This window comes from Micavibrio sp. TMED2 (assembly GCA_002168225.1).
Classification (GTDB): domain Bacteria; phylum Pseudomonadota; class Alphaproteobacteria; order TMED2; family TMED2; genus TMED2.
The window spans coordinates 2011622-2069292 of sequence record NHBH01000001.1 but is presented as its reverse complement, the minus strand read 5'-3'; the positions used below and the strand labels follow the sequence as shown (position 1 = coordinate 2069292).

50 protein-coding genes and 2 pseudogenes (2 of these 52 running past the window's edge) are annotated in these 57671 nt (G+C 58.6%); 27 read left to right on the top strand and 25 right to left on the bottom strand.

Annotated features, from left to right (window positions below):
• Positions 1-597, bottom strand: partial view of a LysR family transcriptional regulator gene (locus tag CBB62_09845; GenBank protein ID OUT42539.1) — the 5' portion only. The gene continues 312 nt to the left of window position 1, outside the view; only the first 597 of its 909 coding nucleotides appear in the window; the start codon lies at positions 595-597; its stop codon lies beyond the left edge, outside the window.
• Positions 598-749: 152 nt separating this feature from the next.
• Here CBB62_09845 and CBB62_09840 point away from each other — a divergent pair, with 152 nt between their 5' ends.
• The 3 genes from CBB62_09840 to CBB62_09830 all read left to right on the top strand — a co-directional run bounded on the left by CBB62_09840 (position 750) and on the right by CBB62_09830 (position 3704).
• Complete coding sequence (locus tag CBB62_09840) at positions 750-1805, top strand: hydroxyacid dehydrogenase (GenBank protein OUT42538.1); 1056 nt, start codon at positions 750-752, stop codon at positions 1803-1805.
• Between the two features lie 47 nt (positions 1806-1852).
• Positions 1853-2248 (top strand): cupin, encoded by a 396-nt coding sequence (locus CBB62_09835; GenBank protein ID OUT42537.1) that lies wholly within the window; start codon positions 1853-1855, stop codon positions 2246-2248.
• A gap of 229 nt (positions 2249-2477) precedes the next feature.
• Positions 2478-3704 (top strand): hypothetical protein, encoded by a 1227-nt coding sequence (locus CBB62_09830; protein OUT42536.1) that lies wholly within the window; start codon positions 2478-2480, stop codon positions 3702-3704.
• Between the two features lie 70 nt (positions 3705-3774).
• Here CBB62_09830 and CBB62_09825 read toward each other — a convergent pair whose 3' ends face one another.
• The 4 genes from CBB62_09825 to CBB62_09810 all read right to left on the bottom strand — a co-directional run bounded on the left by CBB62_09825 (position 3775) and on the right by CBB62_09810 (position 10300).
• Complete coding sequence (locus CBB62_09825) at positions 3775-6963, bottom strand: hydrophobe/amphiphile efflux-1 family RND transporter (protein ID OUT42535.1); 3189 nt, start codon at positions 6961-6963, stop codon at positions 3775-3777.
• Positions 6964-7071: 108 nt separating this feature from the next.
• Positions 7072-8304: a hypothetical protein gene (locus CBB62_09820; protein ID OUT42534.1), complete on the bottom strand. Its 1233-nt coding sequence runs from the start codon at positions 8302-8304 to the stop codon at positions 7072-7074.
• A 212-nt stretch (positions 8305-8516) separates the two neighbouring features.
• On the bottom strand, positions 8517-9395 hold the full coding sequence (locus tag CBB62_09815; protein ID OUT42533.1) for a hypothetical protein: 879 nt from the start codon (positions 9393-9395) through the stop codon (positions 8517-8519).
• Between the two features lie 143 nt (positions 9396-9538).
• Positions 9539-10300, bottom strand: a complete 762-nt coding sequence (locus CBB62_09810; GenBank protein ID OUT42532.1) for a hypothetical protein — start codon at positions 10298-10300, stop codon at positions 9539-9541.
• Between the two features lie 276 nt (positions 10301-10576).
• Here CBB62_09810 and CBB62_09805 point away from each other — a divergent pair, with 276 nt between their 5' ends.
• The 5 genes from CBB62_09805 to CBB62_09785 all read left to right on the top strand — a co-directional run bounded on the left by CBB62_09805 (position 10577) and on the right by CBB62_09785 (position 14903).
• On the top strand, positions 10577-10870 hold the full coding sequence (locus CBB62_09805; protein ID OUT42531.1) for a hypothetical protein: 294 nt from the start codon (positions 10577-10579) through the stop codon (positions 10868-10870).
• A 77-nt stretch (positions 10871-10947) separates the two neighbouring features.
• On the top strand, positions 10948-11523 hold the full coding sequence (locus tag CBB62_09800; protein ID OUT42530.1) for a hypothetical protein: 576 nt from the start codon (positions 10948-10950) through the stop codon (positions 11521-11523).
• Positions 11524-11528: 5 nt separating this feature from the next.
• The gene (locus CBB62_09795; protein OUT42529.1) at positions 11529-12560 is read left to right on the top strand and encodes a cation transporter; all 1032 of its coding nucleotides are present in this window, start codon (positions 11529-11531) and stop codon (positions 12558-12560) included.
• A 140-nt stretch (positions 12561-12700) separates the two neighbouring features.
• Positions 12701-13189 (top strand): hypothetical protein, encoded by a 489-nt coding sequence (locus CBB62_09790; protein OUT42528.1) that lies wholly within the window; start codon positions 12701-12703, stop codon positions 13187-13189.
• Positions 13190-13232: 43 nt separating this feature from the next.
• Entirely contained in the window at positions 13233-14903 is a 1671-nt protein-coding gene (locus CBB62_09785) for a hypothetical protein (GenBank protein OUT42527.1), read from the top strand.
• 10 nt (positions 14904-14913) lie between these two features.
• Here CBB62_09785 and CBB62_09780 read toward each other — a convergent pair whose 3' ends face one another.
• A complete protein-coding gene (locus CBB62_09780) occupies positions 14914-15846 on the bottom strand; it encodes an L-lactate dehydrogenase (protein OUT42526.1) in 933 nt (310 codons plus the stop codon).
• A 157-nt stretch (positions 15847-16003) separates the two neighbouring features.
• Between CBB62_09780 and CBB62_09775 the strand changes: the two genes are divergently transcribed.
• From CBB62_09775 to CBB62_09765, 3 genes are all read left to right on the top strand, one after another.
• Positions 16004-16594 (top strand): hypothetical protein, encoded by a 591-nt coding sequence (locus CBB62_09775; protein OUT42525.1) that lies wholly within the window; start codon positions 16004-16006, stop codon positions 16592-16594.
• A gap of 41 nt (positions 16595-16635) precedes the next feature.
• On the top strand, positions 16636-17796 hold the full coding sequence (locus CBB62_09770) for a hypothetical protein (GenBank protein ID OUT42524.1): 1161 nt from the start codon (positions 16636-16638) through the stop codon (positions 17794-17796).
• Positions 17797-17909: 113 nt separating this feature from the next.
• Entirely contained in the window at positions 17910-19838 is a 1929-nt protein-coding gene (locus tag CBB62_09765; protein OUT42523.1) for an acyl CoA:acetate/3-ketoacid CoA transferase, read from the top strand.
• Between the two features lie 70 nt (positions 19839-19908).
• Here the strand turns inward: CBB62_09765 and CBB62_09760 are convergent, their stop codons facing one another.
• On the bottom strand, positions 19909-21342 hold the full coding sequence (locus CBB62_09760; GenBank protein ID OUT42522.1) for a hypothetical protein: 1434 nt from the start codon (positions 21340-21342) through the stop codon (positions 19909-19911).
• 284 nt (positions 21343-21626) lie between these two features.
• Between CBB62_09760 and CBB62_09755 the strand changes: the two genes are divergently transcribed.
• Positions 21627-22043, top strand: a complete 417-nt coding sequence (locus CBB62_09755; protein ID OUT42521.1) for a peptide-methionine (R)-S-oxide reductase — start codon at positions 21627-21629, stop codon at positions 22041-22043.
• A 20-nt stretch (positions 22044-22063) separates the two neighbouring features.
• On the opposite strand, the gene CBB62_09750 is transcribed toward CBB62_09755, so the two are convergent.
• The 6 genes from CBB62_09750 to CBB62_09725 form a co-directional block, all read right to left on the bottom strand.
• Positions 22064-23011: a hypothetical protein gene (locus CBB62_09750; GenBank protein ID OUT42520.1), complete on the bottom strand. Its 948-nt coding sequence runs from the start codon at positions 23009-23011 to the stop codon at positions 22064-22066.
• Complete coding sequence (locus CBB62_09745) at positions 23008-24048, bottom strand: hypothetical protein (protein ID OUT42519.1); 1041 nt, start codon at positions 24046-24048, stop codon at positions 23008-23010. Before CBB62_09745 ends, CBB62_09750 begins: the two co-directional genes overlap by 4 nt.
• A 21-nt stretch (positions 24049-24069) precedes the next feature.
• The gene (locus CBB62_09740; protein OUT42518.1) at positions 24070-25146 is read right to left on the bottom strand and encodes a hypothetical protein; all 1077 of its coding nucleotides are present in this window, start codon (positions 25144-25146) and stop codon (positions 24070-24072) included.
• 74 nt (positions 25147-25220) lie between these two features.
• Positions 25221-26147, bottom strand: coding sequence for a hypothetical protein (locus CBB62_09735; GenBank protein OUT42517.1), 927 nt, complete (start codon positions 26145-26147; stop codon positions 25221-25223).
• On the bottom strand, positions 26110-26808 hold the full coding sequence (locus tag CBB62_09730; protein OUT42516.1) for a haloacid dehalogenase, type II: 699 nt from the start codon (positions 26806-26808) through the stop codon (positions 26110-26112). Before CBB62_09730 ends, CBB62_09735 begins: the two co-directional genes overlap by 38 nt.
• Positions 26809-26814: 6 nt before the next feature.
• Positions 26815-29097, bottom strand: a complete 2283-nt coding sequence (locus tag CBB62_09725; protein ID OUT42515.1) for a hypothetical protein — start codon at positions 29095-29097, stop codon at positions 26815-26817.
• Here CBB62_09725 and CBB62_09720 point away from each other — a divergent pair.
• The 4 genes and pseudogenes from CBB62_09720 (at position 29081) to CBB62_09705 (ending at position 31959) form a co-directional block, all read left to right on the top strand.
• A pseudogene (locus CBB62_09720) lies at positions 29081-30463 on the top strand (hypothetical protein). The gene CBB62_09725 and the pseudogene CBB62_09720 overlap by 17 nt on opposite strands.
• A gap of 124 nt (positions 30464-30587) precedes the next feature.
• On the top strand, positions 30588-30977 hold the full coding sequence (locus tag CBB62_09715; GenBank protein ID OUT42514.1) for an NADH:ubiquinone oxidoreductase subunit NDUFA12: 390 nt from the start codon (positions 30588-30590) through the stop codon (positions 30975-30977).
• A gap of 62 nt (positions 30978-31039) precedes the next feature.
• Positions 31040-31483, top strand: coding sequence for an outer membrane lipid asymmetry maintenance protein MlaD (locus tag CBB62_09710; GenBank protein ID OUT42513.1), 444 nt, complete (start codon positions 31040-31042; stop codon positions 31481-31483).
• Between the two features lie 77 nt (positions 31484-31560).
• Positions 31561-31959 (top strand): hypothetical protein, encoded by a 399-nt coding sequence (locus tag CBB62_09705; GenBank protein ID OUT42739.1) that lies wholly within the window; start codon positions 31561-31563, stop codon positions 31957-31959.
• On the opposite strand, the gene CBB62_09700 is transcribed toward CBB62_09705, so the two are convergent.
• The 7 genes and pseudogenes from CBB62_09700 to CBB62_09670 form a co-directional block, all read right to left on the bottom strand.
• Positions 31896-32546, bottom strand: a complete 651-nt coding sequence (locus tag CBB62_09700; GenBank protein OUT42512.1) for a leucyl/phenylalanyl-tRNA--protein transferase — start codon at positions 32544-32546, stop codon at positions 31896-31898. The genes CBB62_09705 and CBB62_09700 overlap by 64 nt on opposite strands.
• A gap of 67 nt (positions 32547-32613) precedes the next feature.
• Positions 32614-33948, bottom strand: coding sequence for an acetyl-CoA carboxylase biotin carboxylase subunit (locus CBB62_09695; GenBank protein ID OUT42511.1), 1335 nt, complete (start codon positions 33946-33948; stop codon positions 32614-32616).
• 42 nt (positions 33949-33990) lie between these two features.
• Positions 33991-34455 carry an acetyl-CoA carboxylase, biotin carboxyl carrier protein gene (locus CBB62_09690; protein ID OUT42510.1) on the bottom strand — a complete coding sequence of 155 codons (465 nt, stop codon included), beginning with the start codon at positions 34453-34455 and terminating at the stop codon, positions 33991-33993.
• Entirely contained in the window at positions 34452-34985 is a 534-nt protein-coding gene (locus tag CBB62_09685) for a type II 3-dehydroquinate dehydratase (protein ID OUT42509.1), read from the bottom strand. Before CBB62_09685 ends, CBB62_09690 begins: the two co-directional genes overlap by 4 nt.
• Before the next feature lie 75 nt (positions 34986-35060).
• Positions 35061-35564 (bottom strand): hypothetical protein, encoded by a 504-nt coding sequence (locus CBB62_09680; protein ID OUT42508.1) that lies wholly within the window; start codon positions 35562-35564, stop codon positions 35061-35063.
• A gap of 214 nt (positions 35565-35778) precedes the next feature.
• Entirely contained in the window at positions 35779-36630 is an 852-nt protein-coding gene (locus tag CBB62_09675) for a hypothetical protein (protein OUT42507.1), read from the bottom strand.
• Positions 36631-37261: 631 nt separating this feature from the next.
• Positions 37262-38302 (bottom strand): annotated as a pseudogene (locus tag CBB62_09670) (hypothetical protein).
• Between CBB62_09670 and CBB62_09665 the strand changes: the two are divergent.
• On the top strand, positions 38031-39404 hold the full coding sequence (locus CBB62_09665; GenBank protein ID OUT42506.1) for a hypothetical protein: 1374 nt from the start codon (positions 38031-38033) through the stop codon (positions 39402-39404). The pseudogene CBB62_09670 and the gene CBB62_09665 sit on opposite strands and share 272 nt — an antisense overlap.
• 77 nt (positions 39405-39481) lie before the next feature.
• On the top strand, positions 39482-40633 hold the full coding sequence (locus CBB62_09660) for a 1-aminocyclopropane-1-carboxylate deaminase (GenBank protein OUT42505.1): 1152 nt from the start codon (positions 39482-39484) through the stop codon (positions 40631-40633).
• A 70-nt stretch (positions 40634-40703) separates the two neighbouring features.
• On the opposite strand, the gene CBB62_09655 is transcribed toward CBB62_09660, so the two are convergent.
• On the bottom strand, positions 40704-43484 hold the full coding sequence (locus CBB62_09655; GenBank protein OUT42504.1) for a hypothetical protein: 2781 nt from the start codon (positions 43482-43484) through the stop codon (positions 40704-40706).
• 41 nt (positions 43485-43525) lie between these two features.
• Between CBB62_09655 and CBB62_09650 the strand changes: the two genes are divergently transcribed.
• The 4 genes from CBB62_09650 (at position 43526) to CBB62_09635 (ending at position 49217) form a co-directional block, all read left to right on the top strand.
• Positions 43526-43795, top strand: a complete 270-nt coding sequence (locus tag CBB62_09650; GenBank protein ID OUT42503.1) for a hypothetical protein — start codon at positions 43526-43528, stop codon at positions 43793-43795.
• Between the two features lie 257 nt (positions 43796-44052).
• Entirely contained in the window at positions 44053-45378 is a 1326-nt protein-coding gene (locus CBB62_09645; GenBank protein OUT42502.1) for a hypothetical protein, read from the top strand.
• A 157-nt stretch (positions 45379-45535) separates the two neighbouring features.
• Positions 45536-48013, top strand: a complete 2478-nt coding sequence (locus CBB62_09640) for a penicillin-binding protein (GenBank protein OUT42501.1) — start codon at positions 45536-45538, stop codon at positions 48011-48013.
• 175 nt (positions 48014-48188) lie between these two features.
• Positions 48189-49217: a peptide chain release factor 2 gene (locus CBB62_09635; protein OUT42500.1), complete on the top strand. Its 1029-nt coding sequence runs from the start codon at positions 48189-48191 to the stop codon at positions 49215-49217.
• Between the two features lie 19 nt (positions 49218-49236).
• Here CBB62_09635 and CBB62_09630 read toward each other — a convergent pair whose 3' ends face one another.
• Positions 49237-50025 (bottom strand): hypothetical protein, encoded by a 789-nt coding sequence (locus CBB62_09630; protein OUT42499.1) that lies wholly within the window; start codon positions 50023-50025, stop codon positions 49237-49239.
• A gap of 376 nt (positions 50026-50401) precedes the next feature.
• Here CBB62_09630 and CBB62_09625 point away from each other — a divergent pair, with 376 nt between their 5' ends.
• Positions 50402-51247 carry a hypothetical protein gene (locus CBB62_09625; GenBank protein ID OUT42498.1) on the top strand — a complete coding sequence of 282 codons (846 nt, stop codon included), beginning with the start codon at positions 50402-50404 and terminating at the stop codon, positions 51245-51247.
• On the opposite strand, the gene CBB62_09620 is transcribed toward CBB62_09625, so the two are convergent.
• Both CBB62_09620 and CBB62_09615 read right to left on the bottom strand, forming a co-directional pair.
• A complete protein-coding gene (locus CBB62_09620) occupies positions 51244-52104 on the bottom strand; it encodes a rhamnosyltransferase (protein ID OUT42497.1) in 861 nt (286 codons plus the stop codon). The two genes, CBB62_09625 and CBB62_09620, sit on opposite strands and share 4 nt — an antisense overlap.
• Positions 52101-52931, bottom strand: a complete 831-nt coding sequence (locus CBB62_09615; GenBank protein ID OUT42496.1) for a 3'(2'),5'-bisphosphate nucleotidase — start codon at positions 52929-52931, stop codon at positions 52101-52103. Before CBB62_09615 ends, CBB62_09620 begins: the two co-directional genes overlap by 4 nt.
• A 382-nt stretch (positions 52932-53313) precedes the next feature.
• Here CBB62_09615 and CBB62_09610 point away from each other — a divergent pair, with 382 nt between their 5' ends.
• From CBB62_09610 to CBB62_09595, 4 genes are all read left to right on the top strand, one after another.
• A complete protein-coding gene (locus tag CBB62_09610) occupies positions 53314-53526 on the top strand; it encodes a hypothetical protein (GenBank protein OUT42495.1) in 213 nt (70 codons plus the stop codon).
• Positions 53527-53717: 191 nt separating this feature from the next.
• Positions 53718-54935 carry an ABC transporter substrate-binding protein gene (locus tag CBB62_09605; protein OUT42494.1) on the top strand — a complete coding sequence of 406 codons (1218 nt, stop codon included), beginning with the start codon at positions 53718-53720 and terminating at the stop codon, positions 54933-54935.
• Between the two features lie 20 nt (positions 54936-54955).
• Positions 54956-56677 carry an ABC transporter permease gene (locus CBB62_09600; protein ID OUT42493.1) on the top strand — a complete coding sequence of 574 codons (1722 nt, stop codon included), beginning with the start codon at positions 54956-54958 and terminating at the stop codon, positions 56675-56677.
• A gap of 17 nt (positions 56678-56694) precedes the next feature.
• The gene (locus CBB62_09595) at positions 56695-57336 is read left to right on the top strand and encodes an ABC transporter ATP-binding protein (protein ID OUT42738.1); all 642 of its coding nucleotides are present in this window, start codon (positions 56695-56697) and stop codon (positions 57334-57336) included.
• Here the strand turns inward: CBB62_09595 and CBB62_09590 are convergent.
• Positions 57333-57671 carry the 3' portion of a hypothetical protein gene (locus tag CBB62_09590; GenBank protein ID OUT42492.1) on the bottom strand. The gene runs 2244 nt beyond the window's last position, so the window shows 339 of its 2583 coding nt (coding positions 2245-2583); its start codon lies off the right edge, out of view — the gene reads right to left on this strand; its stop codon occupies positions 57333-57335. The genes CBB62_09595 and CBB62_09590 overlap by 4 nt on opposite strands.

The window sequence follows — 57671 nt, the reverse complement described above, 5'->3', positions numbered from 1 at the left end:
TGTTGGCAGCCAGAGATTGATACAGTTGTGATCGGTCAGATCATGGGGCGATACCGGTGGTTTGCGCCCAGAGAAATACGCCGGTGATCCGACCACGGCCATGCGCAATTCCGGACCGATCGGGACCGCTATCATGTCCTGCGCTACCTGTTCGCCCAGCCGGACACCGGCATCAAAGCGTTCGCTGACAATATCGACCAGGCGCTGATCGGTCATGAGTTCAACCCGGAGATCGGGATATTGCGGTAGCAGCTTTCGCAGCGCTGGCAAGAGCACGGTTTCACTCGCGTGCCAGCCGCTGGTGATGCGTATTGTGCCAGCCGGTTTTTCCCGCAATTCGCTCAGGGATGTAAGGTTGTTTTCGATCTCATCAAAGGCGGGGCGGAGTGTTTTCAGCAAGCGCTCGCCCGCTTCCGTCGGCGCAACACTGCGTGTGGTTCGGGATAACAGACGCACGCCGAGGCGGCTCTCCAGTCTGCGAATGGTATGGCTCAGTGTGGATTGGGACGTCTCAAGTCTGGCGGCGGCGCGGGTAAAGCTGCATTCCTCCGCTACCACCATAAATGCCATGAGATCGCCAAGTTGGTCGCGCCGCATTTATGAATCTCCGATATAGGAATAATCGGATTTTGCCAGATAAAATGAATAAGTCACTTCCTATATATTCAAAGCAATCAAGGTCATTGATTGTCGGCGGTTCAGACCGGACCCCGGTGTCTTCCATAATTGAAAATCGAAAGAACCCTGCCATGAAAACCATCGGTTATGCGGCCCGGAGTGCCGAAGCAGCACTTGCTCCATTCTCCTTTGAGCGGCGGGAGCCACGCGGCAATGATGTGGTGATGGAAATTCTCTACTGCGGCGTCTGTCATTCCGATCTGCATTCTGCCCGGAACGATTGGGGCTGGACCACTTACCCGAATGTGCCGGGACACGAGATTGTCGGGCGTGTGCTCGAAGTCGGCCCGGATGTGCAGAAATACAAGCCGGGCGACCATGTGGCTGTCGGCTGTATGGTCGATAGCTGTCAGCATTGTGACCAGTGTCATGCGGGTGAGGAGCAATTCTGCCGTGAGGGCATGACCCAGACCTACAACTCTCCCGACCGCATTGATGGCAGCCTGACCTATGGCGGTTATGCCAAGCATCTGGTTGTGCGGGAGGAGTTTGTCCTGAAGGTGCCGGACAGCCTTGATCTGGCGAAGGTGGCACCGCTGCTTTGTGCCGGCATTACCACCTATTCCCCTCTCAGAACATGGAATGTCGGGCCGGGCAGCCGGGTCGGGGTGATCGGTATGGGTGGTCTCGGCCATATGGCGATCAAGCTGGCCGCAGCGATGGGCGCCCATGTCACCGTCATCTCGCGCTCACTGGCTAAACAGCCGGATGCGATTGAGCTCGGTGCCGATGCGTTTCTTGTCTCGGCCGATGAGGAGGCCATGGGCAAGGCTGCTTATGGTTTTGATCTGATCATCGACACCATTCCGGTCAAGCATGATGTCACCCCATATCTGTCGCTGCTCGATGTTGATGGCACACTCTGCCTTGTCGGTCAGGTCGGGCCGATGGAGGAACTGGTGACCGTGCCGATGATCCTCGGGCGCCGTCGGGTTGCCGGGTCGGTCATCGGCGGTATCCGCGAGACGCAGGAGGTACTCGATTTCTGTGGTCGCATGAACATCCTGCCGGAATGCGAGATGATCAGAATGGACGAGATCAACGAGGCATTTGAACGGATGGAACGCTCAGACGTCCGTTATCGCTTTGTCATCGACATGGCTTCACTGCAAGCCGAAGCGGCCTGAAGGTATCGACTTGCCAATAAAAACATCTGACAAGGGAGAAAAGCGGCATGCAGATCAAACGCAATGGAACGGTTCCGTCAACCGTTGGTCCGGCGGAATATTTCACCGGACAGGTACGGATTGACTATCCGTTCAGCACCGAGGCACCTGCGCGTACCGGTGGTGCCACGGTAACATTTGAACCGGGTGCGAGAACCGCCTGGCATACCCATCCGTTTGGCCAGACATTGCTGGTCACCTCGGGTGAGGGATGGGTGCAACGTGACGGCGAGCCGAAACAAACCATCCGGCCCGGCGACATCGTCTGGTTCGAGCCGGGCGAGCGGCACTGGCATGGCGCAACCCACAAAACGGCCATGACCCATATCGCCATCGCAGAGCTGCAGAACGGCTCACCCGTCGACTGGCTGGAGCATGTCTCGGACGAGGATTACCTCGCCTGATGGTAGGATATGGGAGAGCATCATGAAGTCGTGTTTCTCTCAACCGGTCAAAAGCTTGCTTGCACTGCAAAAAAACAGGAATGGGCAAGCATTTTAGAGAAGCGGATATTGTAAATGTGCATACAATCTGCCTAAACTGCTGATATCTGGAATCCTACACTCGTAGGTTGGCTGTTTCTGTGTTGGAATCAGCCTCTTGGCGTGTGCCCGATAGTCGAAGCAGTGGAGCATGATGCGCAATCCTCATCCTCTCAGCAGCAGCCAGCTTGTCGCCGGTATCGAGACCCTGATCAATGCCGGGCAGTATGATGCCGCGATCCGGCGCCTCAAGCTGCTGCTCCATGACCATACCGATGACGCCCGGCTGCACCATATCGCCGGTGTCGCCCAACTGAGGGCGGGCAGGGCGGCCAAGGCGATTACCTATTTCCGCAAGGCGGTCCGTTTGCAGCCCGGTCGCGGCGAGTATCTGTTCCATCTCGGTGAGGCGGCCCGTGTCGGCGGCCAGTATCGCCTCGCGCTTGATGCCTATGACAAAGCGATCAAGGCGGGGGAGAGTGTCTATGCCGTGAAGATACGTCTCGGGGACACCTGTGAGCGAATGGGGCGGCTCGATCAGGCACTGGATCATTTCGAGCAGGCACTTGCGACCCTGCCATCGGATACCGCACTGGCGGTGCGGATTGCCAATCTGTTGAACCGGCTCGACCGGCGGGATGAGGCGATTGCCCTGTTGTCCCGCATTGTCCGCTGTAATCCCAATGGCGCGGCTTACAACAACCTTGGCATCATGCTGCGGGATGTGGGCGAGATTACCGAGGCGCTCGACGCGCTCGCCAAGGCATGTGAACTCGCCCCGGACGCTGCGGAGTATCTCTGCAATCTGGCAAGGGTACAGCAGGATGCCTTGCTCTATGACGATGCCGCCGCCAGTCTGCATCGCGCGGTTGATCTGGCGCCGACGGAGCCGCGCGCCCTGATCGCGCTCGCCACGCTGGAGGAGCGGCGCAATAACCTCACCATCGCCCTTCGCGATCCGCGCGATGTGGTGCTGAGCTGCTGGATGCAGAATTTCCGCCTGAACGAGGCAATGGTCCAGTTCCTCGATATCGAGCGCACGGCGGCGGCCTATGCCGCGGTCATGTCATTCTGGCGTGACCACCGCGATCTGCTCGACGGGCGCTATATCGAATATCGCTATGAGGATCTGGTGGATGATTTTGATACCACCCTGAAACGGTTGGTGGCGTTTGTCGGTCTGCCCTGGGATGACGGAGTTTTGGGCTTTGGCAAGACCGCTGCCGGGCATGTCATCAGCACGCCCTCGGCCCGCGATGTCAGTGGCGGGCAGATATATCGCCGTGCCCGTGGCCGCTGGCACCGGTATCGCGTGTTGCTGGAGCCGGTCCTGCCGGTTCTGGCCCCGTGCCTTGAGGCATTCGGTTACGACGACTGACAGAATTCATGAGCAACAAAAAAGGCCCGGACTAAGTATCCGGGCCTCTTCTTATGGGACGTTCTCGGGATCAGGCCGGTTCGCCTGTGGCGGCATCGGGGGGTGATGCTGCATCCGTATGCTTTGCTTTCCGGTCGGTGAAGAGCTGCTCGATCGCGCGCAAGATCACATAGAAGACCGGGGTGAAGAGCAGCCCGAACAGGGTCACGCCGAGCATGCCGGAGAATACCGAGACCCCGAGTGCATGGCGCATTTCCGCCCCGGCACCGGTGGCGAGTGCCAGTGGCACAACGCCGAGGATGAAGGCGAGGGAGGTCATGACAATCGGGCGCAATCGGGTTCGGGCCGCATGGACGGCGGCATCCCACCGGTTCATGCCTTCCTGCTCGGCCTGACGGGCGAACTCGACGATCAGAATGGCGTTCTTCGAGGCCAGTGCCACGAGCACGACAAAGCCGATCTGGACCAGAATGTTGTTGTCCAGCCCCTCGATCCGCACACCGGTGATGGCTGACAGCAGGACCATGGGCACGATCAGGATGACCGCTGCCGGCAGGGCCCAGCTCTCATATTGTGCGGCCAGCACGAGGAAGACAAAGAGAACGGCGAAGCCAAAGACAATGGCAGCGGTATCCTCGGTATTCTTCTCCTGATAGCTGAGTTCGGTCCATTCGTAGGAGATGCCTTCGGGCAATACCCGCTCGGCGATTGCCTCCATCTTGGCGAGGCCCTCTGCGGATGAGACGCCGGGCATGGTCAGTCCCTGAACCGCTGCTGCCGGATAGAGATTGTAACGCGGCTGACGCAGCGGTCCGGTGGCATCGTGGAAGGTGGCAACCGCACCGAGCGGCACCATGGCACCGTCATCGGAACGGGTGCGCAGCCGGGCTACGTCCTCTGCTGACTGGCGGAACGGGGCATCTGCCTGGGCAATCACCCGATAGGTGCGACCGAACAGGTTGAAGTCATTGACATAGGCCGAGCCGAGATAGACCTCGAGCGCGTCATTGACCGCCGCCACCGGAACATTGAGCATCTCTGCCCGTTCCCGGTCGATTTCCGCCCAGAGACGTGGGGTGCCGGTCGAGTATTGCGAGAACACGGCAACCAGCCCTGGATCGGCATTGGCCTCGGCTGACAGCGCGCGGGCGGCCTGTTCGAGCACGAGCGGGCCGACATCGCCGGTATCCTGCAGCATGATCTTGAAGCCACCACCGGTACCGATACCGCGGACAGGCGGCGGGGTGATGATGAAGATGGCGGCATCACTGATCATGGCCATGCGTTGACGGGCCTCTGCCAGCACCGCATTCGGATCGACACCCTCTGCCTCACGGTCCTTGAAATCCGTAACCGTGAAGAAGATGACGCCGGTATTGGATTCCGTGGTGAAGGCGGCACCGTTCAGGCCGGTGAAGACTGCCGCATGGGCGACGCCGTGAATATCCAGTATCTCGCTGGTGGCATGACGGATTACCGCATCGGTACGCTCAAGTGACGCGCCTGGTGGCAGTTGCACAACGGTAATGTAATAGCCCTGATCCTGCTCGGGGATGAACCCGCCGGGCACTTTCGAGAACTGGAAGTTGGTTGCAACCAGCAGGGCGGCAAACAGCGCCAGCATGATAAGCGGCATGCGGATGAGTTTTGTTGTTGCCCAGGCATAGCCACCAGAGGCGCGCTCAAATCCACGATTGAACTTGGACAATGCCCAGACAATCGGACGCATCAGCAGACCATGCTTGTGCTCATCCGAATGCGGCTTCAGCAGCATGGCGGCCAGCGATGGTGACAGGGTGAGGGACACCAGCAGCGAGATGGCCGTGGCAGCTGTAATCGTCACCGCAAACTGGCGGTAGAACTGGCCGGAAATGCCGGAGACGGCGGCGGTTGGTATAAACACGGCAGCCAGCACCAGCGAGGTGGCAATCAGGGCGCCGGAAACCTCATTCATCGTTTGCTTGGCCGCATCACGCGGGGCGAGGCCGTCACGGATATGCTTCTCGATCCCCTCCACAACGATGATCGCGTCATCAACCACGATACCGACGGCCAGCACGAGACCGAACATGGACAGGCTGTTGATTGAATAGCCCATCGCCGACATGAGAGCGAACGTGCCGATCAGCGAGACCGGAATGGCCAGAATAGGAGTGATCGCTGCCCGCCATGTACCGAGGAACAACAGCACCACGGCAACCACCAGCAGGACGGCTTCCAGCATGGTGTGCACGACAGCGTCGATTGAGGCCTCGATGAACTCGGTCGGGTTGTAGATCACGTCATAGGCAAGGCCCTGTGGGAAGTCCTGTGACAGCTCTTCCATCAGTGCCAGCACTTCCTCGGCGGTTTGCAGCGCATTGGTGCCGGGCCGCTGGTTGACGGTCATGGCAACGGCGCTGCTCTTGTCGAGATAGGCGCGGGTTGTGTAATTGGCGGCACCCAGTTCAACACGGGCGATGTCGCGCAGACGGACGATACGACCGTCCTCGCCACGCTTGACGATGACACGCTCGAAGGCATCAGGCTCGACAAGGCGGCCCGTGGTCTGGATCGACAACTCGAAGGCAGCGGCTTCCGGGGTTGGCTGCTGGTTGAGCTGACCGGAGGCAACCTGCACGTTCTGTGCCCGCAGCGCGGTCAGAACCTCGCCCGGCGTCATGTCGAGCGCGGCGATCCGTTCAGGGTCGAGCCAGATACGCATGGAGTATTCACGGCCACCGAACAGGCCGACCTGGCCCACGCCATCAAGACGGGTGAGCTGGTCACGCACGCGTTCTGCGGCACTGGTTATATAGAGGTCATCGCGGCTGCCATCGGGGGAGAACATATGCACCACCAGCAACAGGTCGGGCGATGCCTTCTGAGTGACCACACCGAGGCGGCGGACCGGTTCGGGCAGGCGTGGCTCGGCGATCGAGACACGGTTCTGCACCAGCACCTGCGCCGCATCCAGATCGGTGCCGAGGTCAAAGGTAACGGTAATGGTCAGGTTGCCGTCGCCGGTTGCCTGGCTGGAGAGATAGAGCATCCCTTCGACACCATTGATCTGCTGCTCCAGCGGGGTTGCCACTGTTTCAGCAATGGTTTCAGCCGAGGCACCGGGATACTGGGCCGTTACCTGTACGGTTGGCGGCGCCACTTCGGGGTATTGGGCAATCGGCAGGGTGAAATAGGCCAGCGCACCGACAATGGTCAGGAAGGCCGAGATCACGATCGCGAAGATCGGACGATCAATAAAAAACTGGGAGAACTTCATCTGTCATTCCTCACCGTCGGGCCGTCACCCATAAGGGTGATGGCGGATGTCGGGCGTAATTGCTGTTGCCGGGTCGCCAGTCAGCGACCAGTCAGAGACCGTTAGCGGTCACTCAGCGGTTGCCAGCTCAAAGCTGTCGAGAGCGGTTTTGTTGGGGGTGATCGTCATGCCTTCGCCGATCATGTGCAGGGATGAGACGATGACCTGATCGCCTGCCTCGAGCCCTTTTTCGATGATGCGCAGACCATCCTCACGGCCACCGAGGGTTACCCGTCGGCGATGAACCACACCCTCTGCATCTGCTACCCAGACGAATTTCAGCGTCTGGTCGGAACCAACGGCCTGTTCGGGGATCAGGACGGTTGGCGCATTCTCGGCAATGGCGAGACGCAGACGCCCGAACATGCCGGGGGCCAGTACCTCGTCACCATTTATGAAGACCGCCCGACCACGGATCGTGCCGGTGGCCCGATCAATCCGGTTATCAATGAAGTCGATGGTGCCGGGATGGGCAAAACTGTCTTCGTCAATCAGACGCACGGCAACCGGAATCCGGCTGTCCTTGTCCCGCAGGCCGGTGGCAATGGTGCCGCGAACATATTCCAGATACTGCTGTTCGCTGGCATCAAAGACGAAGTGGATCGGGTCCAGTGAGACGATGGTTGTCAGTACTTCCGAATTTGCACCGGCGGCAATCAGGTTGCCGACATTGACGGCATCATCGGAAATCCGGCCGGTTACCGGCGCCTTGATCTCGGTGAATTCAAGATTGAGTCTGGCGCTGTCTACAGCAGCCTTGGCGGCAGCAATGCTCGCGCGGGCGGCCTGTGCTTCCTGTATCGCCTGATCGAGGACGGATTGGCTCACATGACCATTCTCACGCAGCTGACGTTGGCGCTTCAGCTCGGTTTCGGCGAGATAGGCAGCGGCCCGTACTTCCTCCAGCCGCGCTTCGGCACCGGCGAGGGTGGCCTCAAACGGGCGTGGGTCGATGGTGAACAGCAGGTCGCCTTTTTGTACGATCTGGCCGGGGGTGAAATGGACGGCATCAATCTGGCCCTCGACGCGGGCGCGGATGGCAACCTCGTCGACTGCCTCGAACCGGCCGGTAAATTCCTGCCAATGGGTGACGGGACGGCTTTCCGCGACAATCACGTTGACCGTTGGCGGGGCTGCTTCACCCGTTGTCGGGGCAGCGGTGGCGGTTTCGGCAAAGGGCTGTAGACCAAGGAAATCGGTTGCATAAAGCAACCCGGCGGTAAGCACGGCAGCCAGACTGACCCCTGTGAGAAGCTTTTTGCGATTGGTCATGATACTAGTTCCCTTGTTGAGAGCAGCCATGGGGAAGCTGTTCTCTGAATTGAAAAACACAGAGCGACGGCACCGGAATTACTTACCGGCGGTTGCAACGACACATTGTTGTTATTTTTTTGGGAGCGCGATTTCCTCAGCTTTAATATACAGTATTAAGCCGGGATCAATAGAGCACTTCCTACAAAATGATTGCCTGATTCTCTAAACGGCTGACTGCTGGATCGCACCTTCCTGCTGTTTCAGCAGGCTGATATCGCGCCCGGCGGGTTGCCGAACATGCGGGCATACTCACGGCTGAACTGTGAGGGGCTTTCATACCCGACTGTATAGGCGGTACTGGCAGCGTCCATTTCATTGGCGATCATCAGGTTGCGTGCTTTGATCAGTCGCAGTGACTTCTGATATTGCAACGGCGTCATACGCGTGACCGACTTGAAATGGGCATGGAATGACGAGACGCTCATGCCCACGGTTTCTGCTAATTCCTCTACCGGAATTGTCTTGTTTAGGTTGGTCTTGATCCGCTGAATAGCAGAGGCGATCCGTTGAATATGGCTGTCTTGCAGCACTATTTGACTAACGCAACTGCCATATTCACTACGTAGCAGGTAATAAAACAGCTCGCGGATAATACCGGGAGCCAGTGATGGTATGTCTTCCGGTTCATCAAGCAGTTTCAGCAATCGAATTGCAGCATCACCCATTTTCTCGCTGGTATCACCGATGATAACACCACGCCCGGATGATGAATTGCTGTTACTGATCGTCTTGCCGGTTTCTACCAGCAGTTCGGATAGTACCTGACGATCAATATCCAGTTTCATAGCCAGATAGGGATCGTCCTTTGTGGCATTCTCGATCTTGCCGACACAGGGCAGGTCGACTGACAAAAGAATGAATTTCCCGGGACCATATTCATACTTATGGTCATCAACCCATAAGTCCTTTTGCCCGGCAGCAATAATACCGATTGCCGGATCGTACATGGTTGGCACGCCGGTCGTGCACTGGCATGACCGAAACAGCACCAATCCGGGAATTTCTGTCTCATTCACCGCATCATCATCAGAGAACCTGTCCACCAAGGTTCTGAACTCTTTCAATTGCTCATTATTCATCTTGATCCACTACCCCTGGATAAAAGTTGGATAAGATGTAGGGAAATTATCTCCTGATGCATTGCCTGATTGTGCCAATTGTAGGATCAGGCAATCATCTTGGAGGTTTGTACACTCGGATACAAGTGTCTTTCGCTGCCTTGCTATGGCGCGATCAGGCCGCGCATCATGGCTTCGGCAACCGCATGGGTCTTGTTGAAAACCCGGAGCTTGGTCATGGCGGATTTCATGTAGGAATCCGTTGAATGCGTGGTGATGCCGATGATGTTTGCCGTCTCTGCCGCCGATTTCCCGCGAGCGGCCCAGAGCAGGCATTCTTGCTCCCGGTCACTGAGCACTACCGGTTGGACTGTCTCTGCCTGTGGCAGGCTGCGGAAACCGGTCACCTTGCGATGATAGAGTTGGGCACCCAGTTGCAATTCGATCGGCAGATCGGATGCCCGGAACCCCTCTGACGGTTTTCCCGACCAGTACAGGCTGACGAAGCTCGATATCCGGTTGTTGTTGGCATCAATGCTGTGTGCCGGGAGAATGCAGCCATCCTCAAAGCCGTAATCATAGGCAAGCTCGAGGACGCGTCGGGCATGGTTTTTGCGACCACGTTTATAATTGCGGGCTTCCTGAAACTCAAAACAGTCATACCAGGTGAAAGGCTGGGTGCTGGTCAGGGCGCGTCGCACGACCGGATCGAAGCTGAGGAACCGGGCACCGTTATAATCGCTGACAAAATCATCGCGGACCGTTGAGATGAAATAGGGCAGCGGCTCGTCCTGATCGGGAACCCGGCGCAGATCCACATAGGAATGTGCGCCGAAACCATATGATAAAGAGAACTGATCGAATGCCCGGTGTGCCGATGCAATATCTGTTGCCGCTTCAATACGCTCGAGCCACACATGGTGCATGAGTGTATCTCCCCCTTATTGATCCCCGTGTCGTTCAGACGTGGTGTCATTCAGACGGGCAGTATCATTCGCAACATTTTTTCGGCTATCAAGTGCAACGCGATTAAAGAATGCGCCTGTGTGCAAGTTCATGACAGCATTCGTAAAATCAAGACTTATCTCGATCCGGAACTGCTGATTTCTGATGCCTTCTCTATTGGGCTGAATACCCGTTGCATGGAACTTTACCGGACACATCTCCGTTATTAAGACAGGAATAATCAACGGAGAAAAACCATGCGCTTGTTTGCACTTATTGTCGGATTTGTCGTTCTGGCTGTTGTTGCCGCGATGGCTGTTGGTCTGGTTGATTTCAGAGTGACACAAGAGGGTGAGTTGCCAACCGTCCGGGTCTACGGCGGTCAGTTGCCCGAGATTGATGTGGATATCGCCGATATCGAGTTGGGCTCACAGCAGGCCGCTATCGAGGTCCCTGATGTTGACGTCAATTCACGTGAGGTCGAGGTAACCGTACCAACGATTGATGCCGAAGATGCCGATGCATCTGATGAACCAGCCGATCGTCAGTAACGCGATATGACGGCATTGGCGATCCGGTGGGAGATCCGCCGGATCGCTTTTGTTTATCCAACTTTCGGGACAGTACGATGGCAAACGGGGAAATCACGGGTATTATTGAAGAGTTGCAGCAGAAGACCGAGGGCGACAAGGTCACGGTTGAAGCGATTATCGACAGGCTCAGCGGTCGTTCCTACGGCCCGTTCATTCTGGTGCCGGCAACGCTTCAGGCAAGCCCGGTCGGTGGCATTCCCGGCATGCCGGTCATCATGGGCCTGCTGCTTACCCTGTTCAGCATTCAGATGCTGTTCACCAGCGGTAAGCCTTGGATGCCCAAACGGCTGCGCAAACAGACGATTGATCATCAAACTCTGGCAGCTTCACTACGCAAAGCCAATAAGGTTCTGGGTTACGTTGAACCATTCCTTACGGCGAGACTGTCATGGATAATTCATCGGCCGGGCATCTATTTTGTCTCCATACTCGCTATTCTGTTGAGTATTTCAATTATCCCTATGGGGCTTGTTCCGTTTGCAGCATTTCTGCCTGCCTTTGGGCTGGTTCTGCTCGGTCTTGGCCTGACCGCAAATGACGGACTTGTTGTCCTTGTGTCTGCCTGCTTTGCCATCGGCACGGGTTATTGGCTCTATACCAGCTTTGCCTGATTGATATGTTTGGAATTGAAGAGTGGCCGCTTTCCTGGTTGATCGCGGGTGTGATTATTTTGACATTGGTTATCGGGTCTGTCGGTACCCGGATAACGCGAATGGCAGACCGACTGGCCGATCAGACCGGGTTGGGTGAGGCGCTGTTTGGTGGCATTTTTCTGGGGGCCACGACGTCCTTGTCCGGTCTTGTGACGTCAACCACGGCAGCCATGAACGGGCTGCCAGACCTCGCCGTATCAAATGCTATTGGTGGTATTGCTGCGCAGACAGTGTTTCTGGTGGCAGCCGATTTTGCCTATAAACGGGCCAATCTCGAGCACGCCGTTGCCTCGCCGACAATATTGGTGCAGTCGACCTTGCTGCTGTTCTTGCTGGCCTTGCCGCTTACAGCTGCCTTGCTACCTGAGGTTAGCCTGTTCGAAATCCATCCGGTAACGCCGCTGATCCTGTTCGTCTATCTCTGGGGAACCGGCATGGCGAATTCCGTTCGGGAAAATCCGCCATGGGTGCCTCGGGAAACCCGCGAGACGGACCGGGATGAACCGGATAAGGCAGACAGCCGTGCCGGACTGTCATTCCGGCTGGCGGGTTCATTCGCCCTCATGGCCGTGTTGCTGGGTACATCCGGCTGGGGCATGGCCATGCTCGCCGGTGAAATTGCCGATGATACCGGACTGGATCAGGCCATTCTGGGGGTGATGCTGACCTCGGTAATTACCTCGCTGCCCGAGTTGATCACCACGGTCGCTGCCGTGCGGCAGGGGGCGGCAACACTGGCTGTAGGCGGTATCGTTGGTGGCAATACTTTCGATGCGCTGTTTCTGGTCGCCAGCGATATCGGGTATCGGGACGGCTCCATTGTCCATGCCGTCGACCAATCGACGCTGTTTCTCTTCGCCTGGTCGATCCTGATGACTATTGTGCTGTTGCTGGGGTTGATCAAGCGACAGGAATCCGGTCCGGCAGGGCTGGGCTGGGAGACCGTCGCACTCGGTGTGATCTATGTCAGCGGCGTGATTGTTCAGTTCTATTGAATAGTAAGGTTTCAGGGCTGTTTATTGTGCGCTGCAACCGTGCGTAATGAAATGTTCATACACAAACTTCTAACAACTTTCTACGCATACAATTATCCCTGAGTACCGGACATAACGCTATGTCGGCACGTTAGGGAACCATGATGCTTAACATCGATACCAAGGTCGAGTTGCCGCCAGAACTGGTTCTGCCGGGTCTGCGGTCTGTGGCCTTTGTCGAGTATCGCCTGAGTAACCCCGATCGTCATCGTCAGCCGCTGCTGGACAAACGCGGATGGCAATCCATTGCCACCAGCCCGCGCGGCGATGAGCTGATCGGACGGCCGGATATAGCGGAAACAGATATCGATACGGCGGAGCCTGCGGTGCTGCTGTCATCACTGTCCGGTGACGCCAATCCGCATCCGGGCATCCGGTCGGTTGGTATCTGGATCGATGATATTGACGCTGCCACAGAAGCAGCATGGGAAATGGATGCTGCCGATGTGTTTGATGGCGGGCCGGTCGGCCTCCTTGAACTCAGAATTCCGGCGCTGCGCTGGGCGGACAACAGGTTCTATTACTTCATGGCCGTCGGGGACGGCTATCAGCCACTCGTTACAGCACTCGCGACATCAGGGCTCTCATGATGTTTGCGGATGCCACCAGAAATACATCTGAAGGATTTCGAGCATGAAACTCGACACCAGTGACAATCGTCCGGAAACCATCGGCATCGTCGGCTCCGGCTTTTCCGGCGTTTGTACAGCGCTCCACATGCTGCGCAATGCCGTTGAGAACCCGCCGGCCAAGCCGATCAAGATCACCATGTTCGAGAAGGCCGGGCAGCGATTTGCCGGCGGTATCGCTTATGGCATGGCTGGTAATGAGCACTTTACCAACATTCCGGCACGCATGCTCTCCCCCTATGCTGACAAGCCGGGTGATCTGGTTGATTGGCTAAAGGGGCGTGCTGAGAAGAACTGGCGCACCGATAGTGGCGATCGGATTGCTGAAGCGCTCCAGGGAAATTACTCCGAACACACTCTGGTGCCGCGCCGGTTGTATCAGGTGTATTTGCTCGACCGTCTGCGCACGGCGGTAAAAGAGGCGAGACAGGCCGATGTTGCGGATGTGAATGTTATCTACGGCGATGTGCGCCGCATCACCCCGACCCGTGATGGCCGGGCACAGGTTGCCGTCAAGCAGGAGGGCGATCTGTTTTCCAAACGGTACAGCTTTGACCACGCCATCAAGGCTACCGGCCACTTGCAGCCTCGTGAGGCACCTTTCCTAAGGAAAATGGACCAGCGTGCCCGCGCCAATCGGTGCGTTGAGGACCTTTGGGAAGGCAAAGAGAAGATCAATGACTTTATTCGCGATCCACGGGTCAAGACGCTCGGTGTTCTGGGTACAGGTCTGAGTGCCTTTGATGTTGTGCTCAGCGCCAAGAAACAGGGCTACTTCGACCGCCCGGATGCCAAGATGGTGCTGATGTCGCGCAATGGCCTGACCCATGCCCGTATGGACCGGACCGATATTCCGATGCCGAAGATCACCTTCAATGACCTGCCACCAACCCCGACTACGGTCGGTCAGGTGCCCGGCTATGTGCGGGAGGTTTTTGACAAGTACCGGGAGCAGGGTTTTGAGGACTGGACCATTGTTGCCTCAATGCGTCCGCTGGTGCCGCAACTGATCAAGGAAAGCGGTATTCCGACCCAGCAACTCGCGGACCTGTTGCAGAAAAACTCAAGCCTGGTCGGCACCATGTCTATCGGTGTCGGCGCACAGGTGCACAGCCAGGTTCAGGAACTGGTCGATCGCGGGCAGGTGGAGATTGTTCCGGCCAGCATTCACGGTGTGCATCAGAACGCTGATGGCAAGCTGGAGGTCAAACTGACCCGCCGCGGACAGGATGCTGCCGAGCAGATCAAAATTGATGGTCTGGTCGCGGCACTTGGACCGGCCAATGATTATGCCAAGGCCGATGGCAAACTGGCCCGCAACATGCGCCGCAATGGCGTATTGCTGCCTGATCCGGAAACTGGTGTTGGCATTGAGGTTGATGAACAGCGCCGGGTTGTCGACAGCAAGGGACGGACAATCTCCTCGATTTCCGCGATCGGTCCGATGACGGCCGGTGACGCCATGACCGAGGAGGGCAAGTTTGGCCCGGCCGGTCAGAATATCCCCGGTATCCGCGACCATGCCAAGATTCTGGCGGAAAGCCTTGTGCCCGGTCCGGCACCGGCAGTTGAGAATGTTGCCTCACCGCTCAATGACTGGCGCAACAAACGACGTACCGGAAAACCGGCCAACAATCAGGGGCCGGACATCTTCCGTCGCCTTGGCGGGCTCTGATAGCAGAAGATCAAGTCAGGGATGGCGGTAACGCATCCCTGATGATGGTCGCGCTCTTCTTGAGGGCAGCGGCTTCCGCCTGATCGAGCCGCAACGGGATGGTCTCCAAAATACCGTCACGGCCAATCACCCGGGGCAGGGATAGTGGAACATCAGTGATGCCTGCAATCTCCGGCGTGACCATTGAGACGCTCAGGATGGCATGTTCATCCTCGATGATCGCGCGGCAGATGCGGGCAACGCCGGCGCCGATGCCGTAATAGGTCGATCCCTTGCCCTCGATGATCTTGTACGCGGCACGCCGCACATCATTATCAATCCGGTCCCGGCTTGCCTTATCCAGCGGTTTGCCGATCTGGTCCGCATAATCGGCCACCGGCACGCTCCCGGCGATGGCGTTTGACCAGACCAGAACCTCGCTGTCGCCATGTTCACCCATGACATAGGCATGGACCGATTGCGGTGCCAGCTCCAGATGGTCACCGAGCAGGCTGCGGAACCGTGCGGTATCCAGAATGGTACCGGAGCCGATCACCCGCTCCGGGGCGAGGCCGGAGAGTTTTTGCGCCACATAGGTCATGATATCGACCGGGTTGGTGGCGATCAGCAGGATCGCATCTGTCGTGACTGCATTCAGCCGGGTGATAATGTCTTCAAAAACCGCGACATTGCGGTCGAGCAGTTGCAGGCGGGTTTCGCCAGGCTTCTGGTTTACCCCGGCGGTAAGGACAACAATGGCGGCACCTGCAAGATCTTCGTAACTGCCGTGACTGATCCTGATCGGTGATCCGAACGGTACGGCATGGGCAATGTCCTGTGCCTGTGCCGCTGCCAGCTTGCTGTTGTGATCAACCAAAACAAGGTGCGAGCCGATTCCGCGGATTGCCATTGCAAAGGCCGCAGCACTACCAACCATACCTGTTCCAATGATGCCTATCTTCATGGGGGATTACTCACTTATGTAAAATGGTGCCCTGATACTGCGCAGCAGTTCGTTGTCAGCGAAAATGGCCGTTCTTGCTTGGCCTTGATGGACGACTGTGATTGTCTTTGCATCAGAAACTAATGCCTTGGGCCGCATATGGTAAGGATGCCGTGACATGTCCGATATATCTGTTGAAGCGCCGGTTGTCGAAACCGCACCGGTAATGCGCCATCCTCGCAGCCTGCGTCTGATCCATTGGGGCACGGCGATTGTCATGGCATGGATGCTGGCGAGCGGCATCGGCTTCTGGCTGCTCGGTTTCAACGGATTGAAGGACATGCTCGGCGGCGATGTGACCGGGATGATCTACAAATATCACAAGACCTTTGGCGTTATTGTGCTCGCACTGGTGCTGCTCCGCGTGGTGGTGAAGTTCACCCGGCCGCGGCCTGTGCCGCTCGATGACCTGCCGAAGGCCCAGCACCTGATTGGCATGGCCGTGCATGTCGCGCTTTACGCCCTGCTGTTCGCGGTGCCGATCATCGGCTGGCTGGCGACAGCGGCGGGCGGTTATCCGGTGCAGTTTTTCGAGACCAACCTGCCGGGCCTGATCGGCAGGGACAAGGAGCTGTCGGGATTGCTGTTCACCTTGCACTTGTGCGGTGGGCTGGCTTTTGTATTGTTGATTGGCATGCATATCGGGGCTGCACTGTTCCACCGCTTTATCAAACGTGATGGGGTATTCGGGCGTATCAGCCTGCCGTAGCCACAGCGCCTGTCTGACCGTTATTCAAGCAGAGGAAGCTTATGCTGTTACGCAACAAACAGAAGCTGCAATTTTCCATTCTGGTTTTTTGTAACGGCCGCTGGACGACCCATACCAACCTGACCGACAAGGATCTGGCGATCAAACGCGCGCGTGAGATGGCCAAGACGGATCGCTCCGCCGAGGCGATCCGCGTTATGCAGTACCAGAACAATATCCGCGGCGGACGGATCGAAACCGAACTGCTCCATATCGACCGGCCCGAGGCACATCAGAGCCAGGCCTATCAGGTCGGCTTTGTCGAGGCGGTTGATGTCTGCAACTCAATCGATGATTTCTTCAAGCTGGATGCCCGCCGGGCGACCGAGGCGCTGCTGCGGCCCTATCTCGGTGCGCAATCCCTGACAGCAACCGAGTTTCTGCATATCTCCGGTTATCAGCGCGAGATTGATCGTTATGGCACCCTGATCGAGTCCGGCATCTATCGGGTTGCCCGCCTGCAGGGACCGAAACTGGGTATGGAGATCAAGGAGCGTCAGGAAGCACTCTTTGAGTATGCCGAGACGATCCAGAAGAATGCCCGAACCTTTGCCAAATCCCGTGACAAGCTGCCCAAGCTTGAGGAACAGGATTTCGTCAAAGTCCAGTGGGCGCTCGACGGCAAGGTGGAGCCGGATCAGATTGATTTCTACCTGACTGCTATTGTCTGCCAGCATCTGACGACCTATCGCGCGATGATGGACAAGCTGGAAGAGGTGGTGCTCAAACTGGCCGCGACCAATGATAAGGGCATGGCCATCCTCGACCGTATCTTTGCCGATGCCATCTTCTCGCCTGGTGTTCTGCGCGATCTGGTCGGGCCACAGGTATCGCTGCTGGCACAGGTCGAGCTGACAATCGAGATCATGACCGGTCAGTATCGTGGCAAGACGCCGTTTGGCGGGCAGTGTCTGGCGCTGGTCAGCGAATTGATGAGCCACGGCAAATGTCCCGAGACCGCCGCTGCCTTCCGCTATCACCTGATCCGCTCGCTGGCCAGTGACACCCCGTTTGACCGTCGGGAGAACGAGCCGCGCCTTGAACTCGGCAAACTCGAACAGATTGCCCTGCAGCTCAAGACCATGGCGATCCTGCAACCGGACATGCCGGCAATCCACGAAGCAATCGAGCGCCGTCGCCGCCGTTTGCACAACGATATGTAGGCTAATTTTATTTCCCGATAGCGGGAAATGCTCGACCCTTTCACCTCGCTCAGGTTACACAACCGGTAATAAGTATCCGCGTAAAGGATACATAATATCAGGGAGTGACGGTCATGGGCGATAAGGTGGTATCCCCTTCCGAAGCGGCTGCGCTGGTGCGTAGCGGCGATACAATCTGCACATCCGGCTTTGTTGGCATCGGCGTGCCGGAAGAGCTGTTGCAGGCGCTGGAACAGCGTTTTCTCGACACCAAGGAACCGCGCGACCTGACGTTGATCTTTGCCGCCGGGCAGGGTGATGGCAAGGATCGCGGCCTCAACCGCCTCGGCCATGACGGTTTGCTCAAGCGGGTGATCGGTGGTCATTGGGGGCTGATCCCGAAGATCGGTGAACTGGCACTCGAAGACCGGATCGAGGGCTATAACCTGCCGCAGGGCGTTATCTCCCATATGTTTCGCGACATTGCCGCCGGACGTCCGGGTGTGATCACCCGTGTCGGTCTTGGCACCTTTGTCGATCCACGGCTTGAGGGCGGCAAGATCAATGATGTCTCCACCGATGATCTGGTTCAACTGATCACCCTGAACGGTGAGGAGCAGTTGTTCTATCCGTGCCAGCCGATACAGGTGGCGCTGTTGCGCGGCACCACGGCGGATGAGGCAGGCAACCTGACCCTCGAACGGGAAGCGCTGGTGCTCGACAATCTCGCCATGGCCATGGCGGCACGCAATTCAGGCGGTGTGGTGATCGCGCAGGTCGAGCGTGTGGTTGCCCGTGGATCGCTCAACCCGCGTGATGTAATCGTCCCGGCAGCGCTGGTTGATGCAGTGGTAATCGCCAATCCGGAAAACCACGCCCAGACCTTTGCCACCGACTACTCCCCCTACTTCTCCGGTGAGGCGCGGGCACCGGCCAGCGGCCAGCAGCCGATGCCGCTGTCTGATCGCAAGGTGATCGCCCGGCGCTGTGCACTTGAGCTGCCGGTCAACGGCGTGGTCAATCTCGGTATCGGCATGCCGGAAGGCGTTGCCGCTGTAGCGGCGGAAGAGCGCTTGATCGAGCATGTCACCCTGACTGCCGAGCCGGGCATCATCGGTGGCAGCCCGGCCAGTGGCCTTGATTTCGGCGCGGCGACCAATACCGATGCGGTGATCCCGCAAAGCTCACAATTCGACTTCTATGATGGCGGTGGTCTCGATATGGCCTGCCTCGGTATGGCGCAGGTGGACAAGGCGGGCAACGTCAATGTCAGCCGCTTCGGCGGTCGTCTCGCCGGGGCCGGTGGCTTTATCAATATCTCGCAAAATGCCCGCAAGGTGGTCTTTGCCGGAACATTCCGTGCCGGTGGTCTCGACATCAATATCGGTGACGGTCGCCTCGATATCCTGAAAGAGGGCCGCTCACCGAAATTCATCGATCAGGTGGAGCAGGTGACCTTCAGCGGTGAGCAGGCAGTGCGCCTCGGCACGCCGGTAATCTATGTCACCGAGCGGGCGGTATTCGAGCTGACGGATCAGGGGTTGGCGCTGATCGAGGTTGCGCCCGGCATTGATGTGGAGCGCGATGTGGTCAACCAGATGGGTTTCAAGCCACTGATTGGCGAGGTACGGGAAATGGACCCTGCTATCTTTGATATTGCCTCGATCAATCTTGCCCAACGCCTGATGGAGCTGACCCTCGACGACCGTATTGCCGTTGATACCGATGCCCGGCGGCTGTTCCTGAATTTTCAGGGCATGCGGGTGCGCAACATGGCCGATGTTAAGGCGATTGGTGATGAGGTCACCCGAAAATGCTCACCACTCGATTACCGGGTGGATGTGATCGTCAATTATTCGGGTTTCCAGCTCGACAGCGATATTGCCGATGCCTATGGCGCGATGGTCAAGGAGATGGAGGACCGCTTCTATACCAAGGTCAGCCGTTACACGACTTCCGCGTTCATGAAGTTGAAGCTGGGGCAGACCCTGCGCCGTGATGTGGCCCCGCACATCTTCGAGACCAGTGATGAGGCGCAGGCTTTTCTGAGCCAGAAGCACTAGTTCTGAAACGCAACTGGCGCACCCGGTAAACCGAGCGCGCCAGTCTGTTTATTATCCGTAATGTGTCAGATCAGCCCATACCGAACTTCTTGCGCGGCGCATGCTGTCCATCCCGGTTTGCCGGTTTCAGTTGACGCTTGATCAGGCTGCTGATGTCTATGTCGTCCTGTGCTGCATCCGGACGAATGCCTGCGAGACTGTACATGCGATCGGCGCGCATGGCTGGTGGTGATGGTGGCGGCAACATGCCCTTGATCTCATCATAGCCGGGCATCTTGCTGACTTTGCCATAACCGGAAACGGTCGGCGCATTGCGACGCCAGTCAGCGGCAACCCGCTTGATGTCTTCAACTGTCACGGCATCAAGCTTGGCTTTCAGTTCATCCATTGGCACGACACGACCTTCGCGCAGCACGTCCTTGCCAACGCTTTCGCGGCGATCTTCCATGGCTTCCTGGGCACCGGCGAGGCTGGTCATCAGGCGTTTGCGCACCTTGTCGAGTTCGGCCTGGGTGGCATCTTCCGACAGGCGGGTGATTTCACGGGTCATGACCGGGACCATCTCGGCGAGCTGAGTTTCCTTGGTGCCGCCATAGGTATAGATCATGCCACTTTCGTCATTGCCGGTATAGGACGCCGACGTGGTGTAGACGAGGCCGCGTTTCTCACGCACTTCCTCGAACAGGCGCGATGACATGCCGCCACCGAGGATCTGTGCTGCCAGAATATGGGCATAGTAATCCGGGTGGTTACGACCGACGCTCTTCATGCCGATGGCGAAATGGGCCTGCTCGATCGGGCCTTCGGTTTTCTCGTAACCGCCGACATATTCCGGCACCTTGGCTGGCGCGGGCTTGCCTTGTGGCAGTTCGTCGAAATGTTTCTTCGCCAGCGCTACAACCTCGTCATGATCCACATTGCCGGAAACGGCGAGGACCATGTTCTCGGCGGTGTAGTTTTCCTTCACATAATCGAAGAAGGCCTGACGGGGCAGGGCGTCGATATTGGCTTCCGGGCCGAGCACAGTGCGGCCATATGGCTGGTCGGGATAGGCCTGACGCAGCAGCTGGTCGAACATCTGGCGTGTCGGGTTATCGCGGCTGCGGGCAATCTCCTGTTTGACCACTTCACGCTCGCTGTCGAGTTCGTTCTGCGGGAACTGGCTGCGCTGGACCATATCGGCCAGAACCTCGATCGACTTGCCGAGAGATTCCTTGAGACCGGTCAGGTGATAGGTGGTGATTTCCTTTGATGTATAGGCATTGACGCCGAGGCCGTCGGCTTCCAGCTCCTCGATCATGCCACGAGCGGTGCGGGTCTTGGTGCCCTTGAACATCAGGTGTTCGAGGAAGTGGGAAATGCCGTTATTCTCCGGCACCTCGTTTTTGGCACCCACACCGACATAAACGCCGGCGGACATGGTTTCCACATGGGGCACGCTGTCAGTGACAATCGTGAATCCGTTTTCGAGCACGGTAATTCTGGTGGTATCGGCTTTGGCCATGAAGGCTCTCCCCTGAGTTTAAGCAGGACCAATCCGCGCGTTATGGCGGTCTGGTCTGATGGTGATGGCAGCACACGGGGGAGAGTTCGCGGACTGCTGAATTGTGACTGGCCCGAGGGGAGAGTATCGGACGGTCGGTAATTTTGTATTGCTGGCCTGAACCAGCGCTGGCCGAATGTTACGTATTTGTGACGAAAGTTGAAAACAAGCTTCGTCATGAAACCTTGTAAGCTGGCCCAATGCCGCCTAAATCAAGGCTCAGCACCGTAACAGCGAGATGAAAAATGTCAGAAACGATCGAGAAGATTCGCAAATCCGATGAGGAATGGCAGGCGCAACTGACGCCGGAACAGTATCTGGTGACCCGCAAGCATGGCACCGAGCGTCCATTCTCCGGTGAGTACTGCATGGCCAAGCTGCCCGGTACCTATGCCTGTGTCTGTTGCGGGCTGGCGCTGTTCGACAGCAATACCAAATATGACAGCGGCACTGGCTGGCCGAGTTTCAACCAGCCGATAACGCCGGAACGGGTGACCGAGGTGCAGGATAACTCACATGGCATGACCCGTACCGAGGTGCTGTGCAGCCGCTGCGATGCGCATCTGGGGCATGTGTTTAATGACGGCCCACCACCGACCGGCAAGCGCTACTGCATGAATTCGGTATCGCTCGACCATATCCCGCCGGGCGAAGAGGCCTGATAGCCAGCTGTGACGGGTGGCTAGCGGCAGATCGGCGCGCCGATCACTTCCTGATCGGCGCTGGTTATCATCCCGCGCTTGAAATAGGTAACCCCGGATGCCCGGTCGGGATTGATACCGCCGAGGTCAAGTTGGGTCACGTCCTGACCGGCGAGTGTCTCCAGCGCCTGCCACAGGATCGCGTGCTGGGCATTATATTTGCGCCCAACCTTGCCGCTCCAGCCGATCAGATAGGTGGCGGCCATGCCGTGACGTATGAACAGGGCCCCCGCAACCGGTTTGCCGAGATATGTGGCCCGGATCAGACAGAAGTCGCCTGTTGGAACGGTCAGTTCCGCCAGCTTGAACAGCAGCGGCCCTGAAGGGCCGATATAATGCTGTTTGCGCATGGCGCTGATATGATGTGCCGCCAGCCAGTTCAGGTTGTTCGCATCCGCATCTACAGTAATCTCCAGCTTGCTGCGCTCGGCCTTGGACAGTGCAGAGCGCCAGTTCTGCCGCATGGCCTGTCGCCGTTGTGCCAGTGGAACGGTAAGGTCGAGCCAGATGGTCCGATAGCCCGCTTCCAGCCGACGAAAGCCATTATCCAGAATCAGGGTGGCTTCGGGGCTGGTCTCGGCCACCTCCGGATAAAACCGGCGGCGGTCGAACCAGCGGGGTTTGGTCAGGGCCGCGAGTTCACGGACAACGCTGCTGAATTGCTCAGGTGATGGTTGTGCGATGAAGAACGGGCCGCGCTCGATATGGATGGTTTTGGACAGGCCGCTGTGTTTCTCCTGAACCAGACAGCCACCGATTGCCGCGCCGTCCTGTTCAACGCGGTAGTAGGTCGGTAACCAGCCACGAGCGCTGGCCAGGGCCTCGGCATAAGCCCATGACTGGGTCAGGGGTAGGCGATGGATGCTGGCGGTCAGTGCCTGCCAGTCCTGTTTCGCCGGTTCTGTCAGGGCAACCAGATCGATGCTCATAATGTGCCTGCCTGATCGCTTTCGGTCGTGTCTGTCTCGGCTGCGGCAATATCCTCGACATTGCCGGTTTTATAACCAACGGAGCGCCAAAGCATGATCCCGCCCGGCAGGGAGGACAGCAGCAGGGCAAGGCCGAATGCAATGGAGATAATCAGTGCCTCGGTTTCCGCAACCCCGACCGCACCGAGCAGCAGCACGATAACCCCGTCACGCAAGCCCCAGCCCGCTAGTGAAATCGGAATGACGGTGATCAGCACCGCCAGTGACATGATGGCGAGATAGGGGCCAATCCCCACATCGACCCCGATTGCCTTACCCAGAAACCAGACTGCAACCGCATTGGCGCTATTGCTGGCAATGCCGGAGGTGCCAAGGATCACCAACAGGCGTCTGGAGCGGATCACGCGGCGCATCACCGCCAGCACACTGCCGACAATCCAGGCATTGAGTAGCCGTCCGATAATTCCCGGCAGGCGGCGGAAGCTGGCAAGTTCGGCCAGTGCTGCAATCAGCAGGGCACCGGCGATGCCGCCACCAATCACGATGATGAACAGCCAGATAACCGTCGTCTCGGTCAGGGCAAGGGCGAGGGGGATCATGCCGAGACTGGCGATGATCAACAGACAGACAATGCCGCTGTAGCGCTCGACCAGCACTGTGGACACTGCATCCTGCCAGGCAAGGCCGAGCCGTTTGGCCATCAGGATGCGATAGCCGTCACCGCCGATGGAGGAGGGCAGGCACTGATTGAAGAAGGTGCCGATAAACGCCTGCCGCATCGCCCATTTGCGCGATGCCTCATGGCCGAGGGCCTCAAGCAGTGCATGCCAGCGATAGCCGATGGCGAGGCTCTGGATCACCAGCACCAGACTGGCGGCGATCAGGGCGGGAACAAGCTGCGGCGTCAGCACACCGATCATGCGTTCGATATCAACCTGTTGCAGCAGCAGTGTCAGCAGGCCGAGCGACACGATGACCTTGAAGGCCGTCACCAGCCAGCCGGGCAGGCGGGGTAGGGTAATCCGGGGTAGTGGCAATGTTGAAAACCGCGGGGTTGGTTAGCGCTTGAGCAGCCCGGCAGCGGGGCATTTACCGTATTTGGAGGCCGGGCCCATCATCTCCAGCGCCTTGCCAAAGGTGATCGGATCGGCATTGCCGCCGGAACAGACCACAACCACGACCTTGCCCTTGATATCAAGGCGACCGCTCAGGATTGCCGCCAGTGCTGAGGCACCGCCCGGCTCAACCGTGATCTTGAAGAAGTGGAAGGCGGCAGCCATGGCGTGCAGCACTTCCTCATCGCTGACGGTAAGGCTGCCGGTCGCCAGACGCTGCAGGACCGACCATGTCAGCTCGCCCGGCGTCGCGGTCATGATGGCATCACAGATCGATCCGACCAGCTTCTCGTTCTCCTGTCGCGTGCCGGTCTCGATCGAGCGTTTCAGATCGTCAAATTCATGGGGTTCCGAGCCATAGATTTTGGTGTCCGGGCTGGTCGCTGCCATGGCCGTGGCAATACCGGCCAGCAGGCCACCGCCACCGCATGGGGCAATCAGGGCGTCTGCTTCAAGATTCAGGGCATTGAGCTGGCTGGTGACCTCAAGCCCGATCGTGCCTTGGCCCGCCATAACGTGCCAGTCATCATAGGGCTTGATCAGCACCGGGTTGCGCTCATCGATAATCCGCTGGGCAACTTCCTCGCGCTTCTCGCCATTGGGGCGGTCATAGGTGAGAACTTCCGCGCCCCAGGCAGCGGTGTTGCGCAGCTTCAGCGGCGGTACATCAACCGGCATCAGAATGGTGGCCGGTACGCCGAGCATTTTGGCAGCAGCGGCAATGCCCTGTGCATGGTTGCCGGAGGAATAGGCGATAACACCGCGTGGCCGATCCGCCGGGCTGAGCTGGGAAATGGCATTGAATGCGCCGCGAAACTTGAATGCGCCGGTCTTCTGCAGGTTTTCAGCTTTGACAAACAGGCGACCGCCCAGCATCTCGTCGAGCAACGGCACGTTCAGCAGCGGTGTATATTCCGCGATACCTTCGAGGCGATGTGCTGCCGCCCGGATGGCGGCGATCGACAGGCCAGCGGTTGCCTTGAACGGGACGGTTTCGACAGTCTCTGGGTTTGTCAGCATATACGTATTCCAGTCACTTCCCTGACCGGCCCTGTATGCGGCCGTTTATCGGGACCTGTTACGGCGGGGGATGGTCAGTAACCATCTACCTGATCAAGGAAGGTGACAATAGCCGATCTGGCAATCGGCTCCCGAAGTGTCGGCGTATGGGCGCGGTTTTCGACCGTCACTGCCGTCATTTCGGGCATGATTTCCACCATCCGGGCAAAAGTCTCCGGCGCAAGCGCATCGGAATTGGCCCCCCGGAACGCCAGCACGGGCCGCGGCTTCAGTGCCCTGAATAAGGCCCATAAATCAAAGCCGTGCTCATCCTGACCGAGGGTATCGGCAATCGCCGGATCCCAATCGATATGCAGTTGATTATCGGGTCCGGCACGGAAACTTCCTTCTGCGAGACTACGCCAATCCCGCTCTTCCTCAAAGCCGAGTTGGGGGAAAGTGGTTATCAGTTCACGCATGGCTGTGTCCCAGTCCGGGCTCGGATGATCCCGGCTGATATAGTCGATAATCCGGTCGAGCGCCTCGGCACCGAAATCCGGGCCGACATCATTGAGCACGGCTGCCTTCAGCAGGGTCGGGCTGATCACGGCAAGACCCATGGTCAGAAAGCCGCCAAGCGATGTGCCGATAAACACACAGTCATGGAGGTTGAGGGCTGCGGCCATGGCGAGAATGTCGCCCAGCATGTTGCGTGGCTCATACCGTGCCGATTTATCAGCCCGGTCCGACAGACCCCGCCCGATATAATCCGGGCAGATGACGCGATGATGGGCGCTCAATTCTGTCGCCAGATCATGATAGTCGCGGGAATTACGGGTGAGCCCGGTCAGGCAGACAACGGTGGACCGCTTTGATAGTGGATCTCCATAGTCACGCAGATACAGTCGCAGCCCGTCTGCCATGGTGATGTGGCGTTCAACAAAACCGTTCTGATCGGAATGGGCCAGCAAACTCATCAGGAACTCAGATACTTTCCAGACCGAGCAGGGCCGGCAGGTCATCCATCGAGCGGATGATCGCGTCGGGTTTGCCGGGCAGGCGCTCTATCGGCAGTTTGTTGCGGTTGATCCAGGCAACCTTGAAGCCGAAGCTGGCTGCACCGGCAGCATCCCAGCCATTTGAGGACAGGAAGCATATTGCCGCCGGGGAAACATTGAAGCGGTCACAGGCGAGTTGATAAACCCGGTAGTCGGGCTTAAAGACACCGGCATCCTCGACCGACAGGACGGCATCAAGCAGATCGGTCAGGCCCGCACCCCTGACGCCGCTCGCCAGCATGTCCGGCGAGCCATTGGAAAGGATCGCGGTCTTGAGGCCAGCCTGTTTCAGCTTGGCCAGAATCGGTTTTACATCGGGATAGGCATCAAGGGCGCGGTAGCCCTCAATCAGCTTTTCCTTCAGTGCCGGATTTTTGATACCCAACTGCTCGAAGGAATAGTCCAGCGCATCGCGCGTAACGTCCCAGAACGAGGTGTAGTGCCCGGTGAGTGAGCGCAGCCAGCTGTATTGCAGCTGTTTGGTCCGCCACAGCTCACCGAGTTTCGGGGCGAGGTCTTCACCCAGCTCCGCGCTCAGGCGATCGGTTGCCGAGACAAGATCGAAGATGGTGCCATAGGCGTCAAAAACGCAGGCCTTGGTCTGTGAGAAGTCGGGTGTCGTCATAATCGTTCAACGCAACAGGTCATGATCGATTGTGATCGGTGCCGTACCATCTGCCATTCGTGCCCGGTAGACCTGTGTTGCCTCAAGAATGCGCTGTACGTAATTGCGGGTCTCGCGGTAGGGGATGCGCTCAATCCAGTCGATCACATCAATCGCCCCTTCGCGGGGATCGCCATATTGCGCAATCCATTCGGATACCCGGGTCGGTCCGGCATTATAGGCGGCTAGCGCCAAGACATAGGAACCGTCGAACCGCTCCAGCAAGCCGGAGAGATACATGGTGCCGAGCAGGACATTGTAATCCGGGCGGGACAGCAGCCATGCCGTGCTGTGCTGACGTCCGGCCTTGCGTGCCACCTGTTGCGCGGTCGATGGCATCAGCTGCATCAGGCCGAGGGCACCGACACGGCTCTGGGCTAGCGGGTTGAAGCCGCTCTCCTGCCGGATCAGCGCGTGGATCAGTGCGGTTTCAACCGCTGGTTCGGTGCTGAATTCGAGGCGAGGGTAACCGAGTTCGGCCAACTGAAAGCCATTCTGTGCCGCGGCCTTGGCGGTAGCGATGGCCTCACTCGGACGTTTCATGGCCATAGCCAACTCGCCGATCATGCGATAATCGGCCTCGCTGGTTGCGGTCCGGCGCAGCATGGCCATGAACATAGGCACCTGCCGGTTGCCGCGTTCGCCAAGCTGGTTCAGGGCGCCGACCAGACGGGTATATTCATTCTGGCTGAAGGCAACGCGCTGGGCCCGCTCAAGCGGCTGTTCCTGTTGCAGGTCCAGATTGGCCGGAACCTTCTTGCCGGTCAGATATTGCAGGCGGTTGGCGGCAAGCTGGCCGTAATAGGTGGTCGGGTTTTCCGCTGCCAGCCCGTACCAGTTGAAGGAATCCGTGCCTTTCTGCAGTGCCTCGGCGGCACGACCGGCCCAATAGGCACCACGGGCCTTGCTGATCGGGGTCTCAACACCGGCATAGAGCTTTTCGAAATGGGTGAGGGCAAGGGCAGGGCGATTGAGGGCGCGCAGTGCGATCCAACCTGACAGCCATTCCAGATTGGCAAACTCGATGCCGCTCTCAAAAGCATGTTCGGAGGCGATCTTGTAGGCAACGCCGGGTACGCCGCCATCGAGCATTCGCCGGGCCATGATTTCCCGCTCGGCCCACCAGACCGATTGCAGGGTATCGCGGCCATCGGCGGCAAGGATCAGATCAGCAGCACCGTCATTGAATGACTTCTTGCGTCGCCAGCGGGCCCGTTCAAACAACAGGCCCGGATCATTCTGCAGCCGGGCCGGTACGCGGCTGATCGCGGCATCGACACCGGGTTGTTGCAGGGCGAGCTGGATACGTGCCGTGGCCAGCACCCGCAGATCATCGCCAGCATAGCGCAACATGCCCTCGGCGGCATCATAATGGCCGTCCCAGATCAGCCGGTCGAGCCGGGTCTCGTGATCTGCACGGGTCAGGTATTTCTTGTAATCACCGACATATTTGCGTTGTGCCGAGAGCGGCACGGGACCATCGATCCAGCGCTGACGCACGGCGGTTTTGGCCTCTGCCGTCAGGTTCTGGCGCTCCAGTGCCGCAACATAGCGCCGGGTGCCGTCGAGGGTCTGTGGCGGTGCGGCCCTGAACCAGTCGATTACCGCACGATCCGACATGCTAGCGGGCATGAACTTTTCCGCCTGCCGTTCGAGCGTGCGCTGGCCGGGCCAGTCCGGGTTATCCTTGATGAACTGGCCGATCTCGCTGAACAGATTGTCGCCTCTGGTGCTTTCGCTGAGGCGCAGCCAGTTGATCAGCTTGCGCGGAGCCGGTTCCTCGGCCTGTTGCGCCAAGCGGTAGGCCTCGTCCCATTCCTTGCGCTCGATGGCCTCGAACGCAGCCTCGTAAACGCGCTTGTCGTCGGCTGACAGTGTCGGCAGCAGATCGGTCAGGGTATCCGCAGGTGCCTCAACGGCCGATATGCGGGTGGCGGTCGGTTTGGCCGCAGGCAATGGCGGGCCGTCATAAGAGGCGATACCGGGTTTTGTTTCCGGGATCGGGGTGGCGGCACTGGTGGTAATCGGCTTCTTCGCCGGGACCGGCGGTATCTCTGCCAGTGCAATCGCGGGGATGAAGGCCATGATGCTGGCGGCAGCACCGACAAACCAGTGTTTGGAAATTGTCTTATCTGACGACTTGCGGCCCAGCGCTACGCGGCCTAATGTGCGGCCAGATTTGCCGGACAGCACCTGTTCGGTTCGAACTTGTGCAATAGAAGGCAGCACATTCATGTTTACTGGTTCCATTCCCGCTCTGATTACGCCGTTCACTGATGATAATGAGGTTGATGCCGATGGGTTCCAATCTTTCGTCGACTGGCAGATCAAGCAGGGGTCCAACGGCGTCGTGCCCTGTGGCACCACCGGTGAATCACCGACGCTCAGCCATGAGGAGCATGAGCGGGTTGTCGAGTTGTGTGTCGAAGCCACTGCGGGCCGCGTGCCGGTCATTGCCGGTGCTGGGTCAAATTCCACGACTGAAGCCATTCGCTTTGCAAAACATGCGGAGAGCGTCGGGGCCGATGCTCTACTCGTGGTGACACCATACTACAACAAGCCAACACAGGCTGGTCTTTTTGCACATTTCAAGGCAATCCATGACGCCTGTGGTCTGCCGATCATCATTTATAATATTCCCGGTCGTTCGGTGGTCGATATGACCATTGACACCATGGGCCGACTTGCCGAATTGCCACGCATTACCGGTGTGAAGGATGCGACCAACGATCTCGCCCGGCCATTGAATACACGGGTCAAGATCGACCGTTTCTTCAACCAGCTCTCCGGTGAGGATGCCACCGCAACGGCCTTCCTCGCGCAGGGTGGGCATGGCTGTATCTCCGTCACCGCCAATGTTGCGCCACGCGCTTGCGCCGACATGCACAGCGCATGGGCCGAGGGCAATATCGCGACCATGGCGGAAATCCGCGACCGGCTGGCCCCGCTGCATGAAGCGCTGTTTGTCGAAACCAGCCCCGGTCCGGTCAAATATGCCGCCAGCCTGCTGGGCAAAAGCAATGCGTTCTGCCGTTTGCCATTGGTCGAAGTGACCGACGAGACCAAACAAAAGGTTGAAAACGCCATGCGCGCGGCACAGTTGATCAACTAGGCACGCAAAGCACATCAACGATACAGACCCATGTCATCCGCACCATCCAATCGCCGTGTCGTGGCGCAAAACCGTCGCGCACGCTTTGATTACTTTATCGACGAGACCCTCGAGGCCGGTTTGATGCTGACGGGGACCGAGGTGAAGTCGCTGCGCTATGGCAAGGCATCGCTGAATGAGTGCTATGCCACGGTCGAGGATGGTGAGCTGTATCTGATCAACAGCTATATCTCCGAATATTCCCATGCCCATAAAAAGCTGAATCACGAGCCGACCCGGCGGCGCAAGCTGCTGGTCAGCCGCAAGCAGCTCAATAATCTGATCGGTCAGACCCGACAGAAGGGCGTGACGCTGGTGCCGATCTCGCTGTATTTCAACCCGCGCGGCATTGCCAAGGTCGAGTTGGGACTCGCCCGCGGCAAGAAGCAGCATGACAAGCGGGAGACCAAGAAAGAACGGGACTGGAACCGCGAAAAAGCCCGGATTATCCGCGACAAGGGATAATATGGCGTTTTGCCCTATGGTCAGGCTGGACCAGCACCGTATAAAAGTGCCATATTCCGCGCCATTGCTACGGGCTGTTGTACGCTATCCGGTGCCAGTCCGCTGATAACTCAGGAAGTTTTCGATGAAAATTCTATCGCTTGCCGGTGTGTTGTCTTCTGCCAGCATGTTGCTCATGACCTGGAGAGGTGGCCAGAAAGTTGGTCAGGACCAGTTCGGCAATGTCTATTACCGTTCCCGCAAGCCCGGCCCGGCCGGGTATGAGCGACGCTGGGTCATGTACAAGGATGCGCCGGAGGCAAGCTCGGTTCCACCCGGCTGGCACGCCTGGCTGCACCGTCAGGTCGATGCGGTGCCGGATGAATCCATCGCGCCGTTCCATAAGGGCTGGCAGCAGGAATATCAGCCCAATCTGACCATGTCTGATCTTTCCTATCGTCCGCCGGGCCACGCCCTCAAGGGTGGCAAGCGTGACAAGGCAACCGGTGATTATGAGGCATGGTCGCCGGAATAAGCCTCGACCAAGACCGGGTTTGGCCCTTTTTGTGCCTGTTTTGAATGGAATAGATATCCCCGATGCGTAACCAAGCTTTTGAAACCATCATTGGTCTGGCGGTACTGATTGTTGGCCTCGGCTTTTTGTATTTTGCTGTTGGCCGCACCGATATTGCCGGTGTCGAGGGATATACCGTGACGGCAGAATTTGCCCGGATTGACGGGATCAGCCCTGGCAGCGATGTGCGCATCAGCGGCGTCAAGGTCGGTACGATCAACACGCTGACCCTCGATCCCGACAGCTATCTGGCGGTATTGAGCCTGACGATCCGCGATGATGTCTCCCTGCCGACCGATACGCTAGCCAAGATCGAGAGCGAGGGGCTGCTCGGTGGCCAGTATCTGGCACTGGAGCCGGGTGCTGACGAAGCTTTCCTCGCCGATGGTGACAAGCTCACCTATACCCAGTCATCGCCGAGCCTGTCCGAACTGCTGGGGCAGGCCGTATTCTCCAGCGATAAATAGTTGATTGTAACGTGCGCTCACATTTCTTCCCGCGCTGTGCTGCGCTTGCTGTTGCTGCAATTTTCCTCCTGATCACCATGCTGCCGGTGTCCCGGGCGCAGATGTCTGAGCCGACACCGATCGCGCCGGATCAGCAACAGACTTTCGTTGCTCAAGAACAGGCGGTTCTGCGTACCCTCGACAAGGTCACGGCCCGTACCGGCACCATGACGGTGGATATTGACCAGACCGTTTCTTTCGGCACGCTGATGATCACGGTGCGCACCTGTCGCAAGACACCACCTGAGGAAGAACCAGAATCCGCCGCCTTTATCGAGATCATGGATGCGCCACCCGAGCGTGAGGCGCGTGAGGTGTTCAGCGGCTGGATGTTTGCCTCAAGCCCGGCGCTCTCGGCGCTCGAACACCCGATCTATGATGTGTGGCTGGGTGATTGCAAGATGGCGTCGAGTGCCTCTTCGGTCGTCGGCGACTGAAAATCCGTATCTTGCGACAGGGCGGTTTCCAGCAGCGCCTTGTACTGTGACCTCGGAATTTCGATTGCGCCGAACTGGCTAAGATGTTCTGTGACGAACTGGGTGTCCAGCAGCTTGTAACCGGCGGCAATCAGGCGACCGACCAGGTGGATCAGGGCGATCTTGCTGGCATCGGTGCGGGTCTGGAACATGCTCTCACCGAAGAAGGCGCCACCGATCGAGACGCCATAGAGCCCGCCCACCAGCTCCGCATCTTCCCAGACCTCGACACTGTGGGCATAGCCGGTGTCGAACAACTCCCGATAGGCATCGCGGATCGCATCATTGATCCATGTCTTCGGGCGTTGCGGGGTGGGTTTGGCGCAGCCCATGAGCACCTGCCCGAATGCCTCATCAATGCTGACGCGGAACGGCGTGCGGCGAACCGTGCGGCGCAGGCGGCGAGGGACATAGAAGGTATCGAGCGGCATAATCCCGCGGATTTCCGGATCGAGCCAGAACAGTTCCTCACTGCCAGCACTCTCCGCCATCGGAAAAATCCCGATGGTGTAAGCCCGTAACAGGAGTTCTGGAGTGAGTTCGATCATGCCTGAGTGTTATCCGAAACCCGTCTGTAGTCTCAAGCGGTCAATATGCTGGCTGACAGTATGATCGTTATACGAGGTTCTTTTCCAGCCAGCGAATATCATAGGCACCATCGATGAAATCCGGCTGATCAGCGAGCCAGCGGTGCAGTGGAATGGTTGTCTCGACGCCGCCGATGAAGAACTCATCAAGTGCGCGGCGCATCCGCATCATGCATTCATTGCGGTTGGTGCCATGGACGATCAGCTTGGCAATCAGGCTGTCATAATAGGGCGGGATCACATAGCCGTCATAGAGGGAGCTGTCGACACGGACGCCGAGGCCGCCGGGCGGGTGGAAACCATCGATCTTGCCGGGTGAGGGCAGGAAGGTTTTCGGGTTTTCCGCATTGATCCGGCATTCGATTGAATGGCCGTTGAAGGTGACATCCTTCTGGGTATAGCCCAGCTTGGCACCGGCGGCGATGCGGATCTGCTCACGCACCAGATCGAGGCCGGTGACCATTTCGCTGATGGTGTGCTCAACCTGCAGGCGGGTATTCATCTCGATGAAGAAGAATTCACCATTCTCGAACAGATATTCGATGGTGCCGACGCCGCGGTAACCCATCTTGGCAACCGCTTCACTGGTCACACGACCGATGAATTCACGCTGTTCGGCATTGAGGGCCGGTGAGGGGGTTTCCTCGATCAGCTTCTGGTGGCGGCGCTGGATCGAGCAGTCGCGCTCACCGAAGTGAACGGCATTACCCTGGCCGTCGCCAAGTACCTGCACCTCGATATGGCGCGGGGAGCCGAGATAGCGTTCCAGATAACAGGCGCCGTTGCCGAAGGCCATCTTGGCCTCCTTGCTGGCGAGATTGTAGGCTTCCTTCACATCGGCAGAGGTATTGGCCACCTGCATCCCACGACCACCGCCACCGGCTGCAGCCTTGATCAGGACCGGATAGCCGATTTCGTCGGCGACTTCCTGCGCTTCATCGGCATCTGCGACAAGACCGTCAGAGCCGGGGACAACCGGCACGCCGAGCGATTGAATGGTCGCCTTGGCGGTTGCCTTGTCACCCATGGTGCGAATGTGCTCGGGCGTCGGGCCGATAAAGGTCATGCCATGGGCCTCGACCATACTGGCGAAGTCGGCATTCTCGGACAGGAAGCCGATGCCGGGATGGATGGCATCGGCACCGGTAACAATGGCAGCAGAGATCAGGGCCGCGGCATTGAGATAGCTGTCGCTTGGCGCCGGTGGACCAATGCAGACGCTTTCATCGGCCAGTCTCACATGCATGGCATCGGTGTCGGCGGTTGAGTGCACGGCGACGGTGGCAATGCCCATTTCCTTACAGGCCCGGATGACTCGCAAGGCAATGTCACCCCGGTTGGCGATCAGGATTTTATCGAACATTCGCGTCTCGATGATCTCGTTTCAGGGATGGCTGCGGTTTGATCACTCGATCACGATCAATGGCTCGCCGAACTCTACAGGCTGACCATCGGTGATCAGAACCTGAGTCACGGTGCCGGTTTTGTGCGCGCGGATCGGGTTCATGACCTTCATTGCTTCAATGATCATGACGGTTTTGTCCGGGGTGACCTGATCACCGACCTTGATGAATGGTGCTGCACCCGGTTCGGGGGACAGATAGCCCGTGCCGACCATTGGTGAGTTCAGCAGATCGGCATCGGCATAACCGCTGCCAGAACTGCTTGCAGTGGCGCTATCGGCGGTTGCGGCGGGAGCAGGGGCAACGGCGGCTGGCATGGCTGCCGGTACCATTGCGGCTGCGGCTGCCTGTTTGGCGACGCGCAGGGAGCGCTCCCCATCGGCCATTTCGATTTCGGTCAGGCCGGTTTCGGCCATCACATCGGCGAGTTGGCGTAACAGAGCCTCGTCTAGCTCAAAACCCTTCATGAGTTGTTTTCTCCGTCTAACAGCTGCGCGATGGCGGTGAGCGCCAGTGTGTATCCCTGGGCACCGAGGCCGCAGATCATGCCTTTGGCGGCAGGGGCGACATAGGATTGGTGCCGGAATGCTTCGCGTTGATATGGATTGCTGAGATGAACTTCAATGATCGGCTGTGATAGCAGCTTGAGTGCATCGAGAATAGCCACTGAAGTATGGGTGTAGGCAGCGGCGTTGATAATCAGACCTGCATGGGTATCGCGGGCCTGCTGGATCGCCGTGACCATATCGCCTTCGTTATTGGACTGCTCGAAGACAATATCCAGACCCAACGCCTCACCATGGGCAAGGCAGAGCGTGCGGATATCATCAAGCGTGTCAGCGCCATAGATTTCCGGCTCACGGAGGCCAAGCATATTGAGGTTTGGACCGTTCAGTATCAGAACGGAGGGTCGGGTAGCCACAAGCGGTATCTTGTTCTTTTTAGCGAAAAGCCCGCCAAACGAATTTGGCGAGCAATGGTTTTGCCAAGCTTGCATACACGAGGCAAGCACCTTAACGCAAATGGCATGGCATCATCCCGGCAATTTATCCGGGATGATGCTGTGAGTGGTTTATTTCAGCAGGTTTTCTGCCAGTTTATCGAGGCCATCAAGGCTGTCATTCAACTGGTCGGTTTTGTCTGAACCGAGGCCATCACGCAGGGCATTGTCGAAATTTTCGGCAAGTGGCTTGCACTGATTCACGGCGTCCTTGCCCTTGTCAGTCAGGTTCAGAACCGTGCGGCGACGGTCATTGCTGTCCCGCAGGCGGGTCAACAGGCCATGGCGCAGCGCGCGTGAAACCGCGCGGCTGACCTGTACCTTATCCATACCGGCGAGGGCCGCAACTTCGTTTGCCGATAGATCTTCATTGTCTTCAAGCACCGTAATCAGGCGCCATTCGGCAATACCGATGCCGAGTTCCTGGGTAAGCTTGCGTGTGAAGGCCAGCTGCACACGCTGCGCAACACGCATCAGGCGCAAGGGCAGAAACTGGTCCGCAAGGCTTGCCTGATTACTGACGGCATCATCCTGATGATCGGATGCGTCGTTTCCGTAGGCTGCTATATCGAGCATAAAGCAATTTGTTCCTCAAACATTCTGTTTGATGTGACGGCCACAACCGGGTCATTCCAAATGCGCCGTACTCACATCACCCACATAAGGGTTTACGCATACGTAAACTCTGGGAAATTACTTAGTACAAACCGCAACGATTTTCGAGACCCTGAGTACATTCGTATACGTTTTAACGTTCTTGTAACGCCTGCAACGATTGGGTGAAAAACGTTTAACCTCTAGGGTTTAACGCATCTAGCTCAGTTTGGTTCCCAGCTTTTCTTTTTGCATCACCAATGACGCTTTGGAGCACATCCGGCTGCATTGAGGTGGGGTAAATCTGGTCGCCGATGACGAATCCCGGCGTGCCGGTAATACCGAGCTGGGCAGCCAGTTGCCGATTTTTGAGGAATTGCTCATCAATCGCCGGGTCTTTCATGTCAAGCCGGAGGCGGGCCACATCCAATCCGAGATTCTGGGCGATGCTGAAAATCCGGGTTTCGGTCAGACGACCGCGATTGGCCATCAGCGCCTGATGGAAATCCATATATTGTCCCTGTTTCTCGGCTGCGAGGGCTGCTCTTGCTGCCACAACCGAAACCTGTCCGAGGATGGGGAACTCCTTGAATTTGGCCCGTACATCGCCGTCGGCGGTCAGGGTGTCGCCGAGGTTCTTGCTCATGCTCTTGCAGTAACCGCACTGGTAATCGAAGAAGTGCACCATCTGGACCGGTCCATCGGGATTGCCGACCAGCGGGTCCATATCATCATTGAACAGCTCATCGGCCCGGTCGGTCAGTGCCTTGCGCGCCTGTTCAGCCGCTTCCCGCTCACGGCGTTCCTGCAGGACTGACATGCTTTGCTCGATGATTTCCGGATTATTGAGCAGATACTCCCGGACAATCCACTCGACCTGTTCGCGGCTGAGACGTGGCAGTTCGTCATCCGGGCTTGGGTTTTGGGCCAAAGCGACCGGGGCGATGGCGAATTGCGCCATCAGCAACATCCCGAACAGGAATCCCGGAACGGATTTTCTATTCATCACTGTCTGCTTCAAGTTCATCGATTTGATTCTCCAGATCATTCAGCCGAATCCTGTTCGGACCATCATCAACGGGGAGTGCTTCTTTTGCACGTTCTAAATTGGCCCGGGCCACCTTGAGGTCGCGTTTCAGTACGGCTTCCTCGGCAAGGTGGAGCCGGGCGGGCCCCTCCAGACCGAGGCCGCCATAGGCGCGGGCCAGAAGCCGGTGGCTGAACGGGCTGTTCGGTTCCTGCCGGACGGCCAGTTGCAGCCGGTCGCGAGCCAGTTCCAGCGACGGCTTGTCATCCTTGGCAATCAGTGCCTGGGCATAGGAGGTCTGCAGCAGGGCGGCATCGGGCAATATGTCGGCAGCCTTGGCATAGGCGGTAACGGCTTCATCGATCTTGCCGCTTTCAAAGTAAATCTGCCCCATCAGTTCGTGAAAATAGGGATTCTCTGGCTCCTCGGTGATCAGCCGGTCGAGAGCTTTCAGTGCACCGCTTATATCATCGGTGCGCCACAGGGCCACGGCGCGGGCATATTGGGCGGTGACAGACTGGTCACTGGCTGGGAACCGTTGGAAAGCGATGCGAGGGAACAGGTAAGCGCGCAGCTTGGCCTGCATCCGGGCAAAGCGTTCGGCCATTTCCGGGCTGACCTTGATCTCCTCGGTGCCGTGTTGGGAGACATAGGCCCGGATTGCCTGCACTCGATTGCGGGTGAGCGGGTGAGTGCGGGCATATTCGACCTGTCGGTTGGCTGGCAGCAGATCCTGCTCTCCGAGACGTTCCATGAACCGCAGGAAACCATGGGCGCTCTGGCCGGATGCGGTAAGGAAACTCATCCCGGCGGCGTCGGCCGATGCCTCCTGTGCCCGGCTGAAGCTGAGGATCGAGCGATTGGCGATTTCCTGACCGCCGGAAATGACCGCTGCACCGATGTCACCGCGCCCTGTACCAATTGCGGCGGCAATGCCGAGCAGGGTGGTGAGAATCGCCTGTGTCGAAGCGCTCTGCACTGTCCCGCGCAGCCGGATCAGGTGGCCACCGGCAATGTGGCCGGTTTCGTGGGCCATCACGCCGATCACTTCCTCTGCCGATCCCGCCTCAAGCAGCAGGCCGGTATGGAAGAACATATTCAGCCCCTGTGTGACAAAGGCATTGAGGGTATTATCCTGAATGATTCCAATGCGTACCGCCTTGGGGCTGATACCGGCAGCGGTGAAGATCGGCGTTGCCATATCATAGAGCAGGCGTTCGGTTTCAGTGTCCCGGAGCAGTTGTGCCCCACCCTGGGCAAGGGCTTGACGTGGATAAGCCATCGGGCCTATCGACAAGGCGAGGATAAGCAAGGCACAAACAACCAGACGACAGCCATAGGTCGCTGTAATGCTGCAACGATAGCGCAGGGTACCGGGCAGCAGTTTGCGCAAGGCTTCTTTCAACGTCCGATAAATCAAAATGTTCAATCCAGTTTCCACGAAACCATCCCATACAGATAAACATGGTCCAGTCGTAATGCCAGCCAAGCCTATGCACATCTCCGTTATTGCCACCCTGATGGCGGGAATTCTGATGCTGCCAGCCTGTTCGGGCGGCGATGATCTGGCGAGTGCCACGCAATTTACCCGCAAGAACCGTGCCGCCATTCTCGCTGATGAACCACAGGCAGCACTGGTTGGGCGTGATGTGCTATCGCTTGGAGGCAGTCCGGTTGATGCCGCCGTGAGCATGGCGCTCGCCCTGACCGTGACCCTGCCGAGCCGGGCCGGGCTGTTGGGTGGTGGTTCCTGTCTGGTCCATGATCCTGAGGCAGGCCCTGACGAAGCGGTAACCCTGTTCGATTTCAGCCCGTCGCCACTGCCACGGGTCAATGGCGCACGCAGCGAGTATGGTGCGCCGGGGCTGTTGCGCGGGTTGTTCGCCATGCATGCCCGCTATGGCCGTTTGCGGTTCGAGCAACTGGTAATCCCGGCCGAACGTCTGGCCCGCTTTGACGGTGTTGTCAGTCGCAGTCTGGACAATGATTTCAAACGCTTCAGCGGTCGTCTTGACCGGATGCAGAATGTCATCTGGCATGATGCCGGCCAGGTTGCCGTGGGTGAGCGCCTGCCATGGAATGTCATGTCCGGCGCCTTGGCCGTGCTGCGACAGGAAGGGCCGGGGGCGTTCTATGGTGGTCGGGTTGGTCGCCAGTTCGCTGAAGAACTCGGCCTTGACCCGGCGGCAGTTGCCAAAATCCAGCCGGTGATCCGTACAGCACCGGCGGTTGCCTATGGCACGGATCAGGTTCACATGGCAGGCGGCGTTGAAGAGCAGGGCATTCTTGGCGAGATGGCGACCAGTGACGGGACGGTCACGGCAGCGCTGGTTGGCGATGCACCACCGGCAACCGGCTTTATTGCCAAGGGGGCTGGCGACTTCGTGGTTGCCTGTGGCCTGACGCAGGGCATGGCTTTCGGGATCGGTGAGCCGGCAACCGGCTTCAGCCTCTGGCCATCGCGTGCGGTTGCGGCCTCCATGCCGCTTGGGGACGGGATGCTCGGTCCCTTTATGATCGCGAACCGGAATGTCGGCGAGCTGCGACTGGCCGGTATTGTCACTGCCTCCGATGATCTGCCGGAACCGGTACTGGATGCGGCCAAGTCAGTCTTTGACGGCCAGCGAGCCACGCCCGGTTATGCAACCCGGATCGTGGCAAATGCACCTGCCGGGGATGGCAATGCCCATCCACGTCGCTCACTGATCAGCTGCACCCTGGCCGATGATGATGGGGAGCGTGGCTGCACTGCGGCCATTGAACCCGGTGTGAATGGACTGGCGATTGAACCGTAATCCGGTTACAGATAGCCCCGGATCGCTGCAGATTGCTGTGACGGTCCGATTTTCCTGTTTGAGAGTTGGAGAAACCGATGGCCCTGAAAGTGGCAAACCGTGGTGATGTGCCTGTTTTCCTAGCCTTGCAGACATTGCGTCAGGCAACGGCTCTGGAAAAAACCGGCAAGGAAATCCTGCACCTCGAGATTGGTCAGCCGTTTGATGGCGCGCCCAAGGCTGCGCTTGAGAACCTGAGCAAATGCATGCAGGCCGATCCGATTGCCTATACCGAAGCACTCGGCATTCGCCCGTTGCGTGAGCGGATCGCGGACATGTATGCCACCCGCTACGGCGTTCAGGTGCCGGTTGAGCGGATTGCCATCACGGTTGGTTCCTCCACTGCCTTTGTCCTGTCATTTCTGGCCGCATTCGAGCCGGGTGACCGTGTGGCACTTGCCACCCCATGCTATCCGGCCTACCGGAATATCCTGCTGGCGCAAGGACTGGTGCCGGTGGAAATTCCCTGTAATGCGGACACCCAGTTCCAGCCGACGGTCGAGATGCTCGACAATCTGGACGAGCCTATTGTCGGCCTGATCCTCGCCAGCCCGGCCAACCCGACTGGCGGCATGCTAAAGCCTGATGAGTTTGAGGCGCTGATCCACTGGTGCCGGGACAATCATGTGCGTCTGATCTCTGACGAGATTTATCACGGCATCACCTTCGGCGGTGTCGCCAGCTCGGCGCTGGAGAGCACCGATGATGCCGTGGTCATCAACAGCTTCTCGAAATATTTCGCCCTCAGCGGCTGGCGTATCGGCTGGATGATCCTGCCGCCGGATCTGCTTGAGCCGATCGAGAAGCTGGCGCAGTCCTTCTACATCTCCGCACCGGCCATGTCGCAATATGCGGCGCTGGAAATCTTTGATCACTTTGACGAGCTTGATGGCCGGGTCGCGGAATATTCCCGCAATCGCCGCATTCTGCTGGAGCGCCTGCCGCAACTGGGGCTAGATGAATTCACCATCCCGGAAGGGGCGTTCTATTTCTACCTTGATGTCAGCCGGTTCACCAATGACAGTCAGGATTTCTGCGACCGGATGCTGAATGAGATCGGTGTCGCCATGACCCCCGGTGTCGATTTCGATACCGAACGCGGCAATCGCTATGTCCGCCTGTCATTTGCCGGTCCGGCCCGCGATCTTGAAGCCGCCTGTGATCGCCTCGCGGGCTGGCTCAAGCGATAAGCTGATTATCAGACAGCAAAAAGAAAAGGGGCCGTTTGGCCCCTTTTTCATATGCGCGTTTGGCGCGAGATTATTCGGTTGAAACCAGCTTCTTCCACCAGCCGGCACGCCGTGGCTTGTCGCCATCGCCGTCACCACTGCCTTCACCCAGTACCACGAGGTTTTCACCGGGGCCGGGTTCGCGCTTGGCGGGTTTTGCCTTGGCGGCAGGTGCGGGTTCTTCCTCAGCCGGAGCAGGGGGCTCGGCCACAGGCTCTTCTTTGGCTTCGTCCTTAACCTCGGTCTCGTCCTTGGCTGCTTCAGCCTCGGCCTTCTTCGTCGTGCGCTTGCGTGAGCGTGACTTGGCAGGCTTTGCTTCGGCTTCTTCAGTCGCATCATCCGCTTTTGCGTTATCTGTCGCTTCTGCTGTGACTTCTTCCTCAGCCTTGGCTTCCTCGGCGGCGGCTTTTGGCTTGCGACGGCTGCGGCTGCGCTTCGGTTTTTCCTCTACGGCAGTGTCAGCCTCAGTGTTATCAGCATCGGCAGCGACTTCTTCGGCAACGGCATCACTTGAATCGGTATCAGATGCATTGTCTGCGTCATCATCGCTGTTGTCTGAAGATGACTCATCAGAGTTCTCGTCTGACTGGTTCCGGTTGCCACGACGGCGACCACCACGGCGGCCACGGCGACGACGACGGCCACGGCCTTCATCACCCTGTTCGCCATCATTGTCGTTATCGCCGGAAGCATCGGCATCGGTGGCGTCATCGCCATCCTCTGCTGTTGCATCCTGATTCTCGTTCTCTGTCGTCTCGACCGCATTGTCGTCACGGCGACCGCGACGGCCACGACGACGGCGACGACGACGGCGACCACCGTTTTCCTCACCATCACCATCGCCCGCTTCCTGACGATCCTCATCACGATCCTGAGCAGTGTCGTCCTGATTGCGGTCGCGTCCACGACCACGTCCGCGACCTCTGCCGCGGCCACGTCCGCGACGGCCCTCGTCATTGCCGGTATTCTCGTCCTCATCCTCATCAAACTGCGCATTGCTGCGGCTCGCGGAGACCGGAATGTAACGGGTGGTCTGCTGGTCATCGGTCTTGACCCGCTCAATGCGGCACTCAGGGCGAATGACCGTATCATCACCGATGATGGTGAGTGAGACGTTGAAGCGATCCTCGAGATTGATCAACTGGCGGCGCTTCTGGTTCAGCAGATAGGCTGCAACCTCACGATCCACGGTAACCTGCAGGGCATCGGCCTTGGTCCGGGCGATCTCTTCCTGCATGTTGCGCAGGGCCTGCAGGGCAGAGGATTCCACCGTACGGCGGTAACCGGTGCCCTGACTGTAGATGCATGGCTCGAAGCTGCTCTCGATCAGGCTCGGGCGCAGGCGCTGGCGGGAAAACTCCAGCAGGCCGAAATTCGAGATATTGCCAAGCTGGATACGCGCCCGGTCACCCTTGAGGGATTCCTTCAGCCTGCGCTCGACCGCACGGTTGTTGCGGTTCTCCTCCATATCGATGAAGTCGATCACGATCAGACCGGCGAGATCACGCAGGCGTACCTGACGGGCGATTTCCCGGGCTGCCTCAAGGTTGGTGTTGAGGGCGGTTTCCTCGATATGCCGTTCCTTGGTCGCGCGACCGGAGTTGATATCGATCGATACCAGCGCCTCGGTCGGGTTGATGACCAGATAGCCACCGGAGCGAAGCTGGACAATCGGCTCGTGAATCTCGTTGATCTGGCTCTCCACATGGAAGCGGGAGAACAGCGGCAGATCGTCTTCCTTGGATTGCTGGATGCGCTTGGCATGGCTCGGCATCAGCATCTTCATGAAGTCCTTGGCGTTGCGGTAGCCTTGCTCGCCGCCGATCAGCACTTCATCAATGTCGCGCGTATACATATCCCGCATCGCGCGCTTGATCAGATCGCCTTCCTCATAGATCAGGGCAGGGGCCTGTGACTTGAGGGTCAGTTCGCGGATGCTGTCCCATTGGCGCAGCAGATAGTCGAGGTCACGGCGGATTTCCACCTTGGTGCGCTCGACACCGGCGGTACGCAGGATGACGGACATGCCTGATGGCACCTCGAGTGAGGAGATCAGTTCCTTCATCCGCTTGCGGTCTTTGAAATTGGTGATCTTGCGGCTGACGCCACCGCCACGCGGGCTGTTTGGCATCAGGACGCAATAACGACCGGCAAGCGACAGATAGGTGGTCAGGGCCGCACCCTTTGAGCCGCGCTCTTCCTTGGCGACTTGAACCAGCATGATCTGGCGACGCTTGATGACTTCCTGAATCTTGTACTTGCGGAGCAGGCGCTGGGTGCGGCGCTTCTTCTGCTCACGCTCATTGGCTTCCGGATCGTCCTCGTCGGCAGCGTCCTCGTCATCGGCCGCAGCTTCCTCGGCATCGTCGTCGGATGCGTCGCTGTCCGCTTCGGCAGTTGCCTCGTCGGCATCATCATCAGAAGCAGCGTTCTCATCCGTGTCGGATGCATCTTCGGAAGCGTCAGCGTCTGCCGCAACGGTATCGTCGCCATTGGCTTCCTCGTCGATGATGATCTCGTCATCGTCGAGTTCCACATCCTCAAGCAGTGCTTCGCGGTCAGCCACAGGGATCTGATAGTAATCCGGGTGGATTTCAGAAAAGGCGAGGAAGCCGTGGCGATTGCCGCCATATTCGACAAACGCCGCCTGCAATGACGGTTCGACCCGAGTGATGCGGGCGAGGTAGATATTGCCTTTTAACTGGCGGCGGGTCTGGGACTCGAAGTCGTATTCAGTAAGTTTGTTCCCATCGACGAGTGCAACCCGGATTTCCTCCTCCTGGGTCGCGTCGATCAGCATGCGTTTGGTCATGCGATAAATCCTGATGCGCGTTCGCGGGGCCACGGCGACACATGGCGGGCGGGGCGCAAGTTATGTGGTTGAACGGGATGATTGATCTGCGTCCCGCTGGCAAGGGTACGGTGCGGACAGCGTCGTTCGCTCGGTCGGCACCGAGTATAAATGTTGAGATGATCGGGTCGCTAACCTGCTCAAAATCCTTGGGTAGCGTGTTTCCGATGAAATCGGGCATGAAAAGCCTTGGCAACCAGCGTTACGTCAAATTTTGGGGGCGCAAGCAACCGGACAATCGCGCCGGGCGGGTTGGGCTAATCAGAGCTTGATAGCAATCCACAGAATCGAGGCTGTGATTGCAGGATATTTTTACCCGTATGGACCGCATTCTGTGGCAGCAATCGCGTGCCTGAAAACGCGGTAAAATCTGTTTATCAAGTGCTGGCGCGGTATCCGAATCCCGACCTCGGCTCAATATGACGCGGTCGATCGATGCGGACAGTCGGCCTGATTACCCAAGTTTTCCGACGGTTTTGGTCTGTCAACTTGCAGCAAACATAATGTCGCAGACGCAACATAGCCTGTCATGAACAGAAGAACAATTCTCTTATTCACCGAACCCCGTTTGACGTTGCAAAAACATCCCCGGACACGGCATAACGGGGGCATGATTTTATCTCTCAGGGGCATATTTTTGCGGGTGCTTGCCGCGGCAACGCTCTGTCTTTTGGCAGTGGTGCTCGGCATGCCCGTGTCATATGCCACCAGCCCAACCGCATCGGGTGAGCCGATCTTCGAGTATGCCAATGGCAATACCCGGCTGATGCTGACCTTGCCGACACCGCCGCGCTATCGGGTCGAGCAGCAGCCGGATGGCACGACCGTAACCATTGATTTCCGCGATGGCCTTGATGATCCGGGTGTCGCGGGTGGTGAGGGATATGGCGTTATCACCGGCTATAACTGGCAGCAGCTCGACGGCAATATCTGGCGTCTATCCCTGACGTCGGCCGACCCGTCGCGGGTCGCGACCGTCTATAGTGAGCCGATGGCCGATGAGCACGCCTACCGGTTCATTCTCGATATCGAGGGCATGGGCCGACCGGTGCCGCAGGTCAGCCCCGGTGCAGGTGCTGTTGCAGCCCTTGCCCTACCGCCAATTCCACAGGTCAAACCGACCGATATCCCGCAGGAAAATCGCATCGTGCCGTATCTGCCGGTCATCGTGATCGATGCCGGGCATGGCGGCAATGATCCGGGTGCTCGCTCTGCCAACGGGATGCTCGAGAAGAATGTTGTGCTGGATATCGCCAAAATGCTGGCTGCCAAAATTGAAGGCAGCGGTCGCTATCGGGCCAGACTGACCCGTGAGGATGACAGCTATATTCACCTGCGCGACCGCGTGACCACGGCGCGCGGGTTCGGCGCCGACTTTTTCATGTCACTTCATGCCGATGCCAATCCGGAGCCGAGTGTGCGTGGTGCCTCGGTCTATACCCTGTCCGAGCGTGCCTCAGACAGGGAGGCGGCCCGACTGGCGGCACGTGAGAACCGCACCGATGCCATTGCCGGTGTCGATCTCGGGGTCCAGAGCGATGATGTGGCCAGCATCCTGATTGATCTCGCCATGCGTGAAACGGTGAATGACAGTCGGGGCGTTGCCAATGTTCTGGTCGATGAAATCCGCAAGCAGGGCATCAAGGTGCTCAAGCGCACCCACCGTTTCGCCGGTTTTGCCGTGTTGAAATCTGCAGATGTGCCCTCGGTGCTGGTGGAACTCGGCTATCTGTCGAATGCCAATGACGCGAAACTGCTGGCGTCACGGGATTACCGGGACCGCATCACCGATGCGCTGTTGTCCGGTATCGACCAGTATTTTGCCGGTCGTGGTCAGGTGGCGGCGGGAGAATAGCCCGACTGGGCGGGCGAGCTGCCACGCTGGTGGTAAGCCAGCCATGTTTTTGAATATTGCCATGGCAGCGCCACTTATTGATGGCTATATCAACCAACAAGCTGTCTGGCAGATGTTTTGTCGGGCGGCATAGTGGACTTTAAGCACTGTTTGGAAGCTGATGAAATTTCTGGGAAAATTGCTGCTCAGCCTTGTGGCGCTCGGCCTGTTCGGCGGCGTGCTTGCCGTTGGTGGACTGCTCTATGTGCTGCATCACTACGGTGCCGGCCTGCCGGAATTTGACCAGCTCAACCGCTATGAGCCGCCGGTGGTGACCCGGGTTCATGCGGGTGACGGCCAGTTGCTTGAGGAATTTGCCCGTCAGAAACGGGTATTCGTCCCGGTTGAATCCATGCCGCCGCAGCTGGTCCGTGCCTTTGTCGCGTCCGAGGATCAGAATTTCTTCAACCATATCGGGCTGGATTTCCGTGGTATTGCCCGTGCTGCCCTCAGCAACCTGCAAGCCATTGGCACCGGTCGCCGCCCGGAAGGGGCATCGACCATTACCCAGCAGGTGGCCAAGAATTTCCTGCTGACCAATGAGGTCAGTATCGAGCGCAAGGCCAAGGAGGCAATTCTCGCCGTTCGTATCGAGCGCGCCTTCACCAAGGACCAGATCATTGAGCTGTATCTCAATGAAATCTATCTAGGTCGTGGTTCCTACGGTGTTGCCGCCGCCGCACTGAACTATTTCGACAAGTCGCTGGATGAACTCGAACTGTCTGAAATGGCCTATCTGGCAGCATTGCCGAAAGCGCCGAACAACTACCATCCGATCCGCAAGCGCGAGGCAGCGATTGCCCGGCGCAACTATGTCATCAAGCGGATGCTCGAAGACGGCTATATCACACAGGCCGAGGCGGATACGGCATGGGCCAGTGAGTTGAACGCTGTCGAAGGCCGTGACGAGCAGTTTGTCGAGGCAGGACACTTCACCGAAGAGGTGCGCCGTCGGCTGTTTGACCGGTTCGGTGCTGATGCACTCTATGATGGTGGTCTGTCCGTCCGCACCTCGCTGGAACCGGCCATGCAGGTCATGGCGACACGGGCCTTGCGTAATGGTCTTGAGGCCTATGACCGCCGCCATGGCTGGCGCGGGCCATTGCAGAGCTTCGAGAGCATGGATGACTGGGCGGCCCAACTTGCCGAACTGCCACCGCATCTCGGTCGGCCCGATTGGGAATATGCCGTTGTCCTGACGGTTCACGACCAGTCTGCCGAAATCGGCTTTGCCAGCGGCAAACGGGCGGAGATTCCTTTCGATGGGCTAAGCTGGGCACGCAAATGGCTGCCCGACCAGCGTTTCGGTGAAAGGCCGACCAGCGCCGGACAGGTGTTGTCGGTTGGCGATGTCGTTCTGGTTCAGCCGCTGCAGAATGATGATGGTGAGGCGATTGAGGGGCAGTTTTCGCTGCGCCAGATCCCGGCGGTTGAGGGTGGTATCATCGCGCTTGATCCCCATACCGGCCGCGTGCTGGCGCTTGAGGGCGGTTTCAACTTCAATGACAGCCAGTTCAACCGTGTGACCCAGGCCAAGCGCCAGCCCGGTTCGGCGTTCAAGCCGTTTGTCTATCTCTCGGCATTGGAAAACGGCCTGACCCCGGCGACGCTGATCAATGATGCGCCAATCGTGTTCGATCAGGGCGCCGGTCTCGGCAACTGGAAGCCACAGAATTACAGCCGCGAATTTTATGGTCCGACACCACTGCGCGTTGGTATCGAGAAGTCCCGCAACGTCATGACCGTGCGGATCGCCCAGTATATCGGTGCTGAGGTCATCAAACAGACGGCAGCGCGGTTTGGTCTCGATCTGAATATTCCGGCGACCCTGTCCATGGCGCTTGGTGCCGGTGAGGTGACACTGGTCGAGCTGGCCACCGCCTATGGCATGCTGGCCAATGGCGGCAAATGGATCGAACCGAGCGTTATCGATCAGGTGCAGGACCGCGACGGCCATCCGATCTGGCGGCATGACCAGCGCCCCTGTGATGGCTGCCGCTCCATGGTCTGGCAGGCATCCATGTCGGTCCCGGCCATTCCCGATCAGCGCAGACAGGTCGCCGATCCGCGCAATGTCTATCAGATCGTGCATATCATGGAAGGAACGGTCGAGCGCGGCACCGCCCGCCGTCTTGCCAGCCTCGGCGTGCCGCTGGCGGGCAAGACCGGTACCACCAATGATGGCCGCGACACATGGTTCATGGGCATTACCCCGAACCTCGTCGTCGGTACCTTCATCGGCTTCGATGATCCGATCCCGCTGGGGCCCCGGGAAACCGGCAGTAGCGTTGCTGCCCCTGTGGTTAAGGACTTCCTCGAACAGTTGCAGGCCGCCGGTGGCTTGCCTGCCATACCGTTCCGCGTGCCGGATGGTGTGCGTCTGGTGCGGATCAATGGCGCGACCGGTACCCGTGCCAATGACAGCGGTTCCGGTACGCTCTGGGAAGCCTTCATGCCGGGCACCGAACCGGATGGCCAGCCGATGATGCTCGGTAATGATGGCAAGATCAGCCGGGGCCGTGTCCAGCCTGCCATCAGTCAGGACCCGACCGGTGAGCCAGCGGGAATTGGCAGCGGTACCGGTGGTCTCTATTGACGTCGGGCGCTGCAGTTTATATCCAGAGCCCACAAGAATTTTTCCAATCTCGCCGTAACGAATGGGTTTACTATGCGCGCTGAAACGCAAGCGGTGGTGGATGCTGTAAAAGCATCCATGGCACTGCTGAGGAGGCATCTTTGACTTTGACGTCGCTGTCAAACGTCTGGAAGAACTGAACGCTCTGGCCGAGGATCCCGACCTCTGGAACAACCCGGATCAGGCACAAAAGGTAATGCGTGAGCGCACGGCGCTGGATGACGGCATTACCTCATTCAAAAACATTGAGCGCGAACTCAACGACAATATCGAGATGATCGAACTCGCCGAGATGGAGGATGATCAGGAGATCATCGCGGAGGCGGAGAAGGCGCTTGCCCAGCTTAAGAAGCGGGCGGCGGAGCTGGAGCTGGAAAGCCTGCTGTCCGGTGAGGCCGATGCCAATGACTGCTATCTCGAGATCAATGCCGGTGCCGGCGGTACCGAGGCGCAGGACTGGGTGCAGATCATGCTGCGTATGTATCTGCGCTGGGCCGATGGCCGTGGCTACAAGACCGAGGTGCTCGATGAGCATGCCGGTGATGAGGCCGGGCTGAAGTCCGTAACGGTCCAGATCAAGGGGCATAATGCCTATGGCTGGATGAAGACCGAGAACGGTGTGCACCGTCTGGTCCGTATTTCGCCATTCGACAGCAATGCCCGTCGCCACACCAGCTTTGCCGCGGTTCAGATATCGCCGGTGATTGATGACAGTATCGAGATCGAAATCCTAGAAAAGGATTTGAAGATCGATACCTATCGCGCCAGTGGTGCCGGTGGTCAGCACGTGAACACCACCGACAGTGCGGTGCGGATAACTCACCAGCCGACCGGGGTTGTTGTTGCCTGTCAGCAAGAGCGCTCACAGCACAAGAACCGCGACAAGGCGATGAAGATGCTGAAAGCCAAGCTCTATGAGCTTGAGTTGCAGAAGCGTGAGGATGCTGCCGCAGCCGATAATGCGGAGAAGAGCGATATCGGCTGGGGTCATCAGATCCGCTCATATGTCCTGCAGCCCTATCAGATGATCAAGGATCTGCGTACCGGCGTTGAGAAAGGTAATGCGCAGGCCGTGCTCGATGGCGACATCGATGATTACCTGCAGGCGGCACTGGCTGCCCGTGTCCATGGCTCGGAAGAGACGGAACAGGCGGCAAACGCCTGATTTCCGTCGCCTTCAGCTTTTACATCCGGGCAATTATCGGCGGGTTGAAGAATTTGTCCTCAACCTTGTTATAGGGCAGGGGCTCGCCGGTTGACTGCAGCGTGATCCGGGTGCCGAGGGTGCGCAGGATCGCATCCTGTGCTGCCGTATCCCATTCATAGGATTTGCCGTGGCTGACCTTCTTCAGCGTACCGCGAACCAGATCGGCATAGCTCATGGCACCGCGCTTGTAATTGCGCAGCGGGTCGCCGTTCTGGTCGTTCTCAACACCGGGTACCAGATCAATATCAATGCCCCCGGCGATTGAGATCACCGAACTGACATGGTCGCGGGTGGCAATCTGATCGCCGCTCACCGGTTCGTGGATCACGCCCAGAAACGGGATATTGTTCAGCACCAGCCCGATATTGATGGTGTAGAGGTCTACACCCGGCTCACCTTCGACGAAGTTCTTGGTGGCATCGATCGGGTCGACGACGAAGAAGTTGCCAGCACTGGTGTCGGGCTTGTCACCCGCCTCGATCGCTTCCTCCCCGACAAAGGCCGTGCCAGCGGGCAGGATATCCTCGTAATCCTTCATGATCATATGCAGCTGTTCGGCGATCAGGCGTTCCGATGCCCGGTCAGCGGGGGTGACGACCGAGCCGTCTGACTTGATCTCCGGCGTAACACCGGCAAGGCGCATTTTTTCGGTCAACTCACCTGCCTGACGGGCAATGTCGCGCATCGCACTGGCGAGCAGGATTGTACGGTTGGCATCGAAATGGCCAAAAATATCATTACTCAGAATCGCCTGATCGCTTGGCATAGAAAATCTCTCGGTTTCGCTTGCTTGGATGGTGTCTTGTTTATTGAAAAACAAGCTAGCAGTTGAACCCTGATATTGCGACTGCGAAACGGATTTTTTGCATCTGCTAGGTCAGTGGACCTGCCCAAAAATCGGGCAAGAATATTGCGTTCTGACGGCGTGCCTCAAATTTTAGCAAAAATTTCTGGAAATTTTCCTGAACCCGGCATAAAGCGATTTCATCTGGTCAACTTGGCTGATGACTTTCATGGCTGATTGGACGTAGCCCATGAATGCATCATGCAGATGAATAGGATTGTTTATGTCTCCCAAAACTTTCCCATCCGGTCATTCACAACCACGCCGCAACCGTAAGGATGCGTCCCATGAGCGCCGGATGCGCCGTGGTGCGCAGGCGCTGTTGGCGGCTGTCGCTGCCACAACGCCGGGCGCTGTCTCCGCCGAAGAGGCGGCATTCAATGCCTTCACCCAGGGTGCACAGCTTTATCAGGTGCAGGCCGTTGTGCCTGATGCCAACCTTCCGGCAGTCCCAGAGACGCGCAGCCCGAGCCCCGGTGAGCTGGGCTATGTCTGTATCGAGGCTGCCAGTCAGGATGGCGCGGTAACCGCTGTTGTCCTGGCGGGCAAGGATCGTCTCGCCTACCGTGCCTTTGACACCAGCACGCCCTATGGTCAGGCCGATGTCGATGAATTGCCCTGCCAGACCATTGCCCAGTTTGAAGAGGGTATTCGCGACCGGACCCGCCGGTTCGTCAATGCCACCGCCGACTATATCGAGGAGCATGAGGCCAAGGCCGGGCTGTCCAGCCCGAATGCACCGATCATGCGTCGCCCGGAATTTACCGATAACCTCGATATGGCTCTGCTGCGGACGGCACAGAATTTCAACCGCCTGAACAGTGCTATCCTGCAGCGCCGTGGTCAGGAAGGTTTTGAGGCGCTGGTTGATATGGACAAGCGGAGCGCCCTGATCGCGCAATACGAGCATATGACCCGTGAGATGGAACTGCTGAAGACCGTCAACAATACGGTGCCGGCATTGCTGGAGCAGATGAACCTCGGTGATATGAAACCCGGTGCCGAGGGCGGTTATGCGCCACCGCTGTGGAACGATGAGGACTCGATCCCGGTGAGCTTCAAACCAGATGCGCTCGAGCGCTGGCGCGATCGCCGCCCGGCAGCCCCAGCAGCCGAGCCGCCAAAACGCGGCATGGCGATCTAGCCCTGCTTTGCCTCATCGGCGAGGGGTTCATACATTTCCGGTGCCATGCCGGCCTTGAGGCGGGACAGGGTGTTGAAGGGGCGTTTGATCTGGCCGTGGAAATATTTGCGGACCAGTTCCTGCCAGGCGGGAATGGTCTCGATCTGACGCTGGGCACAGACATAATCGAACCAGCGCCAGCCGATTGCCACATGGTTGATCTCATCATCATGGACGATCTGCAGCAGCCGGGCGCTGATGTGGTCGCCATGGCCTTGCAGGCTGTCGATCATCGCCGGGGTGACGTCAAGCCCGCGCGCTTCGAGCACCATCGGTACGATGGCGAGCCGGGCGGCAATGTCATGGGCGGTATCCATGCTGCTCTGCCATAGCCCGTCATGGGCAGGCAGATCGCCATAACGGGCACCGAGCGATGCCAGCCGTTCCTGCAGCAGCTTGTGATGGCGTGCCTCATCTGCAGCGACCATGACCCAGTCATTGAAGAAGGCACGGGTGAGGGGCAGCGTATCGGCCTCATTGCCGCGCTCGACGCCGGGTACGTCGCGCATGGGCGCAAATCGGGCGATGATGTCCCATGACAGGTCTATCGCGTTCAGCTCGATATGGGCGAGGGCGTGGAGCAGGGCGATGCGTCCGCTCTTGCTGCTCGCCTTGCTGCGTTTCGGCATGGCCGATGGCGGTAGCAATTCCGGTTGCTCCAGCCGGGCCGGACGTTCGGGCGGTTCTGCTTCACCGATCAGCTGCAGGCGGCCATAGCGCCAGTCGGCGACCACTTCCTCGGTGATCGCGATCTTGTCCATCGGATCAGCCGCATTCAGTGCGGCAAGGGCAGCCTCGCAGAGTGTCTGGTATCTCATGAGCCGGTTTTGGCAAACCACTCGGCAGGATCGGTGCCACCCCAGGCGATAAAGCTGTCATTGAGAAACTTGCGGTCGGCCTTGCCGTACTCGAACGGTCCGCCATTCACGTCGGTGACCAGACCACCGGCAGCTTCCAGAATCGCATGGCCAGCCGCCGTATCCCATTCGCAGGTCGGGCCGAAGCGCGGATAGATATCGGCGCGACCGGCGGCAACCTCACAGAATTTCAGCGAACTGCTGCGGGCATCGCAATCGGCGACCTCACGACCGGCCAGAAAGGCGTCGAGGGCGGACTGGTTGCGGTGGTTCTTGCTCGCGGTCACCCGGACCTTTGCCGGTGGCGGGGAGGTGACGCTGATCGGTTGGTCCGCGCCATCGCCCTGTTTCATGAAGGCGGTGTCTATGCCGTAGCCGCCGAACTCCTCATCGAAGGCCGGGGCATAGATCACACCCAGTACCGGGCGCTGATCGACGATCAGGGCAATGTTGACGGTAAATTCGCCAGATCCCTTGATGAAGCCCTTGGTGCCGTCGAGCGGGTCGACGAGCCAGAACGGTCCCTGTTTGATCTCCGGCAGATCACCGGCAGAGGCCGCTTCTTCACCGATAACCGGAATCTCGGGCGTCAGGGCGTTGAGCAACGGCGTGATGATTGCTTCGGCCTCACGATCAGCGGCGGTTACCGGGCTGCCATCGCCCTTGGCCTCAACATCGTCCCCCATGCCGCCGGGCTGATAATGGGTCATGATGACCGCACCGGCGCGGCGGGCGTAATCACGGATCGGGTCGAGCAGATCGGCAAGGGGCGGGATGGTGGTGGGCATGATTTGGCCTGAACGGGTGCTATGTGGTTCGTCGGCATGGTTGTTTCCAATCCGGCCCGGTAAAGCAAGTGGAAACCTTGCCGCGCTTGAGGATCGGACCATTTGTTTGCGCTCGAAACAAATCTTGATTTTTGGTGAAAAAAGGCGCAAAAACGGCCTCAACCAAGTAACAAAAACGGCTTGAACACAAGTCTGCATGGAACGGGATTGACCGGCACGCTGATCGCCCCATGTTCCTTGCCAGTGCATGTATCGACACTCTGAGCGGATTTTTTCGACTTAAGACAAGGCGATGCTTGCTGCTTTCTTGATGTTGGGGCTGTTTACGAACCAATACCGGCGTCGGGATGGCGCACGGTTATGTCATTCAAAGGTGAAGAACATGATCTTTTGTGCAGATGGTAATGTTACCAGTCTCGATGATCGCCGCCGCAAGATTGCCGAGCGCGACTTCGAAAAAGCGGTCAATGAAGTCCTCAACCGCGATAACCTGACCAAGGAAGAAATGGTCGAGCTGTTTGATGATGACGGCTATCTGGGCACCGCCATGCGCGCCATGCTCAACAGCCCGCGCGAAGACGATATCGCCGCCTGATCTGCAGTCACTGCCGAATTTGAGAAGAGAGCCGGAATTTCCGGCTCTCTTTTTGTTTGCCCAAGTTTGTTTGTCTGGTGATGATTATCGGCATGACCATCAACCGAATGTGATGATTCGTTGTTCAGCCGCCGCTGCCGGACATGCTAACAACGGCGGGCTGCTGTCATTTTCCGCATAAAGCCATAGCCATGCCGCCATTCATCAAATCCTGCCTGACGCTCCTGATTGCCACCATTCTGCCACTGCAGATTGCTGCCGCTGCCGATCCGGCGGATTGGGATGCCGTGAAAGCGGCTGCAAAGGGACAGACGGTTTACTGGTATGCCTGGGGCGGGGAGACGCGGATCAATGACTATATCGACTGGGTCGGTGATGAGGTCGCCGCGCGCTATGGCGTGACCGTTACCCATGTAAAACTTGCCGATACGGCAGAGGCGGTAAGCCGGGTGCTGGCCGAGAAACAGGCCGGGCGCGACGAGGGCGGTGCGGTTGACCTGATCTGGATCAATGGTGAGAACTTTGCCGCGATGAAGCAACAGGGGCTGCTCTATGGCCCATGGTCGGAAGAAATGCCGAATTATGCGCTGGTCGATACCAGCGGCAAGCCGACCACCCGCATTGACTTTACCGTGCCGGTTGATGGCCTCGAAGCCCCATGGGGCATGGCGCAGGTGGTGTTCTATTACGATACGGCCCGGCTCGATACGCCACCATCATCCATGGCAGCGCTCGCCGATTGGGTTGCCCGCAATCCCGGCCGCTTCACCTATCCGCAGCCGCCGGATTTCCTCGGCTCGACCTTCCTGAAACAGGCGCTGTATGAGGTAATCGACGACCCGGCAGAACTGTTGATGCCGGTAACGGCAGAAGAATTTGCCGACAAGGCCGCCGGGCTTTGGGCCTATCTTGATGCGCTGCATCCGCAGCTCTGGCGCAATGGCAAGGTGTTTCCGCAAAACGGGGCGGCACAGCGCAGCCTGATGGCTGATGGCGAGATTGATGTGGCGGTATCCTTCAGCCCGTCCGAGGCCAGCACCGCTATTGCCAATGATGAATTGCCCAATACCGTCCGCAGCTTCGTGCTCGATGACGGCACCATTGGTAATACGCATTTTGTTGCCATTCCCTACAACGCCGCCCACAAGGCGGGAGCCATGGTGGTCGCAGACTTCCTGATGTCGCCCCTAGCACAGGCGCACAAGCAGGACCCGGAAGTTTGGGGCGATGGCACGGTGCTCGACGTGGCTGCCCTAGATAGCGCCGATCGTGCGCGGTTCGAGGCGCTCTCGCTCGGTATCGCGACCCTGACGCCGGAGCAGCTCGGCTCGCCACTGCTCGAGCCGCATCCAAGCTGGATGGAATTTGCCGAGGATGAATGGATGCGCCGTTACGGCACCGGCCAGTAACAGCGCCGGATTGATTTGGCATGTCCGGAGTCTTGCGCCTCGCACCGATTGTCACGCTGATCCTGATGCTGGGGCCGGTGCTGGCCGGTCTGCTCTGCACTGTTCTGCCGGCATTCGGCTATCTGCCATCGCTCGGCGCTGACAGCTTTGGCCTCTCGGCCTTTGCCGACCTGCTGGCAACGCCCGGTATCCGGGTGTCGATCCGGTTGTCATGGGTCACCGGCTTTGCCGCCACCGCCTGTTCCCTGCTGATTGTCATTCTGTTCTGTGCCGCCTGGCATGGCACTGTCTGGTTCACCCGGCTGGAGCGGTTGCTGTCACCGCTGTTGTCCGTGCCGCATGTGGCGGTTGCCTTTGGTCTTGCGTTCCTGATCGCACCCAGCGGCTGGATCATGCGCCTGCTGTCGCCATGGGCCACCGGCTATACACAGCCGCCGGATGTGGCGATCATTCATGACCCGTGGGGCCTGTCGCTGATTTTCGGGTTGGTGCTGAAGGAGGTGCCGTTTCTGTTGCTGATGACGATTGCGGCGCTGGGGCAGGTCGATGGCCTGAAAACCCGGCTGACCGCCATGACCCTCGGGTATGGGGCGATGACCGGATGGCTGAAAACGGTCCTGCCGCAAATCTATCCGCTTATTCGTTTGCCGGTGCTGGCCGTGCTCGCCTTCAGCATGTCGGTGGTCGATGTGGCCATGGTGCTGGCACCAACCACACCGCCGCCATTATCGGTGCTGCTGTTGCGCTGGATGAATGATCCTGACCTGTCGCTGCGCTTTGTTGCCTCGGCAGGGGCCATGGTGCAGCTCTGCCTCGTGCTGGCCGCGATTGCCGTCTGGCTGCTGCTGGAGCGTCTGGTTGCTGTCATCGGGGCATATTGGACCGCTGCCGGGCAGCGCGGCATCCGCGATGGCTGGATCAGGGGCGTGACGGGGATCGGTGCCGGCAGTCTGGTTGTTGTCACCGGTGCCGGGCTGGTGGTACTCGCCATATGGTCGTTTGCCGGGTACTGGCGGTTTCCCGATGCCTTGCCAGATGGCTGGAGTTTGCGTGGCTGGCAGCGATTGGACGGGCAGTTGCTGACGCCGCTTGTCACCTCGGCATGGGTTGCCTTTGCCGCCACTGTCGCCGCGATCCTGCTGGTGTTGCTCTGTCTGGAAAACGAGGCCGAGAACCGGCCATTTGGCAATCGCATAGGAAGTGCGCAACCAGAATGGCAGCGCCGGGCGGTGCTACTGCTCTATCTGCCCCTGCTGGTGCCACAGGTCACCTTTCTGTTCGGTATGCAGGTGCTGCTGATCAGTACCGGGCTGGATGGATCGGCGATCAGCCTTGTCTGGGCGCATATGATCTTTGTGCTGCCTTACGTGTTTCTATCGCTCGGCGATACATATCGGCACTGGGATGAGCGGTATAAACGCACGGGCCTGTGCCTCGGGCGGGCGCCGGTCAGTATCTGGTTGCGGATCAAGCTGCCGATGCTGCTGCGACCGATACTGGTTGCGATGGCGGTGGGCTTTGCCGTCAGCATCGGCCAGTATCTGCCAACTATCCTGATCGGTGGCGGGCGCTTCGCCACCCTGACCACCGAGGCGGTGTCGCTGGCCGCGGGCGGTAATCGGCGGTTAATCGGTGTCTACAGCCTGTTACAGGTCGTTCTGCCGATGTTCGGCTTCCTGATCGCCATGCTGCTGCCGCTTGTCCTGTTTCGCAACCGGCGGGGATTGCAGGTGAACCGATGAGTGAGAAGGTGGAAACCATGAATGCCGCCCAACCCGGTCTGGTGCTGCGCAACGTGTCGGTTTTACTGCATGGCACGCCATTGCTGACGGTTTCGCTGTCGGTTGCGCCGGGTGAGATCGTCACCATTGCGGGGGCCAGCGGGGCGGGCAAATCAACGCTGCTCTCCTATCTCTGCGGGTCGCTGGGGGGCGGGTTTGTCGGGGCAGGGGATGTGCTGGTCAACGGCGTTGTTGTGAATGGGCAGCCGCCGTGGAAACGCAATATCGGTATCCTGTTTCAGGATGATCTGCTGTTTCCGCATCTGTCGGTTGCGGGCAACCTGAACTTCGCGATCCGGCCCGATGTACGCGCCAAGGCAGAGCGTCATGACCGTATTGCCGCTGCACTCGAGGCCGCCGGTCTGACCGGTTTCGAGAAGCGTGATCCGGCCACCCTGTCCGGTGGGCAGCGCGCACGGGTCTCGGTCATGCGGGTGCTGTTGTCGGAGCCGCAGGTCCTGTTGATGGATGAGCCGTTTTCCAAACTCGATGCCGAAACCCGCGGGCAGTTCCGCGACTTTGTCTTTACTCAGATACGAGAGCGGCAGATACCGACCCTGATGGTCACCCATGACAGCGAGGATGCCGACGCTGCCGGTGGCCGCATCATCAGGCTCTAGTCGCTGTCCTCATCCCGGATTGCCATAATCAGCGAGGCGATATCCGCGAGATCATAGGGCTTGGTAATCAGCCGGGTTGGCGGGAACTGGTCCAGCAGGCTGTCGACTGCGCCATAACCCGTGGCAAGGCCGAAGGGAATGCCCTTCTCATGGAGTGCCCAAGCCACATCATTGCTGATTTCCCCCTCGAGATTGACGTCGAGCAGGCAGAATTCGATCTCTTTCTGGTCGTGCAGATGTTTGGCATTGCTGACATTGGAGGCAATGAATACCCGTGCCGCACCCAGCTTCATCAAATGCCGTTCGGCACCGAGGGCGAGCAGCATGGTGTCTTC

Coding starts and splice junctions, on each gene's coding strand:
- CBB62_09840 (OUT42538.1), top strand. CDS start 750: ATGAAAACCATCGGTTATGCGGCCCGGAGTGCCGAAGCAGCACTTGCT.
- CBB62_09835 (OUT42537.1), top strand. CDS start 1,853: ATGCAGATCAAACGCAATGGAACGGTTCCGTCAACCGTTGGTCCGGCG.
- CBB62_09830 (OUT42536.1), top strand. CDS start 2,478: ATGATGCGCAATCCTCATCCTCTCAGCAGCAGCCAGCTTGTCGCCGGT.
- CBB62_09825 (OUT42535.1), bottom strand. CDS start 6,963: ATGAAGTTCTCCCAGTTTTTTATTGATCGTCCGATCTTCGCGATCGTG.
- CBB62_09820 (OUT42534.1), bottom strand. CDS start 8,304: ATGGCTGCTCTCAACAAGGGAACTAGTATCATGACCAATCGCAAAAAG.
- CBB62_09815 (OUT42533.1), bottom strand. CDS start 9,395: ATGAATAATGAGCAATTGAAAGAGTTCAGAACCTTGGTGGACAGGTTC.
- CBB62_09810 (OUT42532.1), bottom strand. CDS start 10,300: ATGCACCATGTGTGGCTCGAGCGTATTGAAGCGGCAACAGATATTGCA.
- CBB62_09805 (OUT42531.1), top strand. CDS start 10,577: ATGCGCTTGTTTGCACTTATTGTCGGATTTGTCGTTCTGGCTGTTGTT.
- CBB62_09800 (OUT42530.1), top strand. CDS start 10,948: ATGGCAAACGGGGAAATCACGGGTATTATTGAAGAGTTGCAGCAGAAG.
- CBB62_09795 (OUT42529.1), top strand. CDS start 11,529: ATGTTTGGAATTGAAGAGTGGCCGCTTTCCTGGTTGATCGCGGGTGTG.
- CBB62_09790 (OUT42528.1), top strand. CDS start 12,701: ATGATGCTTAACATCGATACCAAGGTCGAGTTGCCGCCAGAACTGGTT.
- CBB62_09785 (OUT42527.1), top strand. CDS start 13,233: ATGAAACTCGACACCAGTGACAATCGTCCGGAAACCATCGGCATCGTC.
- CBB62_09780 (OUT42526.1), bottom strand. CDS start 15,846: ATGAAGATAGGCATCATTGGAACAGGTATGGTTGGTAGTGCTGCGGCC.
- CBB62_09775 (OUT42525.1), top strand. CDS start 16,004: ATGTCCGATATATCTGTTGAAGCGCCGGTTGTCGAAACCGCACCGGTA.
- CBB62_09770 (OUT42524.1), top strand. CDS start 16,636: ATGCTGTTACGCAACAAACAGAAGCTGCAATTTTCCATTCTGGTTTTT.
- CBB62_09765 (OUT42523.1), top strand. CDS start 17,910: ATGGGCGATAAGGTGGTATCCCCTTCCGAAGCGGCTGCGCTGGTGCGT.
- CBB62_09760 (OUT42522.1), bottom strand. CDS start 21,342: ATGGCCAAAGCCGATACCACCAGAATTACCGTGCTCGAAAACGGATTC.
- CBB62_09755 (OUT42521.1), top strand. CDS start 21,627: ATGTCAGAAACGATCGAGAAGATTCGCAAATCCGATGAGGAATGGCAG.
- CBB62_09750 (OUT42520.1), bottom strand. CDS start 23,011: ATGAGCATCGATCTGGTTGCCCTGACAGAACCGGCGAAACAGGACTGG.
- CBB62_09740 (OUT42518.1), bottom strand. CDS start 25,146: ATGCTGACAAACCCAGAGACTGTCGAAACCGTCCCGTTCAAGGCAACC.
- CBB62_09735 (OUT42517.1), bottom strand. CDS start 26,147: ATGACCTGCCGGCCCTGCTCGGTCTGGAAAGTATCTGAGTTCCTGATG.
- CBB62_09730 (OUT42516.1), bottom strand. CDS start 26,808: ATGACGACACCCGACTTCTCACAGACCAAGGCCTGCGTTTTTGACGCC.
- CBB62_09725 (OUT42515.1), bottom strand. CDS start 29,097: ATGGAACCAGTAAACATGAATGTGCTGCCTTCTATTGCACAAGTTCGA.
- CBB62_09715 (OUT42514.1), top strand. CDS start 30,588: ATGAAAATTCTATCGCTTGCCGGTGTGTTGTCTTCTGCCAGCATGTTG.
- CBB62_09710 (OUT42513.1), top strand. CDS start 31,040: ATGCGTAACCAAGCTTTTGAAACCATCATTGGTCTGGCGGTACTGATT.
- CBB62_09705 (OUT42739.1), top strand. CDS start 31,561: ATGCTGCCGGTGTCCCGGGCGCAGATGTCTGAGCCGACACCGATCGCG.
- CBB62_09700 (OUT42512.1), bottom strand. CDS start 32,546: ATGATCGAACTCACTCCAGAACTCCTGTTACGGGCTTACACCATCGGG.
- CBB62_09695 (OUT42511.1), bottom strand. CDS start 33,948: ATGTTCGATAAAATCCTGATCGCCAACCGGGGTGACATTGCCTTGCGA.
- CBB62_09690 (OUT42510.1), bottom strand. CDS start 34,455: ATGAAGGGTTTTGAGCTAGACGAGGCTCTGTTACGCCAACTCGCCGAT.
- CBB62_09685 (OUT42509.1), bottom strand. CDS start 34,985: ATGCAAGCTTGGCAAAACCATTGCTCGCCAAATTCGTTTGGCGGGCTT.
- CBB62_09680 (OUT42508.1), bottom strand. CDS start 35,564: ATGCTCGATATAGCAGCCTACGGAAACGACGCATCCGATCATCAGGAT.
- CBB62_09675 (OUT42507.1), bottom strand. CDS start 36,630: ATGATCTGGAGAATCAAATCGATGAACTTGAAGCAGACAGTGATGAAT.
- CBB62_09665 (OUT42506.1), top strand. CDS start 38,031: ATGTTCAATCCAGTTTCCACGAAACCATCCCATACAGATAAACATGGT.
- CBB62_09660 (OUT42505.1), top strand. CDS start 39,482: ATGGCCCTGAAAGTGGCAAACCGTGGTGATGTGCCTGTTTTCCTAGCC.
- CBB62_09655 (OUT42504.1), bottom strand. CDS start 43,484: ATGACCAAACGCATGCTGATCGACGCGACCCAGGAGGAGGAAATCCGG.
- CBB62_09650 (OUT42503.1), top strand. CDS start 43,526: ATGGCGGGCGGGGCGCAAGTTATGTGGTTGAACGGGATGATTGATCTG.
- CBB62_09645 (OUT42502.1), top strand. CDS start 44,053: ATGAACAGAAGAACAATTCTCTTATTCACCGAACCCCGTTTGACGTTG.
- CBB62_09630 (OUT42499.1), bottom strand. CDS start 50,025: ATGCCAAGCGATCAGGCGATTCTGAGTAATGATATTTTTGGCCATTTC.
- CBB62_09625 (OUT42498.1), top strand. CDS start 50,402: ATGCGCCGTGGTGCGCAGGCGCTGTTGGCGGCTGTCGCTGCCACAACG.
- CBB62_09620 (OUT42497.1), bottom strand. CDS start 52,104: ATGAGATACCAGACACTCTGCGAGGCTGCCCTTGCCGCACTGAATGCG.
- CBB62_09615 (OUT42496.1), bottom strand. CDS start 52,931: ATGCCCACCACCATCCCGCCCCTTGCCGATCTGCTCGACCCGATCCGT.
- CBB62_09610 (OUT42495.1), top strand. CDS start 53,314: ATGATCTTTTGTGCAGATGGTAATGTTACCAGTCTCGATGATCGCCGC.
- CBB62_09605 (OUT42494.1), top strand. CDS start 53,718: ATGCCGCCATTCATCAAATCCTGCCTGACGCTCCTGATTGCCACCATT.
- CBB62_09600 (OUT42493.1), top strand. CDS start 54,956: ATGTCCGGAGTCTTGCGCCTCGCACCGATTGTCACGCTGATCCTGATG.
- CBB62_09595 (OUT42738.1), top strand. CDS start 56,695: ATGAATGCCGCCCAACCCGGTCTGGTGCTGCGCAACGTGTCGGTTTTA.